The following is a 56,063-nucleotide window of genomic DNA, read 5'->3' as shown; positions in this document are numbered from 1 at the left end:
AAAAATTGGCTTGTCTGAAGAGGACATAATGAATTTTTTAATGCCTGCTTTGCAGCCACCATCATTTAAAAAGACGATAAAGGCCGGTGTATCCTCAGGTTCTTCTTTTAAATATTTTGTCATAACATCCTTCATTACTTGCGGCTCATCATTACGTCCAAATTTATGAACGTTGTCATTCGTGAGTACAGCCTTGTCGATATAGCCAGAGAGCTCATTTTCTGTAACAGCTGGTAGACGAGAAAATTCATTATCGTAAATCCATACATCCATCGCCCCGTCATCGTCAAATTGACTAGCGACCGCAAGCACGCGCTCAACCGCCTCCTGTACGACACCTTCCTTATACAATTTACGCATAGAGCCTGAAATGTCTAAAACAAGACCTACGCGTGCCGTTACGCCAGTAAGCTTTTTCTTTTCTAAAACAATTTTTGCAGTTTGCTTCTTTAATGAAATTGATGACATGTTAAAACTCCCTTCTCATGTGATACTAGCTTATTTCTACATGCAGACATAATGTTCCTTTAAAATGTATGATATAATGACAATATATTCCATAAATATACCGGTGAGGAGGAACTACTATGTGGCAACAGCAGATAATTGAAACAAATCGAGGTATGTTTGAGGTATTTGTGGCAGGTGAGGGTGAACCACTATGTGTAACACATTTATATAGTGAATTTAATGAAAAAGGAAATCTTTTTGCGAATCAATTTGTAGCAACGCATCGCGTGTATTTAGTGAATTTACGAGGCTGTGGACAATCGACGGATGATACAGCCATTGCTTCTTATAGTATGGTGGATAGTGTGCGCGACTTAGAGGCAATTCGTGAGGCACTGGGTCTAGCAAAATGGGCATTTGCTGGACATTCAACGGGTGGGATGCTGGCGCTCGTTTATGCGATACAAGCATCTAGCTCATTGTCGTTTATCGTGGCAGGTGGTCTTTGTGCCTCAAATGATTATATGAAAAATCCAGCAAGTATTTACTGTAAGGACAATCTACATAATGCGCGTCTTCGCGAAATTTTGGCGATGCTCGCAAACCCAGCTTCTACAGCTGAAGAACGTCAGGCCGGCTCAAAGGAATGGTCACTTATGTCGCTGTATGAGGCGAGCAGCTATGACAAGCTGATTAGTCGTCCAAATAGCGGTAAAACGGTATCGAAAAGATTGGATTATTTCTCATATGAAGAGCTGCCAACCTTTGATGTACGCCAGCAGCTAAGGGATGTCACGATTCCAGCCTTTATTTACGGTGGGAAATACGATGCACAATGTCCGTATGAATATGCAGTCGAAGCGGCGGCGCTACTCGGCAACGCAACACTTACGACCTTTTCAAGAAGTAATCATTTCCCATTTGTTGAGGAAGAACAGGCATTTGAGCAGTTTGTCGAAAAAATGATACAGCAGAAGGTGAAGAATCGATGAAGCAGGTGGGTTGGGGTACACTGTCACTTACTTTTGTAATCCTTAGTAAAATCTATGGTTATGAATTAGTGCCACGTGTAGGCTCAATTTATGATACGAAACACACAATTACTACTGAAGTGACTATGAATTAATCTTTTGGAGTTCCTAATATTAGGAACTCTTTTTTTGTTGAAAATTTATTACTATCCATTTATAAGTGCTATACAATATATGTTAAATATCCGATAATGAACATGAAAGAAGTAACATTATTACTATAATTCAACAAAAAGGAGATAAGATTTATGGTTAATTTCGATCGAAATTGGGGAACACAATCACAAAGACAACATTTTTTACCTAAAACATACTTAAAGCCCTGGGGTAGAAATATCTCAAGCGATGGAAGGCATATAAGAGTTTATTTTATTGACAAAGAAGAGTCTATACAACCCGAAAAAGAATCACGTTATGTAAGAAACACTGCAACAGCCAATGAGTTCATTGTTCCTAATTTTTATTCTAGAAATATTAGAATACCCTTTCAAGAAGAAGCTGATTTGGATTTTTTATTAGAACCCATCCTTAAAAAAAATTACAGTGTATTTTTAGATGAGAAAAAATTGGAATCGAAACGTGATTTGACAGGTTTGTTTCACTATTACAATGAATGGGAAATTTATAATCCGGCAGGTATATTAATTTCAAGTGAAGAAAAAAATTCTCTTGAAGAAGAAATATTATCGAAAGAAATACGAAATTTAGAAGCGGCTTGGGATAGGATGTATGAAAATAGCTGGAATAGAATTAGAGACGAAATCATTGATTTAGCCTATGCTAGTAAGGGCCAAGATATAATACAAGATAAAAACCGATTAGAATTGATCGAATTTATGGTTTCAATTGATTGGCGAACAGTAAAAGGAAACGAAATGTTCAATAATGTATTTAATGGTTTGTTTCCAAAAATAGAAAAGTGTTTTGATTTCGAAATAGACAATGATTTACCCTTAGAAAAACGTGCATATCCATTTTTGGATACAGAGAAAGAAAATTATCGTCATAGTGTTCGTTTATCCTTATTTCATAAATTTTTCAACAAAACTGGAGCAATGTATCAATACGCTCAAGAAATCAAAGATACTATGGTAATTGAATTACTAATTCCGGAAGATGGAGCCGAATTCATTACATCTGACAATCCAATTGAATTCCATAAGAACATACACGAGAAAATAGACTATATCTTTCCGATTAGTCCAAAACTAGCATGTGCTGTACGAAAAAACACTAAAATGGAATATAATAACTTTTATATATTAACTGAGATAACTAAAGAAGAAGTATATGCATACAATAAGCAAATAAAAGAATCCGCTTCAAAAGGCTACATAGTACAAGAGTTAGACCAAGAAAAGTATTTTGGCGCAGAGTAAAAGGCACGATTCTTATAATGAGCAATAGGCATAAAATTAACCACATAATACCAATAAAAAAGAGTTACCCATAACTAGGGGCAACTCTTTTTTATTCTTCACCAGTAAAATAATCATCGTCTATTGATTGGATAATTATTTTTTTACGGATTTTAACGCCAATTTTATGACGAATAAGTAGTTTAGCCAAACGTTCGCCATCAATTAATTCAATATGCTTTTCTTTTAACTTATTAATATAATTGGTAGCTTCGCGAGAATATGAAGACGTTGTGATAATAATGCCTTTCTTTGAACCCTCAGAATCTAATGTACCTGAAAAATCTCTCACTTCTGACGCGCTAACTTTACGTGATTTTTTATAACGTTTTGATTGAATATAGATACGATCAAATCCAAATTCATCACCTAGCACCATACCATCAAAGCCACCATCTCTTGTACGTTGTGTTACTTCACCTTTACCGTAACCCATAGATTCCAGTAATTCTACGACTATAACTTCCAAGCGGCGCCAGTGTATTGTTTGAATGACATTTAATAAATCATTAACGAGCTGGTGTTGAATTTCCTTCACATTTTCTTCAACAGTATCGAATGGGTCAACGAAAGTATCTAATTCTTCAATTTCTTCGTCAATATCATCTTCATCTTCGCTCAGTAACTCTAGCCCGGTATCTGTTATTTGATAAGTATACTTAGTTGTCTCTACAATGTATGCTTTGTTTTTTAGCGAACCACGAGCCGAGCGCAGCCTAGAAACAAATACAAATTCTTTATTCGCTTCGTCCTTCATACTTTGTAATTCTTCTGATAGTTGTAAATAAACAGCCACCCGATCCGTAATTTCTGTTGTTTTACATGGTTGCTTATCTTTAAGCACTTCTAGTATTGCAAGCATTAGTTCTGAGCGTGGAGGAATTTCATCACTTAACCCCTTGTCATAGTTAGTTACAGAGGTGCGAGCGCGTTTATTTTTTAGTTTAAGTGTACTGAATGTTGCTAATGTCAGTCCCTTATTTGCAGTTAATATCTCTTTTACATCGTCCTTTGCATAACCCAAATCATTGATTTTACGAATCAACATTAATGTATCTACGGCCTCTTCATTAAAATATTTCACATTTGCTCGGACTTCATATTGGAAAAATTCATCAAATGATTTTATCCAGCTACGCCCCCTAGCTTCACTCCATCCAACCGTACTCGAAAGGGCTGATTGTGAGAGAGAATTACTTAGCGTGCGATAGGGTGTATTATCTAAATCTATTGAAAATATGTTATCAACGCTTTCCAATATCTCTAAAATTTCAACTTTCGAATACCCACGATTTTTAATATCCATAATTATTTTTAAACTATCATAGGATTCTTCGGTAAATAGCTTATTCCCTTTAAGAATTGTATACGGTATGTAGTCACTGAAAAATTTAATCAATTTACGACCAGATGATTCGGATAAACCAAATCTATTAGATAATGCAATTTGCGTCATATACTTAGGATTTATTGAAGAAAGATTTACAACCAATCAAAACACCTCATTTTGTAATTTTTATAGTAAATAAAAACTAATTAATATACTTTAACAGTATCATAATGACCTATTTTTACAAAGGGTGCAAATAGAATTTTCAACGTGAATCATTCATATTTCGACTTTTTATACAAGTTACTATTAGAATTCGAGAGAATTTCGAGGAAACTATTTTAAATTTCTCAATATCGAAGAAGTGAAATCGAGTATGAAGTAACAGCATCGAATATTTTAAAAGGGAATGTTACAAATCTTTTGTTTACTAATTAAGGTGGACATATCGAAAAAGGCGAGACAGCAGAAGCATGTTTTAAACGGGAAGCCTTTGAAGAGGCCTATGTCGAGGGTGACTGCACACTGCTAGGTGCGATTACTGTCGATCATCATGATAACCCTGCTTGGACAGAACATAGCCTCTATCCAAAAGTCGGCTATCAAGTATTTTACAAAATGAAAATTACACATTTCTTACCTTTTGAAGGGCAGTTTGAATCATCACAGCGCAAGCTCATTCATCGAGCAGATGTTTCACTGTATTATTCAGGATGGAATGAGGTTTACGAGGCGATAATGGACAGTATAGAGTAAAAAAGAGACAAACGTTTTTAGCGTTTGTCTCTTTTTAGATGGCTCAATCCTCCGTAATCCGCTGAATTAGATTCAAAAGGGTTCTACCAGCCGGTTTATGCATTTATTAGCACAATTGATGGTGAAAAGAATATTATTTATATTCCAGGCATAGATGCTTAAAATGAACGCGTAGCTACATCGACTAGCTATGCGTTTTTTTTAAAGAAGCAGGTGGGAACGAAGTCAGCTTAAAACAGTCTATATGAAAGTAACTTCATCTTTTATATAAGGGAGGCATTTTATATGACGGATAAAATAGCTAAGAAAAGTAGGAAACGAAAAAAAATAATAAAAATCTCAGCACTTATCGGTTTCTTATTGATAGGAATGATTGGATATGGCGTGTACTGGGCTTTTTTTGATATGAATCGGTTACCGGTAGGCGAGTATGTGACAGAAAAAACGTCTCCAGATGGCACCTATACAATCAAAGCTTACCGAACGAATGCGGGTGCGACGACTTCCTATTCGATAAGAGGAGAGCTGACTTTTAATAACAGTACGCAAAAAACAAAAAATATTTACTGGAATAATCGTGAAGATACCGCCAAAATCAACTGGCTTAGCAATGATAAGGTCGTAATAAATGGTCATACACTCGAAGTGCCGAATGAAAAATATGATTTTCGACAATAGGCTCTGACTATATGTATCATACAAATTGTAAGCGATAATTGTTGGCAACCGACGAAAGATGGAAGCGATATATTCATACATTATATTTAATGCGATTTTGAGTATGGTATTTTTTTCTATACTTATGCCACCGGTTTCATCAATTATAGGGATCTTCATAAATAATGTATGACGACATGTAACACTCAAAAAGCTTCGAAAAGTTGGTTACTCAACATTTCGGAGTTTTTTTTATATTCCTTTTAGTATACTAAAAGGAATATTTTGGTTAGAATTATAATGGCGTGTAATGAAAAATACTTATTTGGAGTTGATTGTCGACATGAAACGATTAATACCAATGACTGAAGCAGATTATGACGTATACATAGAAGATAAAATAAAAAGATATGCGCATACACTTGAAGAAAATACGTTTGAAGTTATAAATGACTCCGCATTTTTACGAGCACAACAGGCAATTAGCGGCTATTTACCACATGGATTTAATACAAAAAATCATGAATTTTACCATATTATAGAAAATGGTAAAGTCGCTGGCTATGTATGGTTAAAAGTAGTGAACGAAAATAAAAGTGCATTTTTATACGAAATCTATCTTAATGAAGATATCCGTTCAAAAGGCCTCGGTAAAGAAATGATGACTGAATTGGAATCTCTTTTGATAAGTCGAGAAATTCTATTCTTTAAGCTACATGTCTTCGGAAGCAATGAACAAGCAATCCGGTTATATCATCATTTGGGTTTTCAGATTGCCGGAATCAATATGTATAAGCACCTAAGTCAATAACAGGCGTTTGTAGTGGGAATACTATAGCTTGGGAATTTGTTTTAAAAGAAGTTTCTCGATTTTGCTGATAATGATTTCATAGGGGGTTTTACAATAAATAAATTAAAAACGATTGTAATATGTGTAACGGTTCTATTAGTTATGATCATCTCGTTTACCTTTTTTGAATACATACTTTTAAAGATTCTTGGCTTACAATATGACACGATGGGTTCCTTACTATTTTTCTTTGTCATCTATACATTTCTCGAAATACCACTTTCACTTATTACGAGAGCAATACCTAGAGCCTTAAAATCTACAGGCATTCTTAAGACAAGTAAAGGCTTAGTACCAATTATTTTAAATACAGGATTTACTTTTATTCTTATTAAATTGATTGATACCTTTATGGATAGCATTGCTATTTCTTGGAAAGGTGCTATGCTTTTTGCTTTGATTACAGCGTTGACTCATTGGTTATTGGAAGAAAAAAGTGAAGAACCACCAATGGCTGATAGTGAAGAATTTAAGCGAATAGAAGAAAAAATCATTTCTAAAAAATAATGGGTTTTCTAAAGGAGCACTACGTATGAAACTCTCTGACTTTCAAAGTAAGTTATCTGTTCTAAATGATTTGCTTTATTTTGATGAAAATGACTATTTAAGAGAAAAAACAACTGATGTAGCAAAGCTTAAAAAAATTATCGTAGATGCAAAACATTTATTAAGCGAAAATAAAGAACACACATATTATCTTTGTGGAATAATAGGCAATTTATACAGAATTTGTGAAGAACCTCAAAAAGCTTTTGATTATTTACATGAATGTTTGGATATTTCATTAGTAGAAGGCGATATAAAGAAAGAAATTGTGAGTTTAATACGACTTGGTGAAGCCTTGAAATATGATAGCCAGCCGCAAAAGGCACTAACATTATTTAATCGTGCTTATACAAAATGCTGTGAGAATCAGGTTGAGTTATATGCAGATTTTGCCTTGCAGCATAAAGGGAAATGCTTGATGGAATTAGGTGAATTAGAAGAGGCTGAAAGATGTTTTACTCAATCATTAAAATTACGCCAACAAAAGGCTAACCCATCACTAATAAAATCAACTAAATTAGCACTAGAACTCGTCAGAAATTTAAACCAGACATAGTTAATAATCTATTTGGAAATTCAGTAGCTAAGATGACTATCGTTTTAGCTTTTTTTATTTTCAATTATTTTGTAACGAATTGTTTATTCATTAGTCTTATGTAAGAAGGGAGGTAAAAAAATGAATTTTGAGCAGATTTATCGTTTATATTTCCGAGATGTCTATGCATTTATGTTATCGCTTAGTCGTAACGAAACCATTGCTGAGGAAATTACGCAACAAACATTTTTCAAAGCACTTCAAAATATTGATCAATATAAACAGAAATGTAAGATGAGTGTCTGGCTTTGCCAAATTGCTAAAAATACATATTTTACATATCTTGAAAAACAAAAGCGATTGCATCCGGAGTTAGAGGAGCGCCAAGATGATAAATCTGTAGAGCAAGACCTGATGAAAAAAGAAAATGCCTTTTACTTACACCAACTGCTACATGACTTAGAAGAGCCATATAAGGAAGTATTTACATTGCGTATTTTTGGCGAGTTACCTTTTTTACAAATTGGTCTTTTATTTGGAAAAACAGAGAGTTGGGCACGGGTCACTTTTTATCGAGCTAAGAAAAAAATACAATTAATGAGTAAGGAGGAGCAACTATGAAAGAAATTCATTGTGACGTCATTCAAGATTTATTGCCGTTATATTATGATGATGTATGTAGTAAGGAAACAGAGATTTTAATAGAGAAACATCTTGCCAGTTGTCCGGTGTGTCAGAAAGAATTAGAAAATATGCAGGATACAACTGAAATTCTACATGTAGAAATGGAGTCTCGTAAGCAGGATGAGAAAATGATGAGAAAAATGGCTTCTTCTATACAGAAAATGAAAAAAAAATCGACGTATAAAGGAATGGGCTTTGCCGCATTGATTTGTTTAGTTTTATTTGGTGCGTATTATTCTTTAGTTGAGTGGGATATTCAGCAGGTGCAAAGCAGTCATTTTACTATTTCAAATGTTGCCCAATTGGAAAATGGTACGATTACGTATAATGTGAATTTTTTAGATGACTATGATGTGATGAGAGTAAAGTATTCGTCAGATGAAAAAGGAAATTTTTATATGACGCCACTACGACCAATTATAAAAATGAAAAAACAGCATCCAATTGGAGACGGTCATGAAGAATTTAATCTTGAAAACATGTCTAATGGTAAAGAGATTAAAGCCTTATACTATGGTTCGCCTGATGATGCTGTATTGATTTGGAAAAAAGGCATGCAGCTACCTGAGTGATTGTAAAATATTAAGTAAGTTTTTTAAGAGATATAAAATGAAGGATTCTGTTCCATACAATGTATCATTTATTTGTTATAATGGGATAAATAGTAAATTTGAGGTGGGGTTCTCTTGAAGAAAAAAACGATTTTTATAGTAAGTGCAGTGTTATTAATTATAGCTAGTATCAGTGTATTTAGTATTGTACAAAACCAGAAGAAAGCAGAAGCAAAAGAAATTGTTGAACAATCCATTGAGAATTATTTGTATAAGGAAAAAAAGTATAGTAACGATGATATTGCGAATGTGAAATTATTGTACAGTGGAAAAATGGATGAAAAAGGGGACTATTATAAATACACAGCCTCTGTTTACTACAAAGATGAGCCTGATAATGAATACCTTTATTACATTCGTAAAAAAGATCATAAAGCAGATTTCATCTCAATCGGCGATGAAGGAGATATTCAACCTTCTCATGAAAAAATCGACGAATAAATCGATTATAAAATTCAGTAGCTAAGACGACTATCGTTTTAGCTTTTTTTAAATTTTCTATATAAGCATTTACTTATGTAAAAACGAGTGCTATATTAAATAAGCAAATACTTATATATAGGAATGGAGGAAGCTTTGTTGAATGAATTGGAGCAAGTATTAAAAGCAATGGCGGATAAAAATCGTTTAACTTTACTAGCTTGTATGAAAAACGGCGAAGTGTGTGTCTGTGATTTTGTCGATGTATTGAAAATTTCACAGCCAGCAGTTAGTCAGCAGCTTAAAAAGCTAAAAGATGCAGGGATTATTAAAGAGCGGAAAGATGGTACGTGGAAATATTATCGTATAGCAGAAGAGATATCACCGGTTGTAAGAGCCGTTATTGATACACTTGAAGCAGACAATACGTGTCATTGTGGTGGCAATTCATGTTCTTGTTAGCGAGTCTTTTATTTATCATTACCTTACTTTTTGTTATTTGGCAGCCGCGTGGATTAAATATTGGCTGGTCGGCAATGGCTGGAGCAGTAATTGCGTTGTTACTAGGCATTGTTGATTTTTCGGATGTAGGAACGGTTATTGGTATTACATGGAATGCTACTTTATCCTTTATTGCAATCATTTTGATTTCCTTAATTTTAGATGAAATTGGCCTGTTTGAATGGGCGTCATTACATATGGCACGTATCGCAAAAGGAAATGGCCTCAAAATGTTCATCTATATTAGCTTATTAGGTGCAGGGGTTGCAGCTTTATTTGCGAATGATGGAGCGGCCTTAATTTTGACGCCGATTGTCCTAGCGATGGTACGGAATCTTAAATTTAGTGAAAAAATGATTTTCCCATTTATTATGGCGAGTGGGTTTATCGCAGATACAACGAGCTTACCGTTTATCGTAAGTAATTTAGTAAATATTGTTTCCGCTGATTTCTTTAGCATCGGCTTTGTAGAATATGCTTCGCGAATGATTATTCCGAATCTATTTTCTTTAGCCGCGACAATTATTGTCCTTATGCTGTATTTTAGAAAAACTATTCCGAAAACCTTTGATGAAACGATGCTAAGAGAGCCGAAGCTAGCGATTAAGGATAGAAAGCTATTTCATATTTCATGGGGGATTTTAGCGATTTTAGTCGTTGGTTATTTCACAAGTGAATGGCTTCAGGTGCCCGTGTCTCTGATTGCGGGTCTTATTGCGATTTTCTTTTTAATTATGGCAAGACAAAGCAAGGTTGTAAATACGAAGGCGGTTATAAAAGGGGCTCCTTGGAACATCGTTTTCTTCTCGATCGGTATGTATGTCGTCGTATATGGCTTAGGAAATGCAGGGTTAACAATTCAACTGGCGCATGTTATTGAATGGACAGCTGAACAAGGGTTATTGATTGCTACAGTAGGTATGGGCTTTATTGCGGCCTTTCTGTCATCGATTATGAATAATATGCCAACTGTTATGATTAATGCATTGGCCATCGCGGAAACAGCAACAGATGGTACAGTGCGAGAAGCATTAATTTATGCGAATATTATCGGCTCAGATTTAGGACCGAAAATTACCCCAATTGGATCGCTGGCTACTTTAGTTTGGCTTTATGTGCTTTCAACGAAGGGTATCAAAATCTCCTGGGGGACTTATTTTAAAACAGGGATTTTACTAACGGTGCCGATTTTACTCGTGACATTACTTGGACTATATGTAACATTACAAATTTTCTAGGAGCGTGTAGAAGTGAATAAAAAAACAATTTACTTTTTATGTACAGGGAACTCATGTCGTTCTCAAATGGCGGAAGGCTTCGCAAAAAAATATTTGTCATCTTGGCAAGTCGAGAGTGCGGGCATTGAGGCACATGGATTAAATCCGAATGCAGTGAAAGTAATGGCTGAGGTTGGTATTGATATTTCGAACCAAACATCGAATATGATTGATTCGAACAAGTTGAATCAGGCGACTCTTGTTGTGACATTATGCAGTGATGCGGCAGATAAATGCCCTGTAATACCATCGCATGTAAAACGTGCACATTGGGGATTTGATGATCCAGCAAAAGCACAGGGAACAGAAGCGGAAAAATGGCTTGTTTTTCAACAAGTTCGCGATGCTATTGAAGCAAAAATTCAAGCATTTGCATCAGAAAATAACTAATACGTATTCAAACGCGTGGTGCTAAAAATAAATAAGCGTATCCATGCGTTAAGAAATGGGGAAGTAAGATGGAATTACCAATTTTAAATAATCAAGCGTGCTGTACACCTGGCACGAGTTGCTGTGAAATGAAATACCCTGTAGCAATTCTAGGGGCGGGCCCTATTGGTTTAGCTGCAGCAGCGCATTTACAGACATATAATGTACCGTTCATTCTATTAGAAAAAGGAGATGTCGCTGCCAATGTAGCCACTTGGGAGCATGTGCGCCTATTTTCACCGTGGGAATACAATGTAGATAATGCCGCTAGAAAGTTATTAGAGGAGACGGGCTGGACGATGCCTGACCCTCAAGCTATTCCTACAGGCGCCGCATTACGACATGACTATTTAATACCCTTAAGTGAACAATTTAAAGGCCGTCTTTATACAAATGAAGAAGTCATCGCCATTACAAAACTAGACGCAGATAAAATGAAATCGGCAAATCGTGAGGCGAAGCCATTTCTAATCTTTACGAAAAATAATCAAGCAACGAAAACATATAAGGCAAGTGCGATTATCGATGCTACCGGAACATGGGGACACGCTAACCCAGCCGCAAGTCATGGTGTTTTTTTACCGTCTGAACGCAAGCTAAGCGAAAAAATAACTTATCAAATTCCTAATGTAGTGGTACAGTCGATGCGCTATGCAAATAAGAAGGTAGCCGTTATTGGGAGTGGTCACTCCGCGATAAACTCCCTTTTACAATTAGTAAAGTTAAAAGAGAATTACCCACAGACAGAAATTACGTGGATTCTTCGAAAAAATCAAGTAGAAGAAGCTCTTGGTGGAGGCGTGGATGATGAACTAGCTGCACGTGGTGAGTTAGGGTTGAAAATAAAAGAAATTCTTTCAAATGGTTCTATCCAAGTAAAAACACTTTTTACGTTCAAACGATTTTAGAAAAAGAAGAAGGTGTTGTATTAAAAGGGACAGAGCAAAAAATAGGGCCTTTTGATGAATTAATTGTGAATACGGGGAATCGACCAGATTTTTCATTCCATGAAGAGCTCCGTTATACAACAGACCCTGTGACAGAAGCAGTACCCGCCTTGGCCGATTTAATTGATCCAAATCACCATAGCTGTGGTAGTGTACCTGCTCATGGTGAAAAGGAATTACGACAACCCGAACCTAATTTTTATATTGTCGGCTCTAAGTCATATGGCCGAGCACCTACATTTTTAATGGCTACAGGGTATGAGCAGGTCCGTTCAATTGCCGCTTCGATTGCAGGTGATACAGAAGCTGCTTTAAATGTGCAACTGTCACTACCTGAAACAGGCGTTTGTCATACAGGCATTGGTGGCGGAGGGTGCTGCCAGTAACTATCTATTTTTTTGTTTCGTATAATTGAGAAAAGCAGCTAATCAGCTGCTTTTTTTAATTCCATCTAATTAGCGCCAAATATTGACGAAAATTGTGTCGGTTTTTGTGACTGGTTCAAAATTTGATGAAGGCTCTTCTGCTTGAAGACTCATTGTAAAAAATGTACCAACTACGGCAAGAGCTACAAGAATATAGGTTATTTTTTTCTTCATGGAAAATCCATCCCTTTCTGTTTTAGGGTCTACTACAAATAGTAGCATACGTACGACGAAAAAAACGATTTTTGTTATTTTTACCCATTTTTTCTACCGAAATAGAAAAAATTTCTATACAATAAATAGAAAGGGGGAATTTATATGTGGCAGCAGCAGATGATTACTACGCAAAGAGGGCAGTTTGAATATTTTGTGAAAGGTGAAGGGGAGCCGCTAGCGATTACCCACTTTTACTCAGCTTTTAATGAAATCGGCAATTGGTTTGCGGAGCCATTTACCGCACATTATCAGGTGTTTTTAATCAATGTGCGAGGTGCCGGGAATTCCGTACCTCTCGATAACGATGAGCAAATGGCGCTAACAGAGGTCATTAAGGATTTAGAAGCGGTGAGAGAAGCACTCGGCTTTATGTCATGGGGCTTTGCGGGGCATTCAACGGGTGGAATGCTGGCATTACAATATGCTATTGAAGCTCCGGATGCATTGACGAAATGTATTTGTGGGAGCAGTGCAGCAAGTAAAGCCTATGCGAGTCATCCGGCGAGTATCTATTGTCCGGAAAATCCACATTTCACGCGAATAATTGAGATTATGGAGGCGTTGAATGATCCACAAACGACTCGAGAGGAGCGCGTGTCATTGTCATTTGAATGGACACTTCTTTCCTTTACAACGAGGGATAATGTAGAGCGCGCATTAAACATTCCTAATAGTGGCCGTACAGTAGGTCGCGCACTTGATTACTTTAGAAAAGTCGCAGTTAAGACCTTTGATTTACGTGCACAATTGCCACAAACGATCGTCCCTACCTATGTGTTTTGTGGTAGACAGGATGCACAGTGTCCGGTCGAATTTAGTTATGAAATTGCGGAGCTTTTGCCAAATGCATCTTTGACAATATTTGAAGAGTCGAATCATTTCCCGTTTATGGAGGAGCAAGAGGCTTTTGCTCATTTTGTAGAAGCAACCCTACGTGCACCGCAACTATAATTTAGAAAGGATGATAAAGAAACCGATGTATGGAAAGATATTTTTAAATGGATGTTTTCGTGTTCTTTATGACAATATGACGGAAGACTTGCAGCAAAAGTGGCGCTTTGAGGAATTTGAACAACTCGCAAAAAAGGAAATGGCCCACTTTCACGGCGCTATTGCCGAAACACAAAAGTTTAATAATAAATTTTATGAAGTGTGGACGAAAAAAACAATGTCAAGACAAGTACATATTGCATCAGATGAAAATGGCGAAATTTTTCAGTTTCGTTTTGTAGAGACGCCTTCTGGTATGAAAAAAACACGCAACCACTATAAGCCACCAGTTAAATTGAAGTGGATATTGATGTCACAAGCAATGCTGCCAACTTACATGCCAGGAACACTGAATTTCACAAAGGCTGCTAACCCGCAACATCCATCCATACTTGAACAGCAAGATGCATTTGAACGGGAAATTGTAGCACCTGCAGATGGTCGTGTTGTGGATGTTGTTTCAACTATTCCAAATAATAAAATCGGTATGCGAAATGAAAACGACCGGTTTGGTAACTATATTGTGATGGCGCATGAGCGCGGTGAATATAGTATGCTGGCACATCTTTCGACAGATAAAATAGCTGTCGAAAAAGGACAGCATGTGCAGACTGGTGATGTGATTGCGCGCGCTGGCAACTCGGGTGATAGTGTATTTCCGCATGTGCATTTTCGTGTGATGGACCAGCCGGACCCACTGTATGCAAAGCCGCTCACTATTCTCATGCCAAAACATCAGGAATTTGAACTCCCTGATAACGCTTTGATTGAATTTGCGGGTGAAATGATTGACAGTATGAGTCAGTTTGCTTTTATTGCAGCCATTCGAAAGCTAGTGCGCAATCTAGTCGATTTTTCGTAGCTTGAAATTTTTGGATAATTAGTATATGCTAGCTATACAAAACAAGGAAGGGATGATGAATAGAATGAACAAATAACCTATTTTTAAACGTAAAATGTATATGCATTTTCACTTAAAATAGGATTCGTTTGTCCATTTATTATCTCTTATACGTATCGATAATGACTTGGAATCCTTCTGACTTTTTTCAGAGGGATTTTTTAATTGTTAATGTATATGCATTCACCAACTAAGGGGGGAATGGATATGCCAATTACATTGAAAGATGTACAGTTTAGCTTTGATGAATTAGAAAAACCGCTTTTTGAACAGGTGAATTTAGTACTTGATACACAGTGGCGACTTGGATTAGTTGGACGAAATGGTCGCGGAAAAACGACATTATTAAAATTATTAATGAATGACTATGCGTATAGTGGAACGATTTCTTCAACGACAGCCTTTCGCTACTTCCCGCAAAAGCTTTTGCATCCGGACTGGCCTGTTTATACGGCGATTGATGAAGTGATGCCGATTGAACAGTGGAAATTTGAGCGTGAGTGTCAGTTGCTACAGTTAGAGAAGGACATTATTTGGCAGCCATTTGAGCAATTGTCAGGCGGTGAGCAGACGAAGATATTGCTTGCGGCATTATTTTGTGATGAGGCTAGTTATGTCCTCCTAGATGAGCCGACGAACCATTTAGATGCACAGGGCCGCGCATTGTTAGCTACGTATTTGAAGACGAAAAAGGGTTATTTAGTAGTGAGTCATGACCGTCATTTTTTAGATGAAGTGATTGATCATGTGTTAGCGATTGAGCGCAGTCAGCTTGTGCTGTATAAAGGAAATTTTTCAACATATCGTCAGCAAAAGGCGCAGCAGGACCACTATGAACTAGCGCAAAATAAGCGACTTAAAGCGGAAATTCATCGCCTCGATCGGACGGCTAAGGAGAAAGCTCAGTGGGCAGCAAGTAAAGAGGCATCTAGTCATGATGCACAGGTACGGGCAGATGCCGCGCGTATGATGAAGCGTTCGAAGGCAATTGAAAAACGTGTAGCAGCACAGGTGACTGAAAAAACGAAACTTCTACACAATATTGAATCGGTGAGTAATTTGACGATGAATTGCCTAGTTCGTCATCGGAATCCCGTGCTACGTGTGAAGAATTTGACGCTGAGCTACGGAGATGTGCCGTTATTTCAGCCGATTTCCTTTGAGCTCTATCAGGGCGAGCAATTAGCGATTACTGGTGTGAATGGAAGCGGGAAAACGGCATTGCTGGCGTATTTATTTACAAAGAAATTTGATGGTGAGGTGACGGGGGAAGTTCTAATATCACCACAGCTCACGATGAGTATGGTGAAACAGCAGTATGAGTATGCCGGAACATTAAAAGCATTTGCGGCGGAGCAGAAAATTGATTATACACATTTTTTAACGAATTTGCGTGTGCTTGGTATGGAGCGCGATGTCTTCAACGTACCCATTGAGCGTATGAGTGCGGGGCAGAAGAAAAAGGTAGCCTTTGCGAAGTCATTAGGACAGCCAGCGGAGCTTTATTTATGGGATGAGCCACTTAATTATTTAGACATATGGAATCAGCAGCAAATCGAAAAAATGCTTCGGCACTATAAGCCTACATTGCTCTTTGTCGAGCATGACCCGCAATTTATTGACCGTGTAGCGACCAAAATAGTAGAGCTAAAGCGCTGAAAAATAAAAAGAGGCTGGTAAAGCCAATCTTTCCTATGAGCATAAGAAAAACCGGAATCGTGCGGTGGCGCGGTTCCGGTTTTTGTTTGCGAACGCTAAAAAAGAAACATGACGTGTTTTGTCTCAGCCTTTCATGATTGCTGGGAAAGGTGGTTCCACTTATTTTTACTGATGGGTGGTATTTTGTATGAGGAACCGACATGCTGTAAGATTTTTTGATAGGCATTCAGCTTATGTAAATCGATTAACTCATATATGTCTGGGTACACAAAATCTTGCATAATGAAATTGGTGAAATCATTTGTTTCAATGAGGTCCGCGAAAAATTCATGAACATATCGAGAGTCCGCGGCTGATAATGGTTTATCGTCTACAATGTAAAATTTAAAAACATTTTCAACGATTATTAAATCTTCTTCCTGCATAGAGCAAAGTGGGTCAAGTTGCAAATCCTGCTCGCTATAGGGCTGTCTCGTATCTTCAAGAATCGTGATACAAATCAATGCGCCGTCTTTAAAAACGTTAAAAATTTCGAGTTCATTTAAACGAAGTGTTCTTGTAAGTGTAATCAATTTGTAGCTCCTCCTAGGATTTTACGACTTCTTCTTATGATAAAGAAAATAAGAAATAGAAGCGGAATGAGTTGAAAAGTGAGAAATCCTTTAAAAAAATCAATAATGGTAGCATCTGGCCCACCGCCCGCCATAATACCGATAAAAAAGGATATAGGGGCTACAATTAAATTGACACCAAGTATTATTAAAATGGCCGAACGCATAATAGCACCAAAAATAATGACGGCAATGCCAATAATGGCCACGAATGATAGTGGCATAAGATGCACTCCCTAATGTAATTTAATTATTATGTATTTTCAGTAGGTCGCTTTTTAATCATGTTAATGATTTTTAAAATAATAAAATAGAGAAGAATCAACAGCGGTATAATTTGGACGAAAAAAAATCCTTTAAGAAAATCAGCTAGTGTACTCCCTGGTGGGTCAGTGGCCATTGTGCCAATAAAAAATGCATTAGGTGCTACGATAACATTAGCGCCAAGTGTAATGATGATATTGGAATATTTTATCGCTCCGAAGATAACGAGACCAATACCAATAATAGTAGGAATGAAAAAATAGAAAATAATTAGCCCTCCTTTATGTAGTAAGTATAACAATACAATGATGGAATTCGGCTGTTTTTAATAATAAATAGCCAAATAAGGAACAAAATGCCAATTTATCCGTTCGATTTAACAGGAGGGGAAAGTATATGAAAAAAATAATTGCATCTGTTCTTCCAATAATCGCACTTTTGATGTCAGGCTGCGCTGAGGATACAACAACTGCTAATTCAAAAGAAATGCTTGCTTACAATTCTTTAAGTGACGACGACCAAAAACGTATTGAGGTTTCGCCAACAAATGCGACGGTTAAGAAAATAGATGTGAAAGATGCCTTAGTAAAGGTGATTGAGTCCGATTATGCAAAAGACAAAGCCTATGAAATTGTCTTTATGGATTCTAAAACGAACAAAGAAGGAAATGTCGTTGTTTATTTGGATGATCGTGGCAAAGAAGTTATTGGACAAGGTTCTTTAGCAAAATAAAAAATCGGCACCATGATAGGAACTGACCCACGAAAGTGAGACAAAGAAAAAAACACGTTCTTTCAGCTAAATTTGACGGACGCTTTCCTGGGGCATGGCGGAAGCCGCCTCGCTCGCAAGCTCGCTGCGGGGTCTTCCACTCATGCTAAGGGCTCCCCTAGGAGTCGCCGTCAAATTCTTGTTTAACCATCTTTTTCCGGTATTCAACTGGAGAAAGGTGGTTTAACTTTGCCAAAATTCGCGTATGATTATCGTAGTTGATGTATGCTTGAACGGTTTGAACGACAACGTCATTTGTCGTTCAAACCGTTCAAGATAAAACGTTTCGCACTTTAAACTGGGGTGGAACATTTCAATGATGGCGTTATCAGCGGGCGTGCCTTTACGGGACATGCTCATGATAATGCCTTTTTCTTTGACTGCTTGCGGATTGTTATGCGCTATCCCTTCATCTAAATCTTCTTGAAATGGTCCTTTTCCATAGCTGTATTGTTTTCCAAGAGGCTGTTGTAATCGATGCACCTCTCCATCTTGATACCACTTCACCCATTAATAAATCTGTGTATTATTTTTAATCTCACATACCTTCATCATTTCATTCACTGGCACATTTGCCAACTTTATCTCGAGTGGCTTTCCTTTTTGTTTCGTATGAATCCGTTTGTTTTTTGCCCATCAAAAAACACCTCCAAAGATTGTATACCCTTGAACGTGTCTTTTACTTTTTATGTTGTCTCAGATTTTTAGGTTAGTTCGATAGGTGATACCGTTTTTTTCAATAAGCGCCATTAATTGAAACCAATCCCCATAAAATAACAGCGGCAATAAGTACGGTGCAGCTCGTAAGTAGAAGTGCATACAAGCCGTATTTGCGTGATGCCTTTTGTGTTAAGGCTATACATGCTAATACGAGGCTCACGAGTGGTACATACCACATCCCAATAAAGGGGGTATGTGTAAAGAGCGCGATATTTAATAAAAATAACGTGAAGAGGCTAGCGCCAGCTGCAAGGAGTCCGAGTGTGAAAAAGCCTGTTGATTTTGTCATCTTACATATCCTCCTGTAGCAATTTGAATTTTTGAATCAAATGCATATCCATTAGTTTCTTTAAAGCGCTCCCCTTTAAGGAAAGTGTCCCACCATAAATGGAAATGCCATGCTCTTTTACATAGGCTAGTCGTTTTTTAGCTGCCAAATCAATAGGCTGCTGTGGTGATTCAGCTAGTCGTTCAAGTTGCTTTAAAAAAGATTCTTCGGTTTGTTCACCATCTACGCTCTTTGTCATCGGATAGCCAATAAGTGGGTACGTGTCTGCCGTAGAAGTAAGAATTTCTTCTTCTAGCCCAGTGTCTACTGCACTCCATAGCACCGAAACATTATGGCGTAAAAATACCTGTAGCTCATCCTCGGTATAATTTTTGTTAAAAATCGCGAATACAGTTATCCACTTATCATCGGGAATTTCTTTCATATCCAATTGAAAATCCGTAGCAGTAAAATATTTTGGGAACTGCTGATCTGCTGGAGTTGGGTAATTCATGGCTATTTTTTCGGCCGTTTTCGTTGTCAATCCATAATGAGCTTCGTAGCTACCAACCGTATAATCCTGTCCTGCATACTGTTCCTCAAGTTCCGCTTCAAATGTTAGATTAAAAAGTGGCGAAATGGTTGTTTGTACAGTTGTTGGATTCATATCAACGGCCGGATCCGTTAAAGCATAAAGTGCGGTCGTACGTGCAATAAGGTTATTTGCGCGGTCATTCGCCGCATAGTAGGTAATCGATAGCATATAAATAATGGGCGAAATCGCTAAAATAATTGTTAATAATACAATGATTGTATTCCACTTAGCGCGCTGCTTTGCGTGTAAAATGATTTTTTGTGTATCCATAATCTAATCCCTTTCTACATGTTTTTTAATTTCTGCGCGCATGCGAAAAATATGGCTCTTACATGCGGATACAGATAATTTCATAATCTCTGAGCATTCTTCATAGCTTAAATGGTGCACAATTTTTAATAAAAAGAGCTTTTGCTGTTTTTTCGGAAAAGTCGCCAAATACGCAAATGTATCCTCTAAAAGCAACTTATTAAAAAGCTGCTGCTCGAGCTCAAAATCCTCCGCGAGCGAAGAAAAAAATTGCTCATCTGTAACGACTAATCTTTTCTGCTTTCGAAAATAGTCCATACTTGCATGCCTTGCAATTGTAAAAAGCCAAGGGCGAATGTTCGTGCCTTCATAGGAATCGAGCGCAACGTACGCCTTATAAAATGTTTCTTGTAATACATCTTCTGCTTGCATCGGGTCTTTAATAATACTTGCAATATAATGTAAAAGATCCCTCGAGTGCAGTGCAAACAGTTCATCGATAGATTCCATCGCATCAGTCATCCTTTCACCTAATCAACGTAGCAACTGGAAAAACGTTGCAAATTTTTTTACTGCATAAAAAAAGAACCGTTTGAAACGATTCTTCGGTCCGTTATTTTGTTTTTTTCTGCGTGATGATACGGACGATTTCTAAAACGATTAGTAAAACAAAGCCAAACACATAATAAATGGCTAAATCACCACGACCACCTGCATACGTAATCCAGCAAAGTGCTGCGATAACGACTGTGATAATGATTAAAAAGAGAATTCGTGCTTTTGACATCATACATCCGCTTTCTATTAAATATTTCTATTTCATTATAACATGAAATTTGTGGAAAATAATATATTTACAAATTGTCCTAAGTTCGTTATTATTTTAATTATCAGAAAATTCTTGAATTTAGTTTTAGGGGGATACATATGAAAATTTTAGAATCAATTAGTCAATTCGCAGGGAAATATTTTGCGGTCCTTGTTTTACTAATCGCCGTTATTGCATACTTAACACCATCTACATTCGTTGGCTTCGCGCCGTATATCACGTTATTACTAGGTATCGTGATGTTCGGTATGGGCTTAACATTAAAGGGAGCAGACTTTAAATTAATTTTGACGCATCCAAAGCCTGTTATTATCGGCTTAATCGCACAATTTACGGTTATGCCACTAACCGCAGTTGCGATTGCATACATGTTAAATTTACCACCACAATTAGCAGCAGGTCTTGTACTATTAGGCTCTGTACCTGGTGGAACTGCTTCAAATGTTATGGTTTATTTAGCAAAAGGAAATGTGCCATTATCAATTACAATGACATCTTGCTCAACAATTTTAGCACCGATTATGACACCGGCATTGCTGTATTTCCTTGCAGGTCAATGGATGCCAGTTGATCCAATCGCGATGTTTAAATCGATTATTTTAGTAATTATCGTACCGATTGTGCTTGGTATTATTATTCAAAAATTAATGCCAACTGTTGTCGAGAAAAGTATTTCGGTTGTGCCATTAATTTCGGTTGTGGCAATTATTATTATCGTTTCAGCAGTAGTAGGTGGCAATCAGCAAAATATTGCTTCTGCAGGTATTCTTGTATTTTTAGCGGTATTCCTACACAACGGAGCAGGGCTATTACTCGGTTATTTTGCAGCGAAATTAATGAAGTTAAGCGTGCAAGACCGTCGTGCCATCAGTATTGAGGTTGGGATGCAAAATTCTGGACTAGGCGTATCACTTGCGAAAGCGCATTTTGCGGCAGAGCCGATGACCGCATTGCCAAGTGCCTTTGCGGCGGTATGGCATAATATTTCGGGACCTATTATCGCGACGATTTGGGCAAATCGACAACCAAAAAAATAACGATAAAAGCCAGGCACTAGACGGTGCTTGGCTTTTTTTGCATAATGGGTGGATGAAAGGGTGATTTTGTGGAGGATTCCTGCTTTTTTATATATGCTTATAAACGAATATTCATTGACTGCAACAGGCTATCGACAATTTCTGCACTACCATCTTGGAACATGAATAGCGCCACCGTCATCATACCGGCACCAACAAATACTTTAGACCATTTTGCCGCATTGCTTTTTGAATGTTTGATAAGGGCTACACTGACGATCATACCGCCGATAATTAACATAAGAAAATACCAAAATCCCATATAAATACCTCCTTATTTGTTAGTAATACCAACGTATCGTTCGTGTGAAGGTTGCATCATTTGAAGTCTTAAAAATTTCTTGTTATCAGATGTTCGTTGAAATGAATGATTTTTTTAAGTTCCTTTAACACAATGCATCAGTATAAGATTTTCTCGAAGTTTTTACTATATGTAAGTATAAAAAAATACAACAATCTCGAAAGACTGTTGTACTTTTTTTATTTTTTAAGCCCTTTATACCCGATGAACAGAATCAGGAACCAAACTGGTGCTACATATAAGGCGACGCGCATTGCTGGAATGAAGGCCATTAGGACAACAACCATTAATAGGAATGCAAGTGCAATATATGAAGAAATCGGATGCCAAGGCATTTTGAATTGAAGAGCAGATACTTCTTGTTTTGATTTTGATTTACGGAACTTAATTTGTGTACATAAGATAATCGTCCAGCTCGTAATAACGGCAACTGTTGCGACGGCAGAAATGTAGGTGAAGACTTGCTCTGGCACAATATAGTTTAGGACAACGCCGATTAGAAGCATTGCAGACGAGAATAAAATCCCGCGTACAGGTGTCCCGTTTTTACTAACTTTCTTGAATACCTTTGGACCTTGATTTTGTAGTGATAAGTTGAATAGCATACGACCAGAGCCGTATAGACCACTGTTGAATGCAGATACTGCAGCGGTAATAACAACGAAGTTAATAATATGTGCGGCTGCAGGAATCCCAATACCATCGAAAATTTGTACGAATGGGCTACCATTTGAACCAACTTCAGTCCAAGGGTAGATGGCCATCATTACACCAAGTGCCCCAATGTAGAAAATTAAAATACGCCATACGATGTTGTTGATTGCTTTTGGTACCGTTTTTGTAGGGTTTTTCGCCTCGCCTGCTGTTACCCCAACAAGCTCAACACCACCGAATGAGAACATCACTAATACGAAACACATCAGTAGGCCTTCAAAGCCGTTTGGCATGAAGCCACCATGTTCCCACAGATTGCTAATGCCGGTTGGCTCGCCGCCATTACCAACACCAAAGAAAATGATGCATAAGCCGACTAGAATCATCGCAACGATGGCAACGACCTTAATCATCGCGAACCAGAATTCAAATTCACCATAAATTTTTACAGCTGCTAAGTTGATCAGTGTCATTAATACAAGGACAACAAGTGCTGTTACCCATTGTGGAATGTCAGGGAACCAGTAATTGATATAGACGCCGACGACTGTTAGTTCAGCCATCCCAACGACAATCCACATGAACCAATACGTCCAGCCCGTTAAGAAGCCAGCAAATTTTCCTAAATATTTATTCGCATACGTACTGAATGAACCGGAAATAGGCTCAGCTACAGCCATTTCACCAAGTGCACGCATAATTGTAAAGATAACTAAACCACCAATTAAATAGGCTAATAATACAGCAGGTCCAGCTAATTGAATCGTTGAGCTTGAACCATAAAATAAGCCGACCCCAATTGAGCCACCAAGTGCAATTAACTGCATATGGCGATTGCTTAACCCACGTTTTAATTGTGGTTCTTCATGATTTTCTTTCATAACTTTGTACTCCTTATAGTGTGGATTTTTCAAATGATTTGTGCAAAAAGCATAAAAAAAACGTCCCTTTGGATTACCCAAAAGGACGATTCAACTCGTGTTACCACCTTTAATTCATAAGCAACTTACATTACTTACCTTAGAAAGTACAGTCAATACGTGACGATACTTTTGCACATGATTACGGATGCCTACCGGTGTAGCCTACTTAGAATCAACTTTTCGGTACACAGCTCCAAGATGAATTCTCAATCGTTTTACATGCACCTCTCATCAAACCGGTAGCTTTCTGTCTGTAAAAATAAATTGATACTATTTCTTTTCATAGCCTTTGTTTTATACAAATGTTTTGAATTGTCTTTAATTCTATCGCAACTAAAAATTTTGTCAATATAATACGATAGAAAATAACATCATTTTTATCGAAAGGAGGTTTTAATAAGTCATTTTATTCGGTAAAGTAGAAAAAAAGAGACATATTATTTTAGTGATTATCGCGCTATTTAAGTATTAACTAAATGGATTTGACATGCAAATTAATAGCTGTATAATAATGTAAAATTATGAGAGGGGGGCTTCATTTGACCATAGTATTTAGAAAATCAGAACGAGCGGATATTGATGCGCTACTACCTATTCAAAAGGCTGCCTTCCAAGAAGATTTAGCAAAATATGACGATGTTGAAACCAATCCTGCCTGTGAAACATATGAGAAGCTAGCGGAAAATATTCGCGCCTTTCATCATTTTACGATTTTAGACGATGACGAGATTATTGGCGCTCTTGATGTACGAGGCAATGATGAACGCATGCATATCGATAAAGTATTCATTTCACCAGCCTATCAAAATAAAGGACTGGGCACGATGTCGATACATTTTTTAGAGGAGAAATTTCCGAATGTGAAACTTTGGACACTGTATACGCCGTATTTAAGCTTTCGAAATCATCATTTTTACGAGAAGTTTGGCTACAAAAAAACAAAGGAAACACAGCTATCACCAAAATTGATTTTATTTAAATATGAAAAATAGGCTGGGACAAAGCACGTTATTTTTCTTTTTTAGGGTTCGCAACGAAAAACCGAAATCGCGCCACAGTGCGATTTCGGTTTTTCTTATGCTCATAGGAGTGGTTGTTTTTACACGTATGTCCCAGCCTTTTTTTAATTAATCAACTTCTCGCAATACATTTTCGAGTTTTTCCACGCGAGTTGTTAACTCTGTTACTTGGTTTTGAAGTGTAAAGGTTTGCTGCTTCTCAATTTTTAATTTTTCCTCTGCACGTTTCATGCTTTTCTTGTAAGCAACGAGTGCAAAAATAATTAAAATAATCGGTATTAAAAGAATACCAAACATTATTGCTGTAAAAAACATATCGCCCATATTTGTCATCTGTTAATTACTCCATTCGTTTAAATTTGTTTACTGATTCCTTATGGCTTGCTATTGTTTTGAGTCATCCTCCTTCGTTTTTTTCTTCAGTGTAAGAGATGGTGCTAGGGTAGAAATAAGTGCCTCATTTAATTCCAGTTCGAATGAATTTAATGTATAGTATTTCGCTGCCTTCCCACTATCGAGCAATTCCATATCACTTGAAACAATGTGTGCCTCTTCAAGTTTTTGTAAATGTAAGTAGAGAAGGGGCCTGCTCATGCCAAGCTCTCTCGCCAACTGACTTACATATTGCTTGCCAGTCGCTAAAATACGAATAATTCTCAAACGATGTGGATTAGACAAAGCCTCCAAAAACAAAAGTAGCTCGTCGCCATTAGTAATAGGTTTCATATGTAATAATTATATTACAGGTGATACGAAATGTAAATAGGTGGTATATAATTATTATTATGTAAAAAAAGGAGTGAGCTGTAATGAAAAAAATAGTAGTCAGTACAGCACTTATTATGACCTTACTAGTTGTCGGTGCGGGGATGTGGCTGCAAAAAACGCCACCTTTAGAACATGGCGCATTTAGTACAAATGGTGATCGAACATCTATTATTATCGAGTTAGGTAATAAGGGCTTTCGTGATATTCAACTAACCGATGTATTGATTAATAATAACGAAGAGCCTACCGATGTTAAAATGCAAATTAATAATGCGGAGCAGGGCTTTGTGTTAGTTGATACATTTCATTCTCCGGAAGCAAAGAATGTTCATTTTGTGAGTTTAAAGGATGGGCATATTAAAAAAGGAATGATTGAGGAGCAATTGAATGCTAAAGAATCGATGAATGTATATGGATTGTCTATTATGAATAAGCAACCGATTGCTAGTGTGGAAATTCATTATCGTTATTTAGGCATGTCCTATGCAGTTGAGTTAGATACAGATGAACTTTAATAAAGAAAGAGGTGTTAGAATGGATGCAAAAAAATTATTGCAGCAATTTGGTCTTCAGGTGTCGGAAGCACCACAGAGTATTTATCCGTACTCACCTGTTTTTAAAATAGGTTCCGTTATTGTGAAGCGTACACAAAAAAAGCATGATTTGACGTTGTTTCTAGAGGATTTACAGCGACGAGCTATTGCGATTGTTGCGCCAATTGCACCGCGTCAATTATTCGAAGAGCGTATCTTTACAATATATCCCTTTGTAGAAGGCCGTATTTATAACGAATCTCTTGAGGATATTCAGGCAGCAGGACGACTTCTTGGGAAGATTCATGCCGCTTCTGCATCAACAAATGTCTATTCTTTAGATGTTTATGATGTCTATGATTTTACGCTAGAGGAATTAGCAGAGGATTTGGCGACGATTCAACAGCATGTAGTGGAATCGTCGCGAGAATTTGTGCTCGCGACAGACATACTTGAAGAGGCTGTGTTGCGTCAGCAGGAATTAGCACAGCAGCCACTACCCATGGTTGCATCACCCTATGATTATAAAGCGCAAAATTTAGTATATACCCCGCAGCCAGTCGTTATCGATCCAGATAATGCAACCTTTTTACCGCGTATTGTAGATTTAGCGCTTGTGCTTCTACTTTTCCATAATGAAGTAAGCAATCAGCCCTTTACAGAGCAACAGTGGCGAGAGTTTATGAAAGGCTACGGCGAGTCTATTACATTAAATGCTAGTGAGCACGAGCATTGGCAGGCTGTCGTACGTCATTTATTTTTAGATGAGGTGCTGTGGCTGATGGCTGATGCAGCAGAGGACTGGGGCAATGACGAGCAATATGCGCTGTTTGTGGCGCTTGCAAAATTATTGCAGCATCCATACAGTCTATAACACGGGTAAGTAGGATGTCGTTTGACAAAGCTTAGTAGCAAATGTTAATTTTTGGTATAGAACGAAACTATGTAGGGGAAGAAGGGATAAGATGGAACAATTTAATGCAATTATCGTAAAAAAAGAGCAAGATGAGGTTACGTATGCTGTAGAAGCGATTACACTCGATGACTTATCAGCAGGGGAAGTATTAATTAAGGTAGCTTATTCATCTATCAACTATAAAGATATGCTCGCGGTACAAGAAAAGGGTGGCGTCATTCGCGATTATCCGATGATTCCAGGGATTGATTTGAGTGGGACTGTTATCCATTCAGATGCCCCACAGTTTAGTGAACAACAACAAGTGCTAGTGACTGGATTTGGTACAGGTATTACTCATACAGGTGGCTTTGCCGAGTATGCGCGCATTCCCGCTGAGTGGGTCGTCCCATTACCGGATGGTTTATCACTTAAAGAGGCGATGATTTACGGTACAGCCGGATTTACAGCAGCGCTATCTATTCAAGCGTTAGAGCAGGATGGCATGACACCTGATAAGCAGCCATCAATTTTAGTGACCGGCGCAACAGGTGGCGTTGGTAGTGTGGCGATTCAAATTTTAGCGAAGCTTGGCTATGAAAATATTACAGCGCTTGTACGAAAAGAGCATCAAGTAGAGATTGCGACATCACTTGGCGCAACGGAAGTCGTCTTTGCAAGCACACTAGAGGAACAAAAGAAACCACTTGGCAAACAACAATATCATTATGTAGTCGATACGGTTGGTGGCGATGTTGCGGCAGCGATTATACCACTGATTCATTACGGTGGTAGCATTAGTATGTGCGGTAATGCAGGAGGTATTAAATTATCAACGACTGTCTTACCATTTATTCTTCGTGGTATTCACTTGCTAGGGATTGATTCGGTGTTTTTCCCAGCTGAAGAGCGACAGGCTGTATGGCAGAAGCTTGCGACAACATGGCATATTGCACAAACCACATTAAGTGATGAAATTACACTTGAACAAGTACCAGAAACAATTGAAGCTATTAAAAAAGGCGAGCATTTAGGCCGTACAATTATTGCACTCTCATAAACATAATGAATTGTTTCGTTTTAAAAGTCGTAATGAAGAGGTGAAGGTATTGATTTTCGTGACCGGATTAACTGGAAATACAGGACAGGAATTTTTGAAGCACTGTTTAAATGAAGAAATCGTGACAGTGAGTAGAAAAATTCAAAATTTCCCTGATACTATTATTTGTGAAAAAGGGGATTTGACAGATGCAGTATTTGTTGAATCCCTATTTCAGCGGTATCAATTTAAAGAAATTATTCATATCGCAAATATTCGTTATACAGAGTTGTTAATGTCATTAGCTGAAAAATACCATGTACCGCGCGTGATAGCTGTGCATACTACGGGAATTTATTCTCGCTACCGTTCTTGTAATGCACTTTACCAAGAAATTGAAACCCGTCTTTTTAATCAAACATTTGAACATACAAGCTATGTCATTTTACGTCCTACAATGATTTATGGAAATGAACGCGATCATAATATGCAAAAATTAATTCGCTTTTTAAATAAAGCGCCGGCATTTCCAGTGTTTGGACAGGGGGAAGCGTTAATGCAGCCTGTCCATGTGGAAGATTTAGGTCAAGCGATTTATAGTGTGTATCAACGTCCAGATATTCGTAATGCTCATTTTGATTTATCAGGTGGGAGTGTCTTAACATATGGAGAAATTGTACGCTTTATTACAAAACAGCTTGGTCGTAACGTTTTCATAGTGAAAATCCCTTATAATATGGCGTTATTCCTTATTCGTCTATATAATTTAACACCCAAACCTATTATTTCCACTGAGCAAGTGCTAAGACTGCAGGAGCATAAGTCCTATTCACACGCGAAAGCTAAAAAGGAATTTAATTATAATCCACGTTCAATAGAAAAAGGTTTAAAGGAAGAAGTTCAACTATTAAGAAGTAAAGGAATTATTTAAGCTTTTTAAAGAGTTAAAAATACCAATTTTATCTTTAATAGTAAAAAAATACATTTAATATTAATAATATTAAAAAAACATGACTTTTTTATCACACTATAGTTATTATTTAATCGAATTGTAATTTCAAAATACTTTCCTCACCTATACAATTAGTATTATGTAAAAAAAACATATATTATATATTTGTGTTTTATATATGTTTATAAAAAGAATAATACTATATTCTAAGGGAGTGGAGTTATTTACTTGGTGCAACAAGTAAATCGATAATTATGAATAAATACAATAAAAAAACGATAATAGGTGTGTTAAGTGGTCTAGGTATTCTCGTCGTTATTTTTACGATTTTTCTAGTGAACAAGCCTTCACAGAATGATGTGGCGAAACCAGAAGAAACTGTAAAGACAGAGCAAGCTTCTAATGCGAACGAAACTGTTGCTGAAAAAGAAGATTCTGTATCTAAGACAGCCGCTAAGATTAGTATAAATGAAAATCAAAAAGAGTATCCGGCATCTGCACTCGAAAATAAATTAAAAAGAGCTGCGAAAGATTACAGTGAAAAAGAAGATGCGAAGCCATATTTTGCACCTGAAGAAGTCGTTATGCTCTTAAAGCAGTACCATCAGGATGTAACAGAAAACGTGAATACGTATCCTGAAAAAGTGGACGGTTCGATTCAGGTTGTGGAAAATGTATTAAATTCAGGGACTCTAACAGCCGTACAAGTAAAGTTTTTAAAGCATTATCATGCGACACTAACGGTTATTAATGAAGAGTTAGGGCATGAGAAAAACTGGGAGCAACGTGCGGCTAACTATAAAACTATTAGTGTGTACGGTGATCAAATGAAAAAAATCCGTACGAAATACAAAACAACTATCGGAAATTTTGATTTATTCACACAGTATGAGCACCAACAATTATTTTCATAATAAAAAAGAAGCTGAGACAAAACAGGTCATTTTCCTTTTTTAGTGTTCGCAATGAAAAACCGGAACCGCGCCAGCGCGCGATTCCGGTTTTTCTTATCCTCCTAGAAGCGGTTGTTTTTACACGTATGTCAAAGCATCTTTTGGTTACTTCACAATCAATGCTGGGCAAGTGACACGCTTCATAATTTTATGACTGACGCTACCGAGCACCATTTCCTGTAGACTATTTAATCCATGGCTACCGAGCACAATTAGATCGGCTTGTTGCTTGTTTGTATAATCAACAATGACCGGACCTGGTGTACCATGCAAAATCGTCACATTATACGTTACATTTGCTTCTTTTAGCAATTGTTCAATAGGATAAAGCGTTTTGCGGCGTTCTAAAAGGAGCGCATCGGATGATTTTGCATGAAGTAAATCTTTTTTCGATTGATCGAAGTCTACAACAAAGACAATTTAAATGATGGAATCTGCTGAAAGCTGTGCGAGTTTCGCAGCTTCCTTTGCGGTACGTATGGCATTTTCTGAACCATCGACGGCTAGTAAAATATGCTGATACATGAAAATCCCTACCTTTCCTATGGATGCAACTGCTCGAGGATTTTTTGACTGGAGGCATCTAATCCTTCGTAGTGCACATCAATTTGTTGTTGTTTTAGTAACTCTTCTACTTTCATAATGGCGACGACAGCCGATTCATCCCAAATTTTACTATTCGTAAAATCAATGGTAATCGCAGTTGCTGCTAGTTGTTGATTTTTAAAATAGTCAACAAAGCTTTCTGTTGAAGCGAAGAAAAGCTGCCCTTCAATCTGATAGGTTGTTCCTTTTTCAATAACCTTGACGCTAGAAATTTTGATAACAAAAAATAGTGCGCTGAGCATAACGCCTGCGATAACGCCTTTTGATAAATCATTTGTCCATACGACAATGACAACTGTTGCAACCATCACAAAGGCATCTGAGCGAGGTGCTTTCACAAGGTATTTAAATGAGCCGCAATCAAAAGTCCCGATACACACGACAATCATAATCTCGGCAAGTACAGCCATTGAGATTTGAACGACAAGTGGGCCAAGTACAATGATTAAAAACATTAAAAAGGCTCCTGCTACAAAGGTGGATAGGCGACCGCGGCCCCCAGACTTCGTGTTAATAACCGATTGGCCAATCATCGCACAACCGGCCATACCACCAAAGAAGCCGTTAATGACATTCGCAATCCCTTGACCACGAGATTCCTTGTTTTTATCACTTTCGGTGTCGGTCATATCATCGACAATTTGTGCAGTTAATAGCGATTCTAATAAGCCAACAATCGCTAGTGCTAGTGCATACGGGAAAATGATTGTGAGTGTTTCAAATGTAAACGGTACATTTGGGATGAAGAAGTTCGGCAACGTTTGCGTAATCGTACCGAGATCACCAACTGTTTTCAAATGAGCGCCACTAAAAATAGCTACAGCCGTTAAAATCACGATGGCGATTAATGGAGCTGGAATGACTTTAAGAAACTTCGGTAAAAGATACACAATAACGAGTGTAATGGCTAAAAAGATAAAGGTTGTACTGTTTGCGCCAATAATATGTGGCATTTGCGCTAAAAAAATTAAAATAGCGAGTGCATTAACAAAGCCGCTTCTTCAGCAATTACTCAACAATTTATTTGAACAAGTGCCACAGGGTAGCGCTATTGTTTTTGATTATGCAGATGAGCAGCTTTTTGAAACAAAAGGCATTTATGAGCGTGTAGCGCATATGGTCCAGCTAGCCGCGGCTTCTGGTGAGCCGATGCACTGTGCTCTTTCCTTACCAGAGCTCATCACGATGCTAGAGGAGAGCGAGCTTGGCTTGTATGAACATTTAGCTCCTGAGGACATTCAACAGCGCTACTTTGCACATCGCACCGATAATTTACAAGCATTTGAAACGATTCATTACGTGCATGCAGTAAAAATGCACGCATAATATAAATAGGCAGAAATCGTCATAAGGCGGTTTCTGTTTTTTTAGTAGTAATTGACAAAAAAATCCTAACATGGATAATGAAATGAATGATAGGGGGGGGATTTTGTGATTGTTCGACAGGCAGTAGTAGAGGATGCGGTACAAATTGCGGTCGTCATGGAGAATGCAGAGGCATCAGGCTGGATGCTATTTAATCCGGGCGAGCGCAACATAGAGGAATCTAGAATTCAACAGCTAATTCAACAATTAGTGGAAGCACCAAAGGCGAGTTTTTTTGTTGCAGTAGAGCAGGGAGACATCCTTGGCTATGCGATTATAAGAGGGGAGCATTTACAGCGTACGTCGCATCGAGCGGCTGTGATGCTTGGTGTGCATGATGCGAGTCGCGGAAAAGGTGTAGGGACACAGCTATTTGATGCGATGATAGCGTGGGCAAAGGAATTTTCCATACATCGTTTAGAATTAACGGTTATTGAGCACAATATGCAGGCCATTCATTTGTATAAGAAAATGGGTTTTGAGGTAGAGGGCATTAAAAAGGATTCACTGAAAATAGACGAATCCTATGTAAATGAAGTCTATATGTCAAAAATGCTATAAAAAAAGGCTGACGCAAATGCATCAGCCTCTTTTTTTATTGATACCGTTTTGCCAGTTGTGAAATCGTCGCATCTGTTGTACCTGTACCAACAGCATTGAATTTCCATTCGCCGTTATGACGATAAATTTCACCCGTAATAAGCGCAGTTTGCTCATTATAATCATCTGATAAATTAAAACGAATAAGCTCCTGATTACGGTCATCAAAAATGCGAATATAAGCGTTTTGAATAAGGCCAAAATGTTGTTTTTTCAGCTTCGCGCCAAAAATATTTACAACAAATACTAAGCGATTAAATTGCTCAGGCACCTCTTTTAATTTAACAACAATTTGCTCATCATCCCCGTCGCCAGCGCCCGTCAAATTATCACCACTATGCTTCACCGAGCCATCCGCACTTTTTAGACGCGTAAATGAAATAATATCCTTATCGCTTTCTAAACGATCATTTTTCAACATAAATACAGAAGCATCACAGTCAATACTAACAACTGCTGACTTTAGCTTTTTGAAAAATCCACCCTGCTCTCCTTTACTTACCGGGTCCCATCCTAGCCCAACTGTCACCATATTTAACTGCTCATTACCTTTTGTTAAATCTACTTTTTGTCCTTTTACTAAACTAATCATACCGATTCCTCGCTTTCCTTTTTTGTTTCAAGCGATTTCATATCTTTATTATACCAAATGGTCCTTTGATTGGAAAAGTAGTCTTTAATTAGGTTTTGGCAATGAGATTGTAATGATTGTTCCTTTTCCGAGAACACTTTCTACATTAATTGTCCCATGATGCAATTTGATAAGTTGATCGGTAATCGCCATTCCTAATCCTGTACCCTCTATACTTTCGGTTGTTGCCGTGCCACGGTAATAGCGGTTAAATAATTGCTTCACCGTTTCCTGATCCATGCCGCTCCCATTATCCTGTATAACAATCATTTGTTGGTCATCCGCTGGATAGGTTTTCAATTGAATCCGTGTTCCAGGTGAATTATGTTTTAGGGCATTAATTAATAAATTATCAATGACCCGTTGAAATAGAATAGGGTCAATTTTTACATAAGCTTTTTCTTGCTTGGAAATAAAATCAAAGTGAAATTTCTCTGCCTCGCTTGTATTCATTAATTGGATTAATGAGCGACGTAGCCATTCCGTTAATTCAATTTCTTCAATATTCAATGGTAAACGATTATTTTTCAAGCGATAAGTTAGTGTTAAATCATCGATTAATTCCTTCATATAATGCGCCTTATCATCCATTACCTCTAAAAATTGCTGTTGTTCCTCTTTTGACCAATCATGTGTAGAACGCAGCATTTTTGTGTAACCAATAACAGTTGACAGTGGAGTTTTTAAATCATGTGAAAGCCCACTGATCCACTCTTCACGCATTTTCTCCATTTGGGAGCGCTGTTGCTCATATTGAGATAGCTCTGTCGTCATATGCTCCATTGTTTCAACCATATCTTTGTATAAACGGAAGCGGCGACGAATGCGACCTTTCTTATTACGGAAAATAGGTTTGCCACGCTTGTTTATAGGGGCTTGATAATTTTTTTGCCCAATTTGGCGAATCCATTTCATAAAATGCAACATTGGATTGGCGAATTTTCTCGTATAGAAATAAACGAATAAGCCAAAAATAATGAGTACAACAATTAATAAAATAATGAGTAAGGGCACAAGATGTTGCCACACAGCTAAGAAGGCATCATCTGCAAGGCGATTAGCGACGATGAGCTGTTTTCCTGATGTCTCATCTGTGAAACGGAGAAGTTCATAACGGTATTCATCATAAAGTTCCTCAATTGCCTCTTCTGGGTGTTTATCGTTTAATGAATCGAGCACTGTCCCGTCCTTGTCAATATAGTAGACAGGATTTTTTGTTTTGATAGCAGGTAGCTTTACACCAGACCAGTCTATTTGCTGTTTCAGACGCGTCATATCTACCTTACCTTGATTGATTTTCCCAAGCACAACGGTATAATGCTGATTATCTAATTCAAGTGGGAATAAATTATAATCAATATTTTCATTTTTAAATAACTTTGTGTAGGTCGTTGGTATATTCTTTGGTACATTATTTTTCAAGCTCAATTTTTTGTCTTCATCATAAATAAGGAGCCATACTTGTTGCTTTTTTAATCTTTGTAGCAATGTAGGGTTGAGGTTTTCCATTGAATCAATGCTCTGGTCTAACCCTGTAATGGCCATCAAATCACTATTGCTAGATTGTTCTTCCTTGGTTAAAGCATAGCCGAGTAGAAGCAGCATAGAGAGGGCAATCACAATAAATAAAATTATGAAACTTACTATTTGTGTAGAAAACTGTAGGGCAAAGCGACGCTGTAGATTCATAGACGGTTTCCTGGGACAAATTTATAGCCTAAGCCTCTAACAGTCACAATTCGCTCAGGGTTGCTTGGATTGTCTTCAATTTTTTGTCGTAATTTTCGGATGTGGACCATTACCGTATTATCCTCACCTAAATAAGCATCTTGCCAGACATTTTCGTACAATTGGCTTTTCGTAAAAAGTTGATTAGGATGTTTAGCGAAAAATAAGAGTAATTGATAGACCTGAGCTGATAATTCAACAGCCTTTCCTTGAAAGTAAACATCTCCAGAAGCAGTATGTATCGTTAGCTGTGGAAACTGAAGTATTGTTGAAATTTCAGGTTGGGTTTTTATGCGCCGTAGCTGTGCTTTTATGCGTGCTACGACTTCAAGTGGATTAAAGGGCTTCGTAATATAATCATCGCCACCTAACGCAAATCCTGATAACTTGTCTAAATCAGATGTACGGGCAGTGACAAAAAATATCGGTGCATTCGTTAATTGGCGAATTTGTGGGCAAATGTCAAACCCACTTTGTCCGGGAAGCATCACGTCTAATAAAATTAAATCATAGGATTGCTGCTTACAATAAGATAAGGCTTCTTCTGCAGTTATAGCGGTATCGATTTTTGCAAATCCTTCTTTTGTTAAGATTGTCTTTAGCATCGTTAAAATCGCTATTTCATCATCTACAAGTAAGATTTTTCCTTGTTCCATATAACTCACCTCACGTTTATTTTAGCATGTTCTTTTCTATTCATTAGACATTTAAGGAAATGTTAAGGTTGTATTTCATTTAAGGAAAGATTCGAAAGGTATACTAGTTATACAAACAGAACAGGGAGAGGATTTAGGATGCTACCAATTGCAAAGCAGGAGTTTTGGCAATTAACGAAAAATATTAAATCGATTGTTATGGTTATTGTGTTACTTGCCGCATCGTATTATTTTTCAAAAAATGGACGTGTCTTTGCTGAATTTTTAGGCTATGGCAGTGACACAGATGCCGCATTATATGCTACAGGACTAATTATTATCGTTTTATTTTTAGGACCATTATTCGTCATGGCATTATCACATGATGTGATTAATCGAGAAGTTTCTAATCGAACAATTCGTTTTTTATTAACACGTACATCAAGTAATCGTATTATTTGGGGAAAGTTTATTGGGACAGTTGCATTTTGGGTTACTTGTATTGCCTTAGCCGTCATTATTATTGGCATTACATCGCATACCTTTAGCGGCGTAATTTTAGCAAGTGTACTATGCTTACTTATTATTGAAATTGCCTTCGCGGTCGTTTTATCGATTGTGATTCCAAAACCGCGTATGACGATGTTTTTGGGCATTGTTTTCGGAATTATGCTACCCATCTTATCGAACGTAGTAGAGTATACAGATAAATGGTGGGGCAATTTCCGCTACATTAGCCCAATGCATTATATTCAAGAAGAAAATTGGCAAATGATTATTTTACCAATTGCGGCAATCGTTCTTATTGTTGCGGCAACACAGGTTTTTAAACGAGGTGAATACTAATGTTACGTGTAGAGAAATTAACGAAAAACTACGGTAAAAAGCAAGTGTTGAATTCTGTTGATTTAACAGTTTATGAAGGCGAAGTTTTTGGTTTTTTAGGCCGAAATGGTGCAGGTAAATCAACATTCATTAATATTTTAACAGGGCTAGCTCAACCCACTTCTGGCTCAGTTACATTTTTCAATAATGAACAACTTTCAAATGATGTGAAAAAACGAATTGGTGTCCTACCAGATTATTCGATGTTTTACAATCATTTAAATGCGATTGAGCATCTGCGTTATTTTGCTGAAATCAGCGGAAAAAAAGTGTCAAAAGCAGAGGCACAAGCCATTCTTACAAAAGTAGGCTTAAAAGATGATAGTCGTACAAAAGTAGGGAAATATTCATTTGGGATGAAAAAGAAATTAGGCTTTGCGCAAGCAGTCGTGCATGATCCGGATTTTATTTTCTTAGATGAGCCAACATCTGGGGTCGATGCAGAATCGGCGATTGTCCTACAAGATTTCATTCGAGCGCTACAAAAACAAGGAAAAACGATTTTTTTAACATCGCATAACTTATCTGAAATCGAAAAATTATGTAGCCGCATTGCCATTTTAAAAGATGGTATCATTACAAAAATCGGTACCATTCATGAGCTGAAAACGAATGATACGAATGAAATGCACGTACGCATTAAGCATGGTGCTATTAGTCAGAATGCTAAAGATGCATGGTTTGACCAATTAAGTGCATTTGCACCGATTGTTGAACATAAACCGCAATTCACAACGGTGCAAATTCATGATGAACAACAAAATGCAGAGATTTTGCGTTGCTTCCATCGCTTTGATATTCCAGTATATCGCTTTGATATCGAAGAGAAGAGCTTAGAAGAAATATTTATTGATAATAAGCAAGTTGGCTAACAATATCGTAAAAGGAAGCGCATAGAAGCGGTTCCTTTTTTTATTTTTGAAACTAAATAGAAATCGTTTCGTATAATTAGTTAAAGGGGGAATAAAAATGTTTTTTGATGATACTATTTTATTTGATAGTGCGCCTATTTTCATCATAATTATTGCAGTCATTGTGTTTGGCTCTATTATCTTTTTAGGCGTTTCTAAATTGAAGGAGAACGTGGATAATAACAACGCTCCGCAACTTACCGTACCGGCGGAAGTTATTTCAAAGAGAACAGATGTACAAGGAAATCATTCCTATACGACGTATTATGCGACATTTGAAGTACAAAGCGGGGACCGTATGGAGTTGAAATTAAACGGTAAGGAATTTGGGATGCTCGCAGATAAGGATATGGGGATGCTGACATTTCAAGGGACACGATACATAGCTTTTGAACGACAATAGGCGTAAACGACAGGCTTTCAGAATTTTCCGAAGGCCTTTTTTGTTAAAAAAAGTATTTCTATACAAAAACATGCTATCATAAAGTTAATTTAATGTAGAAAGGAATGATCGATATGAAACAGGTAACTAAGGTGATTGAAAAGTAGTTTCTACAGCTCTTTTCAATCCATTCATATTAACTTTTGAAAAGAGGATATCCATGTATACAGACAAAGAATTAACGCTTCGCCCAATTGTTGAAGATGATTTATATCGCATTTGGGAGCTCATTTATAAGGACGCGCAGCCAGAATGGAAAAAGTGGGATGCACCCTACTATCCGCATCATACAAAAACATATGAACAGTTTTTAGAAACAAAGGAAAACTGGATAGGTGATGATAGCTACTGGGCAATTGAAGTTGAAGGTGTCATTCGTGGAACCATTTCGTATTATTGGGAGCATGAGCCATCAAAATGGCTTGAAATGGGCATTGTTCTTCAGGAATCGCAGTCATGGGGGAAAGGCATTGGGACACGTGCCTTACGCTTATGGATACAGCATTTGTTTACGACGATGCCACTCGTTCGTGTGGGCTACACGACATGGTCTGGAAATGAACGAATGATTCGAGTAGGTGAGAAGTTAGGCATGCAGCTAGAAGCGCGCATTCGCAAAGTTCGTTATTATGACGGTGTGTATTATGATTCGATTCGTATGGGAATGCTTCGGGAAGAATGGGAAGCAAATCAATAGATAACAGAAGCCATGATGATTGCGAAAGAATGAGTTGTATTTTTTAATTCATTTAGCCTTTTTTTATTCCTTTTTTTGGTATAAAATGAATTTGTAGATGTTTTCAACTAATTATACTAGAAAAGGAGTAGCATCAATGAAAAAATTAATAGGGGTCGCATTAACGGCGACATTAATGTTAGGTAGTGCGAATGTTGCGGAAGCAAAGGAGTCTCCCAAATCAGTTAAGACACTTGCTGTAAAAGGAAAGTTACCTAAAACAAATGGTGCCATTGGAACGACCTATCAAGCTTTAAAAAAGCAAGTGAAGGGTGGAAAATTATACGATTCTGAAATGGGAACGTACTACGCTTCTAAACATGCCACAACGATGTATTTCTTTAATCGATACACAAAATCTGATGTAACGAGTAAAACCAAGGTAACTGCAATTGATCGTACCTTTAAACAAACAAGTTTTACAAAAAAATTAACGCCAACTGTTATGTATCAAACTTTTGGGCAGTCGACATCTATCGGAGGGCAATTTTATGATAGTTATATTTATCGTGATGCTTATAAGGCAGGTAAATACTATTTAATGCATAAAAGTCGCGCAAATAATACAGTGACGCTTTCCATTGGTAAAAAATCAATGCTAGAAAATACATTATTATGGGCAAATGATTAATCATACAGTATGAAAAAACCATCTTTCTTCAGGAAGTCCTGAAAAAAGATGGTTTTAATTAATGTGTTGTAAATGTACCATTTGTGTAATCGATTGTGACACCGCTTTGCGTATTAATCGTATAGGCCGTTTCATTTAATGTTTTACCAGCATCGTTAATTGAGTAGGCGCGTATTAACACACCGCGAGGCATGATTTCATTTGCTTTGTAAATAGGGGTTGCTTGATAGAAAATTTTGGCTTGATGATTTGCGTAGATGGCTTTTCGCACTTTTGTTTCAAGATACGACATCCCACCCGCTTCTTTTGATTTATTCGTACCGACATTTTGAGAACGCGTCCCTAAAATTAAATTATGCGCTTCCATATCGCCACCAAGTGACCAGGCAAGTAAGTGACTCTTATTGTATAAATAACCTCGGTAGCCATCGAGCTGTAAAATTTTATTGTTGAGCTTCGCCTTTGAAGGACTGTACCAAACGCCTTTCTCTGCGTTGTAGACACCATCCACATATTCGCCGGCAATATGTGTCGCAGAACGGAAGGCAGGGCGTGCGATAACATCTGATGAATGAGCATGAACCCGGTCATAGGTCACAACCATTGTCGCCTCTGTTGGTTTTCCTTCACTATCCACTTGATAGTCAGGACTGCCATCGGTTTTATCAACAAATTGCTGCTGGTCATCTGTTAAGGCATCTTCACTTTTTAAGACAACGACATTTTCATTATATTTATCTGTTTCATCATTATAATTGATCAGATTGTCGTGATTTGCACTCGTTTTGGAATCCTTTGTAGAGGAGTCGTCGAGGATTTCTGTCGCAGCATCCAATACGCTGTTGACATCACAGGCGGCTAATAGCGAGGCTGCAAAAAACAAGCTAGCAACGGCTAGTAGCGATTTCTTTAGTTTTTTCATTTTTTTGATGTTCCCTTCGTAGCTGTCATTTTTCGAATTGCCTTTTTTATTTTAATATAATATGTAGCTTGATGCGAATTTCTTTTTTGGAGATTTCACAAAACAAAATAGCGTTTTATCTTTTTCTGTTAAAAAATAATATTTTTTTGAGTTAAACTAAAAAAAACATCGTAATTAATGATAAAATTTAAGTAGATAAAATGATGAAGTGAAAGGAGTTAGGGACTTGAAGAGGGCAATAGTAGGTGTAACCATTCTCCCATTAACAACATTGCTGTTAATAGGCTGTGATGAGGAGACAAAAAGTGCGGAAAAACTGCAACATGCAGAGCAAAAAGTTAATATGAAATCCTATGAAACAAAAAATACAGCAGCAAGACAAGTTGTGACAACTGCTTCTGTAGCAGAAAGTCCAGAACATATTTTAGAAAAAGAAGCAAAGGCAGTAAAGAATCGAACATTGGGCCAAAAGGCGGCATATATTATAAAGAAATATCCCAATGACTTAGAAGCGCAGAGTAGTCATATGGAAGGAATCGCGAAAATACATAAAGAAGCTTATAAAGAAGAGCACTATAAAGAATTCTTTCATACATTGCTAAGAGATTATGAAGATAAAAATTATAGACATGTAAAAAATCGAAAAGCGATGCTAGCCAAAATTTATATGGGACGTTTAGTGACAGATTATGCACAGGAAATGGATTTAAAAGTAATGTATAAGTTTAGCATTCGTTATACAAATTTATTGCAAGATTATTATTTAGGTTATAACAGCAAGGATAATTCCCGTTTGAAAAGTTATTTACGTGCAGATAAGCGTTCAGTTGATGATGCGTATCGAGATATTACAAATTTAGTACAACATAGCAATTAATTCGCAGCATGTCCGAATGGGCAAGCTGTTTTTTTATCATTTCTTCGCAGAATCCCCCTCCCTCAAGGAACGTAGTGAGGAGGGAGGGGATGAATGCGAACCCAATGATTCTGCCAGTACTAATTTGTTGAAAAGAACATCTGTTCCCGTTATACTATTCAAAAAAAGGAGGTGTCTGTCATGCCACATCAAGCGTATAAATTCCGTATCTACCCAAATAAAGACCAACAAGCGCTCATCCATCAAACCCATGGGCATTGTCGTTTTGTTTACAACCATTTTCTTGCGTTGTGGAATACTTCTTATAAAGAAGAAGGAAAAGGGTTGAATCGTTCCATTATGTCCAAAATGCTCACGAAAATGAAGAAACAAGAGGATACGGCATGGCTACGCAACGTAGATAGTGTGGCATTACAAGCCTCTTATGAAAATTTACTAGACGCTTTTCAGCGTTTCTTTCAAAAGCAAAATAACTATCCTCGCTTTAAAAGTAAAAAGAATCCCGTTCAAAGTTATACTACGAAGAATACGAATAACAATATTGCGATTATCGGTAATCAAATGAAGCTACCAAAACTAGGACTCGTAAAATTTGCGAAGTCACGTAATATTGAAGGTCGCATTATGCGCGCAACCATTAAATACAATGCGAGTGGTACGTTTTACGTGTCTGTCCAATGCGAAGTACCAGACTTTAAGCCATTGCCTCAAACAAATGAAGCTGTAGGAATTGATTTAGGTATCACCGATTTTGCGATTCTGTCTACTGGACGTAGAGTGGATAACCAACGCTTTACGGCTAAGATGGAGAAAAAGTTAAAACGTGAGCAGCGCAAATTATCACGTCGCTATGAGCAAGCGAAAAAAGAAGGTCGTAACCTACGTGAGTGCATGAACTACCAAAAGCAACGTCGTAGAGTGGCTCGTTTGCGTGAGCGTGTCGCGTTTCAACGAGAAGATTTTTTGAATAAACTGTCAACGGAATTGATTCGTCACTATGACGTCATCTGTCTTGAAGACTTAAACACAAAAGGCATGTTGAAAAATCATAAGTTAGCGAAAGCGATAGCGGATGTGTCATGGTCTGAATTTGTGACCAAGCTAAAATATAAGGCAAAATGGTTCGATCGAAAAATTGTCGAAATCGACAGATTCTTCCCATCGAGCCAAATTTGTCATGCCTGTGGTCATCGAGATGGCAAGAAACCATTAGCTATTCGTGTGTGGACTTGTTCATCTTGTGGTACGACACTAGACCGAGATATTAATGCAAGTAAGAATATCTTAATCGAAGGGTTAAGACTTTTAAAGCAACAACCGTAGGAACTACGGGGATAGCCTACTAAAAAAGTGAAGCCGCTGTTTCAAGCAAGTGGAAACAAGCAAGCACTGTTCGTAGGAATCTCCCACTTCAAGCAACGTTCGAAGAACGGCTAAGTGGGGGTAGTTCAACTATCTTTTGAGTATTTAATTCGCTACTCCCACTAAGATTTACGCTTGATAGTGGACTTAAACTTAAAGTAACTACAACACCTAAAAATACAATTATCCAATGGCCGATTTTTTTCATCAAACTCCTCCTTTAAGACAAGGCTGCAGTAATTTTAACATAGTAAGATGGTTATTAAACTACATAATTAATAATGTTCTATAAGAATAAAACAGTTACTAATTATTTTCACCTTAATAAAGAGAGACTTAAATGAAGGAGCAAAAGCCAATGCAAATAAAACCGACACCAACTGTAATTACAGCATGGATTGCGAATTATGTACCAGAGAAGGATGTATTCTTTTTAACAGAGGAGCAATACAAAAAACTAACGAATACGTTCGCCATTCTTGCGATGCCTATTGATGAGTTTTTCAATCATAGTACCTATAACCAAATTCACTACACGAATAGTTATGAATACTGGAATATAAAACGAGCACAGTACGTGATCATTGCGGAAAGCGGTTGGATCGAGCAATTATCAAATGCTGAAAGAACAAAGATTTTAATGGCTCAACTTCAATGTGAGCGAGGTATGACCGTTCCCCTTTCATTTATTCAAAATCGCCAGGATGTGCCAGCTGATTATATCCATGATGGTCATGTTATCTTGCAACGAGCTATGTGGGAAAAAATGAGCTCGTCCACTAAGGTGCAGCTACTCGAAACAATGGTATATGAGTGGTGGGATAAAGGAGAATGTAAAGAACTTCCTGTGAATGCCCCGATTTTTCTACGTGAATTTGCGAATACATTTGGTACAAAACAAGGGTCAAATTGTTTAGCAGCAGTACTTTATGCTGTTACAGAAGGAAAATGCTCCTGGATTATTGATGAATGGATTCATCAAAATACATTTTTAGAAAAGCTTAAACAATGCCACTATCAAAATATAGAAACAAAGACTTTAGTAAAAGGTGACGTAGCTGTTTGGCAAGATACAGATGGTGTCATACAACATGCGGCTTACTGTATTGGAGAAAATCTATTTTTCAATAAGCATGGTCAAACCATATTTAATCCTTGGAAAATTCTTTCGAAATCACAGTTAGACAAGGAATGGAGCCAATTAAATATGCTTACTTATAGGGTGATTTAGTAACTATAAGAGTGACATTGCGTGCAAATAGTGTTCTATTTTAGAGTGAAAGTAGTTGTAAATAAATAGGAAAGCGATTGTACAACAGAAGTTTGGCGATGCAAGTGTACTTTCATATGAAGAGATTGAAACGCCAAAAATCAAAGACCAAGAATGTTTAATTAAATCAACTTTTACGAGTATCAATTATGCAGATATTAAAACACGTATTGGAAATAAAGGAACAGGCAATTTCCTTTTAATTTTAGGTTTAGACGTTGCTGGGACAATTGTTGAAACGGATACTAATTCGCCTTTTTCGATAGGGGATCGCGTCATTGCTTTTTCTAAAAATGGTTCATATGCAGAATATGTGATTGCAAACGAAAAGTTAGTTTTTAAGATTCCAGATAGTTTGTCATTTGAACAAGCTGCAGCCATGCCAACTGTATCAATTTTATCGTACATGCTGTTACATGAAATCGGACAAATAACAAAAACAGATGTTCTTGTTATTCATAGTGCTGCTGGTGGTGTTGGTTCGATGCTCGTACAATTGGCAAAATTAGCAGGTGTTGAAAAAATCATTGCGACAGTGGGCAATTTAGAAAAAGCGAATTATGTGAAAAAATTAGGGGTAGATGTGGTATGTACGTACGAAACGTTTAAAGAGGAAGTGTTAAAGCAAACGAATAATGAAGGTGCGAATGTCATTTTTGATTCGGTTGCGGGTGATATTACAAGCGAGAGTTTAGAATGCTTAGCTTTATATGGCACACTTGTTCAATTTGGTAATAGTAGTGATAAAGTGGGTACATTTAAAACAAGTGATGTTCATAGTAGCTGCAGAAATATTAAGGGCTTTAGTCTAGGGACAACGAGAAAATATCATCCCGAGCGATTAGCGCCAATTGCAAAAAAAGTAATCGAACTATTCGATTCTAAACAGCTCAATCTACCGATAGCGCACATATTTAAATTAAGTGATGCAGCAGAAGCACATCAACTAATTGAAAGTCGTAATTACGAAGGGAAAGTTTTACTTAAAGTTTAAATTTTGAGTGCAGTAAGAACTTATATAATATGTAAAAAAAGTCACGAATAAATGATCGTGGCTTTTCTATTTAATATCACGATGCATGAAAGTACCTAAGAAAAAGTGTTATCGGTGGTTACGGAATTTGAGAGATTTTGTTTCCTAAAAAGCGGATTTTAGATGTATGATTTATAATTAATACACATAAATTCAGGAGGTTTTTTTATTGTATAGTCCAAAATGGAGTAAAGCAAAAAAACGCTTGAAAAGCTTCACCTGTGAATCTTTGCGTTCAAGAGTAGACTTTCAAGTGATTAATTATCGACATGCTCACGACCAACTGGGTAGAGCTGTCATTACAGTAGATAAAATAGAGAAGTTAAATATGTGTACAATCACAGCAGAGCGAGAGGAATATTACCGAGAACGATCAATTCAACAACAGTTTGATGATTTTGACTCCGAAGACCGAGTGAATATTTTAGACATTCAAGAGCAAGCGTATCAACAATTGAAAGAAGAAGCCATTTACGGACAATACGATTTCTTTTCTGCATTAGAAATATATTTTGACATGTCAATTGAGGAATGTTTACAGTCAAATGACATTCTGCTTAAAATATTATGTCTTTTGGACAGACGTGTTGGAAAAAGAACATTACTAAGGATGAAGGACACAATGACAAATGAACACATATTAGTACAAGACTTCTTTAAAATACGTTGTGAAGCAGAAAATATAAGATTAGCAGTATAACTTTTCCAAATGTCGTTTTTGGAGGCTCAATCGAATAGGTAGGACTATTTTTTGTATTAGTTACTTTGGGAACATTATATAGAGATTAATAGAAGTTTAAGATAACATCGGTATATATTCGGTAAGATGAAGGAGTGGTTAAGATGCCTTATGTACATGAGTTTGGAATAATTGAGGATATAGAAGAAATAGAAGCAGAAGACAATGGATATTACCCTAAAATAGGTGATTGTATAACCATAGATGGAGATTTTATTGACGACTTATGTAATACTGATTTTGGTGAAAAAATAGAAAAATTACAAACATTCGCAAATAGCCCAGATAGACCGTATAATGATCTCTGCTATTACGGAATAACATTGATACCACCGAGTTCTCATACTTACTTTTTAAAAATTGTGAGTGAGGCAAATGATAAGTACAAATCGGAAGAACTTGAACAATTGATGGTGAAAATTGAGGAAGCAATAAAAATGGATAAATGGATGATTCATTTTGGTGTTTAATTGTCTCTAATAAGCAAAAAAAAGCAGCCTGATTGGTCTGCTTTTTTTGCTTATATATTCAATTAATTAAGATAAAAGTTCACGGATATTATCAATATAATCTGAATGAACATAACCTACTTTTCCTTTGTATACGACTTGGTACCAAGGAGAGTTATAACCAGCATAGCTGATTTGAACATCTTGATTGTTTTTATACGTACCAATGATTTTTGATTTCGAGCTTTTAGAAGCACGCACGTTTAAATTTACACCTTTGCTTGTATTAGCTGAACCAAGAGCAATTACAGCTGGTAACTTCGCTACATATTGTTTACTTACATAACGTTTTTTACCTTTATAAAGGACTTGATACCAATTTTTGTTGTAGCTTTTAATAACTTTTACTTTGGCATTAAATGCATATTTTCCAACTACTTTAGATTTCGTGCTCGCACTTGCACGAATATTTAAGCTTCCTGTTAAATCTTCAAAAACAGCGTATTTTGTTGTAGTAGATACTGCTGCCTGAGCACTTGTAGCAGAAAGAGTAGAAGCTGCAACAACAGCGGCCATAGTTAATTTTCCAATATGTTTCATATAATAACGCATCCCTTCAAATTTCGTTCATAATACAGTATAACACTCATATATTAGAATTATAGTTAATATATTACTATTTTTATATAAATTTCATGTTTCGAAATATATATTTATTTAATTTAGTTGCGCACATTAAGTAAGTATTATTTGGATATTCAAAATAATTTACTCAATGGCATATAGTGCTACTCACCAATTTACAGAGGAAGTTACGCTTATTTACTTAGTTTAATAGTTCAATCTTGCTGCCCAAAATAGATTATAGAAAGGAAGGATGACACACAGACCTAAAAATGTAAGTGATATTGAAAAAGCTATTGTATGATTAAGGTCAGCTGAATAATTTAAAAGTGCTTCATTTGCGAAGATTAGGCAGATAAAGATACAGAATTGAAGTAGTATCACCATTTTTTGAGAGCGTACAAATTGAGTCGTTTTATTTGCTTCTGTTAAATTTATATAATTCATCTTGTGAGGGGATTTAATAAGATATTTAATAAGTAAGTTCATGAAATACCATATAAGAAAACTCAAAAATAGTAAGATGAATAGTACATATTTAGATCCCCATTGATCTGGCGTATCATTTGTAAAATGAATTGCAATTTTTGATGGTATCGTAGACCAAAGTGAAATTAAATTAAAAAAATGATAGCCAAAAACGATTATTGCTAGTAGTAAAAAAGTTAACCTGAATTTACTGATTGCCAATTATCAACACCTCTATTTTACATTATTATCCATTATAACATTAGTATGTTCATTATTAGTTGTAATAAGCATACAAAATAAGTTTCAAAAACGTCGATTTGGTATTTTTTATTTATTCCATTATTTACATTTATTGTTTTTTATTTTAAACTGTATTTAGATGATTACCTAACTAACTAAATAAGTGTGGTGACAAAATGAGCAATGATGTATTTAAAGCTCTAGCAGACCCAACAAGGAGGGAAATACTTGATAGACTGAAAGAAAAAGATTTAACAGCTGGTGAAATTGCTGATTATTTTTCAATTAGTAAGCCAAGTATTTCACATCATTTAACAATATTGAAAACAGCAGGGTTAATAACACAAGAGAAAAAGGGACAATTCATTTATTACTCGTTAAATACAACCGTTCTTCAAGATATTTATAGCTGGATATTAAAACTAAAACAGTGAGGAGAGACAGAAGATGAAATTCTTTATAGTTTGTATTCCAATCGTTAGTATGTTGATCGCTATATTTACATCAGATATTTATGTAGAGGACTTTATCGCAAAGTGGGTGCTCCCGATTTGTTTAGTGCTTACGGCTATTACTTCCGTTATAACAGCAAGAAGTCAAAAAAATAGCGGCTCTAAAAGCACCATTCTCTTAATGACTCTTTTAAGCCAATGTGTATTGATTACATTCCAAATTAGTTTTATCTTGTTAGAGAAGCCAATAGAAATAACGAATGATGTTTATGCGGGGATAATAGTTGGGATTATGATGTTCATTTTAGGTAATTTTATGCCACGTACAAAGCCGAATGCTGCATTTGGGTTAAGATTACCGTGGACACTTTCAAATGAAATCGTTTGGCGAAAATCAAATTTCTTTGCAGGCTATCTGTTGATGTTAGCTGGAATACTTGCGATTTGCCTGTCAATTTTATTTAAAGAAAATACAGAGATTATCATTTTATCCGTAGTGCTATGTATCGTTATTATTGCTACATTGGTTTCATACGCATACCACAGAAAAATGTTAAGTGTATCATAAATTCATCTAGGAAAAAGGGAAAGCCACGAATCAATATTGATTGTGGCTTTTTTAGTTAATACTATGATTTGTGGAAGTGTATAAGACTTTATTTTCTATTATTTTCGTGAATTTTTTTATAAATATATACTTCATTATCTGTAGAAGTTGAATTAGTAATAAGAGTAATTAAGAACATTAACACGCCAAATAAGATTAGTGCCGCTTTGTAATAGCCATTAAATAATAAAATAAAAATAGATACAAAAAGCGATATAAATAATAAAACGAAACTTAAAAATATAATTAATTTTTTCTTTTCCACCAAATACCTCCTGATTTCTATTTAAAATATTACAAAAAAATACATAAATAGCATTTTATATATTTATTATATCAAATATGATTTTTTTAGGTCGCAAAGAAGGTTAAATAAACGCGCCTAAATTATAATTTGGGAAGCTCACATTTCCTTCATTTTAAAGAATCAAATGAAATATTATATCTAAGAAATGTATAAAAATTAAATGAATTAGATCAATTATTAGATGACTTCTCTAATTAATACTATGATTTTGGAAAGTACATAAGAAAAAATGATGTTGCTTTCATCCATAAATTTTACTTAATGTATTTTTTTGGTATTATAAAGTGAGTAAACTTAGATGTAGGGAGATGATGAACAGATGAAAAAGAAAATTGCTATCCTATTAACAACGGTAGCTATTATTGTTTTGGGTGGTTTTATTTATTATGGCTTTTTGAATGAGGATAATCAGGATAACGACAGCATTATGATAAATAAAGATGGGGAAGTAGTAGACCCGATTAGTAAGGATAGCGATAATATGGGACATGAATAGCAGGAGACGTTTTCTTTAGAATCAATGAGCTCTTAAGCAATTAGTTAATGAAGAAAAAGAAAAATTCTTAAAAGAATATGGAAATTTTTATTTAAATTTTAATACATACAAAAATAAATAGTTTAATAAACAAGCCACAATCAATATTGATCCGTGACTTTTTTGTTAATACTATGAAGATTACAAATTAAAAGTCGGTATTAATTATGGTTATGCTTAGAAAGGAGAAAGTAAAAATGGAAAAAGAAGACTATGAACAAAAGAGCGTTTTTGATGAAAATCACTATCAGTTTAATAACCTAGAAGAAATGGAAATGGAAGAATTAACGCTTTATTTTGAAAAACAATTAATTGAATCGAAAGATGGGGAAAAATTCTTAATGTCTTTGGTAGATTTCCCAATCTATATGCATTTAGAAATATTTGATTTCGATGTACAAGAAATAGGGAATTTATTTACTTCTGGCAATAGTACATACACCATCCAAAAGTTAAAAAGTGACACATACCATTTCGAAGCTAAGATTGACGACAATGAATTGTTTATAGAAATGCTGGGGTATATGACTGCTTATGCGGGCTACGGGCGATTGAACTTTTATACAAATTGTAATACGTGTTTTAAGAAAGAAATTATAGATGAAGAAATTCAATTCGATTTGCTTGATTCCAGTAACTTTATGTTAGTTACAATCAAATATGATGGAAATGTTTTGAGTATAGTAAGTGGAAAAAGTGAATTGAAAGAAATTAGAAAACAACTCGAACACCTAAATAATTATGAATAGCTCATACGATCCGAGCTTAGCAACTCACAAAAAAACTCGTCTACTTACCGATTGACTGGCTCTTTGGAATCGATTACTTTAAATGCTACTCAGGTCTTAATTGTTTTAAACTGCATTATGATAACATCTATTCCATTAATAATGATTATTTATTCGAGATTGATATAGTAAATATGTAAGATTGTAGTGATAGAAAATCTTAAGAATAGAGCTATTTTTTTAGTTTTTTAAAAAAATAGTGAATATGAGGTGTCGAAAATGTGGGAACAGCATTTAATTGAAACATCAAGAGGAACATTTGAGGTCTTTGTAAAAGGAAGTGGAACTCCTCTTTGTATTACGCACAATTATTCATCCTTTAACACTTCAGGAGATTATTTTGCGAACACATTTATAGAAAATCATCGTGTATTTTTAGTGAATTTAAGAGAGTGTGGTAATTCTCCAAAAGTAAAACACTCGTATCAGCTTGGATTATTAGAAACTGTATTTGATTTAGAAGCGATTCGAGAAGGTTTAGGGTTTGAAAAATGGTCCTATGCTGGACATTCTACTGGGGGAATACTTGGTATAATTTATGGCATTTATTTTTCTGAATCACTTAATTTTGAAATCATTGTCGGAGCAGCGGCTAGAGATTATATGACTTTTTCAAAAAATTGCATTTATAATAATGAGCATCCACATTTTGAAAAAATGCAAAATCTATTCAAATCACTTAAAAATAAAAATCTTTCCGTAGACATACGTAACGAATTGAAAATTGAACGTACAAAGCTATCTTTATATAGCCCTAATAAATACGAAGATTATTTTTCATTAAATATAGCAAAAGATATGTCAGCCAGTAGATTAAATTTTTTTGATAGAGAAATTCAACTATTTGACGTTACTAGAAAACTAAAATTCATTTCAGCGCCTACTCTAATTATTTGTGGTAAGTACGATGTTCAATGTCCAGTAGAATACTCGATTGAAATGAATGAATTAATTTCGACATCCAAATTAGTTATTATGGATGAAAGTAACCATTATCCCTTTTTAGAAGAAAAAGAACGGTTTTTAAAAGAATACCGAACTTTTCTTGATGAAATAACCATTTAATACATATGTGTAATAAAAAACCACGAATCATTAATTGAAGTGACCCCTAAAAGTTAGACATGGCTATTTCATTAGGCAGCTTGGATAAACTGAGTTCGGCATTGTACCGGGCTCAGTTTTAATTTTGCCTTAATGCGTTTCGTGTTGTAATAGTATATATAGTTTTCTAGTTGTTGCTTAAAGTGTTCTACACTTTCAAATTCCTTTAAATATAGGAATTCAGATTTTAGTATGCCAAAGAAATTCTCCATTACGGAATTGTCGTAACAGTTACCTTTACGTGACATACTTTGAATAATGCCTCTGGATTCAAGCGTATGACGATATTGTTTCATTTGGTAATGCCAACCTTGATCCGAGGTTCTGGTCGATTCATCTTCTTTACTAAATTGTAGTATGTGCTACGTGGAATTTCTGCGAATGCCACAAGCGCTTTCACCGGGTATTCATGCCTTAATTCATAGATGACCTTTACTTTGTCTTCTTTGGTGACTTTTCCTTGACTTGAACTAAGGCGTTCAACTTTTTTAAATACTCGTTTTCCATACGTAGACGGTCGATTTCGGCTTGAAGTGCTTCTGGTGAGCCTTCTACTGGTGTCTGTTTCGGTTGTTCGTTTCTTTTTTCATGGATGGACGCCCCTTTTTCTTTGACTGAAGGGCATCGAATCCTTGTGTTTCATACTGTTTTCGCCAACTACGGATTGTAGATGGAGCAGCTATATTAAATATAGCTGCTGTTTCAAGTAAGGACGTACCATGTTCAATCATGTAATTTAGTACGTCTAGTTTAAACTGTGCTGAACAATTTGTGTACCGTTTTACAAACGCTTTTACACCATGATACTCATATTGTTTCACCCAATTTTGAATAGCTTTATGATCCGTTCCAATCGTTTTAGCAATTTCACGCAAACTTTCTTTGCCTTCTAAATCGCTTAAAGTAGCCTGTAATTTTTCATTCGCTGTAAATTTCGCCATATAAAAACTGCACCTCCAATTGTTAGATGTATCTAACAATTGGGGTACAGTTCAAACTTTTGGGGTGCTACACCGATTAGGACTTTTTTGTGATGTGATGTTTTGTAGGTATTAATGGTAGTTAAGCATTTTTTTGATTAATAATTTTTTTGAAATAAAAATTATTAATCTTACCAAAAAATAAAAAATAATTATATTAAATACTAAGCCGAGTAAAGGAAAGGTATAACTTATTGTTAGAATGGATAACTATCCAATCAAAAGGAAATCCGAGATAATTTGCATCCGGGTGTTTTTTGATACCCACGATAGAAGTTACAATAATTGTGAGTATAATACTGAAAACTAGCAGTATTATATTAGTGTTTTTAGATTTTTTAATCAGATTTACACCTCTTATGCTGATATTTTTAATATAGTAATATACAAATAGAACTTAATAGTACAATGAAAAAATTCGTTTTACCACTTTTAGGTTCAATTATATACAAAAAAGCCATAGTCATTATTAAAATAATGGCCATGGCTTTTTATACAATATTATTTAAATCGGATTAGGCGTAATGAGTTTAATATTACTAATAACGCAGCCCCTGTGTCACTTAAAACAGCCATCCATAAGGTTAAATTCCCTGTAAAAATCAGTATTAATGCAAGGGCTTTAATAGCAATTGAGAAGATAATATTTTGCTTAATAATCGTTAAAGATTTTCGGCTTAATTGCATCGTATGTGGTAATTTCTCTAAATTATCAGCCATCAAGACAATATCTGCTGTTTCCATTGCTGTATCTGTTCCAGCTCCACCCATGGCAATACCAAGATCTGCTGTAGCTAATCCTGGGGCATCGTTAATACCATCACCTACCATTGCTACCTTTTTACCTTCTTGCTGCAATTGCTGAATTACTGTTACTTTATCTTCAGGTAATAAATTCGAGAAGATACGCGTCACATTCACCTGCTGTCCAATTGTTTTTGCTGCGCCTGCATTATCACCTGTTAGCATCACAGTTTCATCAATACCTGACTGCTTCAATAAGGTTAGAGCTGTCTTCGAGCTTGAACGAATTTGATCTGATACCGCAAACAATGCTAGTAACTCTTTACTTGAGCCAATTAAAACAACTGTATGACCTGTTTCAATTAACTCGTCAATCACTGGTTTATAAGAGGTAAAATCGATTCCAAGCTCTAAAAATAACTTTTCATTTCCTCCAAAATACATTTCTCCTGTAACTGATGCTTGGACACCTTTCCCAACGATATTTTTGAATTGTTCACCGAGTAAAATTTCTGCACCTAACTGTTTGACATATGTCGTAATGGCACCTGCAATTGGATGTGTAGAATAAGCTTCTAATGTGTAGGCAAGATTACGCACCCATTGCTCATCTTTTACTAAATAATGAACGTTTGTCACAGCAGGTTTACCTTCAGTTAATGTACCAGTTTTATCAAATGCTACGGTATTAATTTTTCCGGCAATTTCCAAAAATGTACCGCCTTTAATGAGTACACCATGTCTTGCTGCATTGCCAATGGCTGATACAATTGCTACAGGTGTTGAAATGACAAGTGCACAAGGACAAGCAACCACTAATAATTCTAATCCTTTATAAAACCATTCTGAAAATGCACCAAAGCTTAACAATGGGGGAATTACAATGACTAATAGTGCTGCGATAAACACAATTGGCGTGTAAATTGCTGCAAATTTATCGACAAACGCTTCAGTCGGTGCTTTCTTTTCCTGTGATTCTTCGACTAAATGAATAATTTTTGCAATCGTTGTATCTCCCACAAGTTTTGTCACTTGTACTTCAAGTGTTCCATGTTCATTAATTGTACCGGCAAAAATTGCGTCGCCAATGTTTTTATCTACGGGAATCGATTCACCTGTAATTGGTGCTTGGTTAACACTTGATTCACCTTTTAAAACTTCTCCATCTAATGGGATTTTTTCTCCAGGTTTAATGACAATTGTTTCGTGTAAGCGAATAGTACTTACATGTTTTTTTACAAGATTTGTATCAACTTTTACCCAAGCTTCAGGAGGCACTAAATCCATTAAATTTGAAATGGATTGCCGTGTTTTTTCAATTGAGCGTGTTTGTAAATACGTACCAATTGCAAACAACCAAACAACGGTTGCACCTTCAAACCATTCTCCTATCAATATAGCACCAATCGCGGCAGCACTCATTAGTACATTCATATCTAGTGATTTACTCTTAATAGCATAAAAAGCACTTCGTACAGGCTTATAACCACTAATCACAATGACAAGTGCAAATAGCATCGTTGGCACCAACCCAGGGACATTTGTATACGTTAATCCAAAGCCTGTTACTACTAATATTGTAGAAGCAATCATTGCCCATGTATCCTTGGCTATTTTTTTAGAACGGGGGACGTCCTTCTTAACAAGTGTAAATCCAATTTTCTGTATTTCTGATGCAAGCATGTCATCTGTTAAAGTATGCATTGCTTTTAGTTTTCCTGTAGAAAATTGAACGGTGGCTTCTGTCACTTCAGGCAAGGTCAATAAATGATTTTCAATTGATTTTGCACAGGAAGAACAGTCCATTCCTTCTATAGTATAGGTTTTAAGTGCGCCTATATTCGGCTGTTCGATTGTAAAACCTAGTTGTTCTACCGTTTTAGCAATTGGTGCTAAGGAAGCTTCGGAATGCATATTGACGCTCATTTTGGCTGTACTAAAGTTTACTTGCACATTTTGTACACCTGGTAAGAGCTGTACACCTTTTTCAATTGATTTTGCACAGGAAGAACAATCCATTCCACCAATACGGTACGTTTTTGACAGCATCGATTGATCTGCTGGCAGTGCATCTTCTTGAACTTGTACTTCAGTTGAACAACAATTCTTAACTTTCTTCGTAGGCTCTATCTGTGAATCCTCTGCTGAGCAACATGTCGATACTTGCTCTACTTTTGATTCTAACTTTGTCGAACAACAGCTTGTAGAATCTGTGTTCTTTCCATTCTTTGTACTCATTCTCTCCTCCCCTTTCTTAATCCACGTGATTTTGACAACATGCAACATCATTTTCTACATCTTCTAATACAAGATCAAACATATCCAAAAGCTCATGAATTTTAGCGTTACGTAAACTGTAATACACATATTTTCCTTCTTGACGACTAACAATTAACCCGCATCCCTTTAAACAAGCAAGATGCTGTGAAATGTTCGACTGATTTCCATTTGTTTCCTCAACGATTTGTGATACAGTTTTTTCTTCAAATTTAATTGCTTCTAAAATTTGTAAACGAATTTTATTAGAAAAGCCATGAATAAACTTTAATTTTGTCTCCATCGTTGTAATTGTCATAAAGTTACCTCCACTCAAAACATATTAGAAAAAATTAATATGTTTATCATATTACATATTACTAATATGTTTGTCAAAAAAATAAAATCAAATTGAAGTTTCAATAAACTCCCTGAATATTTTATTCTATGATTAAATCCAGCTTACGTAATGTTTTCTGAGATTTTTTCCATCAAATTAATACTAGAAAAATAATGCTATATTCAAAAATGAATAAAATGGGATATTTTAGGGGAGAATTAAATGTATACTAAAACACCAGTGTTTCAAGATAAAAAACAGATTGACTGTCCAATAATTATCCTATTGTCAATAACGCCTCTAAATTCTCCGATAATATCGGGATAAAATTCCCCATTATAGAGTTAAGTAGTTAAATGATTAGCTGGGAATATCCCAGCTTTTTTCTTTTCTTTCATACGGTAAGATTCACCTTTAATATTAAATGTTACTGAATGATGTAATAGGCGATCTAGGATCGCTGTAGCTAAAATAGCATCTCCAAAAACGTGGCCCCATTCAATGTAAGACTTGTTAGAGGTTAGAATCATTGAACCTTTTTCATAACGTTTTGAAACAATCTGAAAAAAGGTATTAGCTGCTAGCTCGTCAAATGGGAAATAACCAATTTCGTCAATAATTAAAACATCTGGCTTGCTTAATCTTTTAATCAAATAATTCAGTGTATTTCTGCTATCAGAGATTTTACACTGGGCCATAAAATCATCTGCTGTTATAAAACGTACGGAATATCCTTTTGT

The 56,063-nt window shown here is 36.2% G+C and carries 70 protein-coding genes, 5 pseudogenes and 1 other annotated feature (1 of these 76 running past the window's edge); of the genes and pseudogenes, 46 read left to right on the top strand and 29 right to left on the bottom strand.

Annotated elements, in window-relative coordinates; translation table 11 throughout:
* Positions 1–468 carry the 5' portion of a vWA domain-containing protein gene (locus QI30_RS08095; RefSeq protein WP_126990431.1) on the bottom strand. 201 nt of this gene lie to the left of the window's left edge, so only the first 468 of its 669 coding nucleotides appear in the window; it begins with the start codon at positions 466–468; the stop codon falls past the left edge of the window.
* 119 nt (positions 469–587) lie between these two features.
* On the opposite strand from QI30_RS08095, the gene QI30_RS08090 reads away from it, so the two are divergent.
* From QI30_RS08090 to QI30_RS08085, 3 genes are all read left to right on the top strand, one after another.
* Complete coding sequence (locus tag QI30_RS08090) at positions 588–1,442, top strand: alpha/beta fold hydrolase (RefSeq protein ID WP_126990430.1); 855 nt, start codon at positions 588–590, stop codon at positions 1,440–1,442.
* Positions 1,439–1,576: a hypothetical protein gene (locus QI30_RS20420; RefSeq protein WP_158621001.1), complete on the top strand. Its 138-nt coding sequence runs from the start codon at positions 1,439–1,441 to the stop codon at positions 1,574–1,576. Before QI30_RS08090 ends, QI30_RS20420 begins: the two co-directional genes overlap by 4 nt.
* Before the next feature lie 153 nt (positions 1,577–1,729).
* Entirely contained in the window at positions 1,730–2,860 is a 1,131-nt protein-coding gene (locus tag QI30_RS08085) for a DUF4238 domain-containing protein (RefSeq protein ID WP_126990429.1), read from the top strand.
* A 91-nt stretch (positions 2,861–2,951) separates the two neighbouring features.
* On the opposite strand, the gene QI30_RS08080 is transcribed toward QI30_RS08085, so the two are convergent.
* Positions 2,952–4,391: a restriction endonuclease gene (locus QI30_RS08080; RefSeq protein ID WP_126990428.1), complete on the bottom strand. Its 1,440-nt coding sequence runs from the start codon at positions 4,389–4,391 to the stop codon at positions 2,952–2,954.
* Positions 4,392–4,676: 285 nt separating this feature from the next.
* Here QI30_RS08080 and QI30_RS20415 point away from each other — a divergent pair, with 285 nt between their 5' ends.
* From QI30_RS20415 to QI30_RS20915, 13 genes are all read left to right on the top strand, one after another.
* Positions 4,677–4,985, top strand: coding sequence for a hypothetical protein (locus tag QI30_RS20415; protein WP_158621011.1), 309 nt, complete (start codon positions 4,677–4,679; stop codon positions 4,983–4,985).
* Positions 4,986–5,270: 285 nt separating this feature from the next.
* Positions 5,271–5,663: a DUF5412 domain-containing protein gene (locus QI30_RS08075; protein ID WP_126990427.1), complete on the top strand. Its 393-nt coding sequence runs from the start codon at positions 5,271–5,273 to the stop codon at positions 5,661–5,663.
* Positions 5,664–5,985: 322 nt separating this feature from the next.
* The gene (locus QI30_RS08070; protein WP_158621000.1) at positions 5,986–6,453 is read left to right on the top strand and encodes a GNAT family N-acetyltransferase; all 468 of its coding nucleotides are present in this window, start codon (positions 5,986–5,988) and stop codon (positions 6,451–6,453) included.
* Positions 6,454–6,531: 78 nt separating this feature from the next.
* Entirely contained in the window at positions 6,532–6,999 is a 468-nt protein-coding gene (locus tag QI30_RS08065; RefSeq protein ID WP_370323604.1) for a YrvL family regulatory protein, read from the top strand.
* Between the two features lie 25 nt (positions 7,000–7,024).
* Positions 7,025–7,594, top strand: a complete 570-nt coding sequence (locus QI30_RS08060; RefSeq protein WP_126990424.1) for a tetratricopeptide repeat protein — start codon at positions 7,025–7,027, stop codon at positions 7,592–7,594.
* Positions 7,595–7,714: 120 nt separating this feature from the next.
* Positions 7,715–8,194 (top strand): RNA polymerase sigma factor, encoded by a 480-nt coding sequence (locus QI30_RS08055; protein WP_126990423.1) that lies wholly within the window; start codon positions 7,715–7,717, stop codon positions 8,192–8,194.
* Entirely contained in the window at positions 8,191–8,829 is a 639-nt protein-coding gene (locus QI30_RS08050) for a zf-HC2 domain-containing protein (RefSeq protein ID WP_126990422.1), read from the top strand. Before QI30_RS08055 ends, QI30_RS08050 begins: the two co-directional genes overlap by 4 nt.
* Positions 8,830–8,943: 114 nt before the next feature.
* A complete protein-coding gene (locus tag QI30_RS08045) occupies positions 8,944–9,309 on the top strand; it encodes a DUF3139 domain-containing protein (RefSeq protein WP_126990421.1) in 366 nt (121 codons plus the stop codon).
* Positions 9,310–9,477: 168 nt separating this feature from the next.
* Positions 9,478–9,750 carry an ArsR/SmtB family transcription factor gene (locus QI30_RS08040; protein WP_370323603.1) on the top strand — a complete coding sequence of 91 codons (273 nt, stop codon included), beginning with the start codon at positions 9,478–9,480 and terminating at the stop codon, positions 9,748–9,750.
* A complete protein-coding gene (locus QI30_RS08035; RefSeq protein WP_126990419.1) occupies positions 9,738–11,027 on the top strand; it encodes an arsenic transporter in 1,290 nt (429 codons plus the stop codon). The genes QI30_RS08040 and QI30_RS08035 overlap by 13 nt, the downstream gene beginning before the upstream one ends.
* Before the next feature lie 12 nt (positions 11,028–11,039).
* The gene (gene arsC, locus QI30_RS08030) at positions 11,040–11,456 is read left to right on the top strand and encodes an arsenate reductase (thioredoxin) (protein ID WP_126990418.1); all 417 of its coding nucleotides are present in this window, start codon (positions 11,040–11,042) and stop codon (positions 11,454–11,456) included.
* A gap of 68 nt (positions 11,457–11,524) precedes the next feature.
* Complete coding sequence (locus tag QI30_RS08025) at positions 11,525–12,403, top strand: NAD(P)-binding domain-containing protein (RefSeq protein WP_233600553.1); 879 nt, start codon at positions 11,525–11,527, stop codon at positions 12,401–12,403.
* A gap of 65 nt (positions 12,404–12,468) precedes the next feature.
* Entirely contained in the window at positions 12,469–12,828 is a 360-nt protein-coding gene (locus QI30_RS20915) for a hypothetical protein (RefSeq protein ID WP_233600552.1), read from the top strand.
* Positions 12,829–12,897: 69 nt separating this feature from the next.
* Here QI30_RS20915 and QI30_RS20410 read toward each other — a convergent pair whose 3' ends face one another.
* Positions 12,898–13,041: a hypothetical protein gene (locus QI30_RS20410; RefSeq protein ID WP_158620999.1), complete on the bottom strand. Its 144-nt coding sequence runs from the start codon at positions 13,039–13,041 to the stop codon at positions 12,898–12,900.
* Positions 13,042–13,185: 144 nt separating this feature from the next.
* On the opposite strand from QI30_RS20410, the gene QI30_RS08020 reads away from it, so the two are divergent.
* From QI30_RS08020 to abc-f, 3 genes are all read left to right on the top strand, one after another.
* Entirely contained in the window at positions 13,186–14,034 is an 849-nt protein-coding gene (locus QI30_RS08020; protein ID WP_126990417.1) for an alpha/beta fold hydrolase, read from the top strand.
* Between the two features lie 25 nt (positions 14,035–14,059).
* Positions 14,060–14,935 (top strand): M23 family metallopeptidase, encoded by an 876-nt coding sequence (locus QI30_RS08015; protein WP_158620998.1) that lies wholly within the window; start codon positions 14,060–14,062, stop codon positions 14,933–14,935.
* A gap of 246 nt (positions 14,936–15,181) precedes the next feature.
* Positions 15,182–16,633 carry a ribosomal protection-like ABC-F family protein gene (gene abc-f / locus QI30_RS08010; protein WP_126990415.1) on the top strand — a complete coding sequence of 484 codons (1,452 nt, stop codon included), beginning with the start codon at positions 15,182–15,184 and terminating at the stop codon, positions 16,631–16,633.
* A 131-nt stretch (positions 16,634–16,764) separates the two neighbouring features.
* Here abc-f and QI30_RS08005 read toward each other — a convergent pair whose 3' ends face one another.
* Positions 16,765–17,205: a terpene synthase gene (locus tag QI30_RS08005; RefSeq protein WP_126990414.1), complete on the bottom strand. Its 441-nt coding sequence runs from the start codon at positions 17,203–17,205 to the stop codon at positions 16,765–16,767.
* Positions 17,202–17,468 carry a hypothetical protein gene (locus QI30_RS08000; RefSeq protein ID WP_126990413.1) on the bottom strand — a complete coding sequence of 89 codons (267 nt, stop codon included), beginning with the start codon at positions 17,466–17,468 and terminating at the stop codon, positions 17,202–17,204. Before QI30_RS08000 ends, QI30_RS08005 begins: the two co-directional genes overlap by 4 nt.
* A 436-nt stretch (positions 17,469–17,904) precedes the next feature.
* Between QI30_RS08000 and QI30_RS07990 the strand changes: the two genes are divergently transcribed.
* Entirely contained in the window at positions 17,905–18,240 is a 336-nt protein-coding gene (locus QI30_RS07990) for a hypothetical protein (RefSeq protein ID WP_126990412.1), read from the top strand.
* 157 nt (positions 18,241–18,397) lie between these two features.
* Here the strand turns inward: QI30_RS07990 and QI30_RS20910 are convergent.
* The 5 genes and pseudogenes from QI30_RS20910 to QI30_RS20405 form a co-directional block, all read right to left on the bottom strand.
* A pseudogene (locus QI30_RS20910) lies at positions 18,398–18,666 on the bottom strand (IS3 family transposase); the annotation flags it as partial.
* A gap of 349 nt (positions 18,667–19,015) precedes the next feature.
* On the bottom strand, positions 19,016–19,288 hold the full coding sequence (locus tag QI30_RS07975; RefSeq protein WP_126990410.1) for a hypothetical protein: 273 nt from the start codon (positions 19,286–19,288) through the stop codon (positions 19,016–19,018).
* 1 nt (position 19,289) lies between these two features.
* The gene (locus QI30_RS07970) at positions 19,290–20,132 is read right to left on the bottom strand and encodes an anti sigma factor C-terminal domain-containing protein (RefSeq protein ID WP_126990409.1); all 843 of its coding nucleotides are present in this window, start codon (positions 20,130–20,132) and stop codon (positions 19,290–19,292) included.
* A 3-nt stretch (positions 20,133–20,135) separates the two neighbouring features.
* Complete coding sequence (locus QI30_RS07965; protein WP_158620997.1) at positions 20,136–20,621, bottom strand: RNA polymerase sigma factor; 486 nt, start codon at positions 20,619–20,621, stop codon at positions 20,136–20,138.
* Between the two features lie 103 nt (positions 20,622–20,724).
* On the bottom strand, positions 20,725–20,901 hold the full coding sequence (locus QI30_RS20405) for a hypothetical protein (protein WP_158620996.1): 177 nt from the start codon (positions 20,899–20,901) through the stop codon (positions 20,725–20,727).
* 137 nt (positions 20,902–21,038) lie between these two features.
* Between QI30_RS20405 and QI30_RS07960 the strand changes: the two genes are divergently transcribed.
* Positions 21,039–21,977 (top strand): bile acid:sodium symporter family protein, encoded by a 939-nt coding sequence (locus QI30_RS07960; RefSeq protein WP_126990407.1) that lies wholly within the window; start codon positions 21,039–21,041, stop codon positions 21,975–21,977.
* Positions 21,978–22,074: 97 nt separating this feature from the next.
* Here QI30_RS07960 and QI30_RS07955 read toward each other — a convergent pair whose 3' ends face one another.
* Positions 22,075–22,278 (bottom strand): hypothetical protein, encoded by a 204-nt coding sequence (locus QI30_RS07955; RefSeq protein ID WP_126990406.1) that lies wholly within the window; start codon positions 22,276–22,278, stop codon positions 22,075–22,077.
* Positions 22,279–22,496: 218 nt separating this feature from the next.
* On the bottom strand, positions 22,497–23,852 hold the full coding sequence (locus QI30_RS07950; RefSeq protein WP_126990405.1) for an amino acid permease: 1,356 nt from the start codon (positions 23,850–23,852) through the stop codon (positions 22,497–22,499).
* A gap of 78 nt (positions 23,853–23,930) precedes the next feature.
* Positions 23,931–24,187 (bottom strand) — a binding site (T-box leader).
* Between the two features lie 246 nt (positions 24,188–24,433).
* Between QI30_RS07950 and QI30_RS07945 the strand changes: the two genes are divergently transcribed.
* Positions 24,434–24,886, top strand: coding sequence for a GNAT family N-acetyltransferase (locus QI30_RS07945; RefSeq protein ID WP_158620995.1), 453 nt, complete (start codon positions 24,434–24,436; stop codon positions 24,884–24,886).
* Positions 24,887–25,021: 135 nt separating this feature from the next.
* On the opposite strand, the gene QI30_RS07940 is transcribed toward QI30_RS07945, so the two are convergent.
* Both QI30_RS07940 and QI30_RS07935 read right to left on the bottom strand, forming a co-directional pair.
* Complete coding sequence (locus QI30_RS07940; RefSeq protein ID WP_126990403.1) at positions 25,022–25,246, bottom strand: hypothetical protein; 225 nt, start codon at positions 25,244–25,246, stop codon at positions 25,022–25,024.
* Between the two features lie 51 nt (positions 25,247–25,297).
* Positions 25,298–25,591: an ArsR/SmtB family transcription factor gene (locus QI30_RS07935; RefSeq protein WP_233600551.1), complete on the bottom strand. Its 294-nt coding sequence runs from the start codon at positions 25,589–25,591 to the stop codon at positions 25,298–25,300.
* Between the two features lie 131 nt (positions 25,592–25,722).
* On the opposite strand from QI30_RS07935, the gene QI30_RS07930 reads away from it, so the two are divergent.
* From QI30_RS07930 to QI30_RS07910, 5 genes are all read left to right on the top strand, one after another.
* On the top strand, positions 25,723–26,196 hold the full coding sequence (locus QI30_RS07930; RefSeq protein ID WP_126990401.1) for a hypothetical protein: 474 nt from the start codon (positions 25,723–25,725) through the stop codon (positions 26,194–26,196).
* A 19-nt stretch (positions 26,197–26,215) separates the two neighbouring features.
* Positions 26,216–27,088: a phosphotransferase enzyme family protein gene (locus tag QI30_RS07925; protein WP_158620994.1), complete on the top strand. Its 873-nt coding sequence runs from the start codon at positions 26,216–26,218 to the stop codon at positions 27,086–27,088.
* Positions 27,089–27,179: 91 nt separating this feature from the next.
* Complete coding sequence (locus tag QI30_RS07920) at positions 27,180–28,169, top strand: YhdH/YhfP family quinone oxidoreductase (RefSeq protein WP_126990399.1); 990 nt, start codon at positions 27,180–27,182, stop codon at positions 28,167–28,169.
* A gap of 58 nt (positions 28,170–28,227) precedes the next feature.
* Positions 28,228–29,079, top strand: a complete 852-nt coding sequence (locus tag QI30_RS07915) for an NAD-dependent epimerase/dehydratase family protein (RefSeq protein ID WP_233600558.1) — start codon at positions 28,228–28,230, stop codon at positions 29,077–29,079.
* A gap of 275 nt (positions 29,080–29,354) precedes the next feature.
* Positions 29,355–30,014, top strand: coding sequence for a hypothetical protein (locus tag QI30_RS07910; RefSeq protein WP_126990397.1), 660 nt, complete (start codon positions 29,355–29,357; stop codon positions 30,012–30,014).
* Positions 30,015–30,158: 144 nt separating this feature from the next.
* Here the strand turns inward: QI30_RS07910 and QI30_RS07905 are convergent.
* Both QI30_RS07905 and QI30_RS07900 read right to left on the bottom strand, forming a co-directional pair.
* A pseudogene (locus QI30_RS07905) lies at positions 30,159–30,578 on the bottom strand (universal stress protein).
* Between the two features lie 17 nt (positions 30,579–30,595).
* Positions 30,596–31,654: pseudogene (locus QI30_RS07900) on the bottom strand (SulP family inorganic anion transporter); the annotation flags it as partial.
* Here QI30_RS07900 and QI30_RS07895 point away from each other — a divergent pair.
* Positions 31,563–31,985 carry a hypothetical protein gene (locus tag QI30_RS07895; protein WP_126990395.1) on the top strand — a complete coding sequence of 141 codons (423 nt, stop codon included), beginning with the start codon at positions 31,563–31,565 and terminating at the stop codon, positions 31,983–31,985. The pseudogene QI30_RS07900 and the gene QI30_RS07895 overlap by 92 nt on opposite strands.
* A gap of 105 nt (positions 31,986–32,090) precedes the next feature.
* On the top strand, positions 32,091–32,585 hold the full coding sequence (locus QI30_RS07890) for a GNAT family N-acetyltransferase (RefSeq protein ID WP_126990394.1): 495 nt from the start codon (positions 32,091–32,093) through the stop codon (positions 32,583–32,585).
* Positions 32,586–32,619: 34 nt separating this feature from the next.
* On the opposite strand, the gene QI30_RS07885 is transcribed toward QI30_RS07890, so the two are convergent.
* The 3 genes from QI30_RS07885 to QI30_RS07875 form a co-directional block, all read right to left on the bottom strand.
* A complete protein-coding gene (locus QI30_RS07885) occupies positions 32,620–33,216 on the bottom strand; it encodes a TerD family protein (RefSeq protein ID WP_126990393.1) in 597 nt (198 codons plus the stop codon).
* An 84-nt stretch (positions 33,217–33,300) separates the two neighbouring features.
* Positions 33,301–34,944: a sensor histidine kinase gene (locus QI30_RS07880; RefSeq protein WP_126990392.1), complete on the bottom strand. Its 1,644-nt coding sequence runs from the start codon at positions 34,942–34,944 to the stop codon at positions 33,301–33,303.
* Positions 34,941–35,639: a response regulator transcription factor gene (locus QI30_RS07875; protein ID WP_126990391.1), complete on the bottom strand. Its 699-nt coding sequence runs from the start codon at positions 35,637–35,639 to the stop codon at positions 34,941–34,943. Before QI30_RS07875 ends, QI30_RS07880 begins: the two co-directional genes overlap by 4 nt.
* A gap of 138 nt (positions 35,640–35,777) precedes the next feature.
* Between QI30_RS07875 and QI30_RS07870 the strand changes: the two genes are divergently transcribed.
* From QI30_RS07870 to QI30_RS07850, 5 genes are all read left to right on the top strand, one after another.
* Complete coding sequence (locus QI30_RS07870; RefSeq protein WP_126990390.1) at positions 35,778–36,464, top strand: ABC transporter permease; 687 nt, start codon at positions 35,778–35,780, stop codon at positions 36,462–36,464.
* Positions 36,464–37,375: an ABC transporter ATP-binding protein gene (locus QI30_RS07865; RefSeq protein WP_126990389.1), complete on the top strand. Its 912-nt coding sequence runs from the start codon at positions 36,464–36,466 to the stop codon at positions 37,373–37,375. Before QI30_RS07870 ends, QI30_RS07865 begins: the two co-directional genes overlap by 1 nt.
* A 97-nt stretch (positions 37,376–37,472) precedes the next feature.
* A complete protein-coding gene (locus tag QI30_RS07860) occupies positions 37,473–37,817 on the top strand; it encodes a DUF2500 domain-containing protein (protein WP_126990388.1) in 345 nt (114 codons plus the stop codon).
* A 199-nt stretch (positions 37,818–38,016) separates the two neighbouring features.
* The gene (locus QI30_RS07855; RefSeq protein WP_126990387.1) at positions 38,017–38,553 is read left to right on the top strand and encodes a GNAT family N-acetyltransferase; all 537 of its coding nucleotides are present in this window, start codon (positions 38,017–38,019) and stop codon (positions 38,551–38,553) included.
* Between the two features lie 136 nt (positions 38,554–38,689).
* Complete coding sequence (locus QI30_RS07850; protein ID WP_126990386.1) at positions 38,690–39,223, top strand: hypothetical protein; 534 nt, start codon at positions 38,690–38,692, stop codon at positions 39,221–39,223.
* A 58-nt stretch (positions 39,224–39,281) separates the two neighbouring features.
* Here QI30_RS07850 and QI30_RS07845 read toward each other — a convergent pair whose 3' ends face one another.
* A complete protein-coding gene (locus QI30_RS07845) occupies positions 39,282–40,145 on the bottom strand; it encodes a DNA/RNA non-specific endonuclease (RefSeq protein ID WP_126990385.1) in 864 nt (287 codons plus the stop codon).
* A 226-nt stretch (positions 40,146–40,371) separates the two neighbouring features.
* On the opposite strand from QI30_RS07845, the gene QI30_RS07840 reads away from it, so the two are divergent.
* Together QI30_RS07840 and tnpB are read left to right on the top strand one after the other, a co-directional pair.
* Positions 40,372–41,022 carry a hypothetical protein gene (locus QI30_RS07840; protein WP_126990384.1) on the top strand — a complete coding sequence of 217 codons (651 nt, stop codon included), beginning with the start codon at positions 40,372–40,374 and terminating at the stop codon, positions 41,020–41,022.
* A gap of 180 nt (positions 41,023–41,202) precedes the next feature.
* Positions 41,203–42,345, top strand: coding sequence for an IS200/IS605 family element RNA-guided endonuclease TnpB (gene tnpB, locus QI30_RS07835; RefSeq protein WP_126990383.1), 1,143 nt, complete (start codon positions 41,203–41,205; stop codon positions 42,343–42,345).
* Positions 42,346–42,433: 88 nt separating this feature from the next.
* Here tnpB and QI30_RS20400 read toward each other — a convergent pair whose 3' ends face one another.
* The gene (locus QI30_RS20400; RefSeq protein ID WP_158620992.1) at positions 42,434–42,592 is read right to left on the bottom strand and encodes a hypothetical protein; all 159 of its coding nucleotides are present in this window, start codon (positions 42,590–42,592) and stop codon (positions 42,434–42,436) included.
* 150 nt (positions 42,593–42,742) lie between these two features.
* Between QI30_RS20400 and QI30_RS07830 the strand changes: the two genes are divergently transcribed.
* From QI30_RS07830 to QI30_RS07815, 5 genes and pseudogenes are all read left to right on the top strand, one after another.
* A complete protein-coding gene (locus QI30_RS07830) occupies positions 42,743–43,615 on the top strand; it encodes a hypothetical protein (RefSeq protein ID WP_126990382.1) in 873 nt (290 codons plus the stop codon).
* Positions 43,616–43,676: 61 nt separating this feature from the next.
* Positions 43,677–43,994 (top strand): annotated as a pseudogene (locus tag QI30_RS21225) (alcohol dehydrogenase catalytic domain-containing protein); the annotation flags it as partial.
* Between the two features lie 15 nt (positions 43,995–44,009).
* The gene (locus QI30_RS07825; RefSeq protein ID WP_233600550.1) at positions 44,010–44,648 is read left to right on the top strand and encodes a quinone oxidoreductase family protein; all 639 of its coding nucleotides are present in this window, start codon (positions 44,010–44,012) and stop codon (positions 44,646–44,648) included.
* A 190-nt stretch (positions 44,649–44,838) separates the two neighbouring features.
* The gene (locus tag QI30_RS07820) at positions 44,839–45,387 is read left to right on the top strand and encodes an SF0329 family protein (RefSeq protein ID WP_126990380.1); all 549 of its coding nucleotides are present in this window, start codon (positions 44,839–44,841) and stop codon (positions 45,385–45,387) included.
* A gap of 143 nt (positions 45,388–45,530) precedes the next feature.
* The gene (locus QI30_RS07815) at positions 45,531–45,896 is read left to right on the top strand and encodes a hypothetical protein (protein ID WP_126990379.1); all 366 of its coding nucleotides are present in this window, start codon (positions 45,531–45,533) and stop codon (positions 45,894–45,896) included.
* A gap of 66 nt (positions 45,897–45,962) precedes the next feature.
* On the opposite strand, the gene QI30_RS07810 is transcribed toward QI30_RS07815, so the two are convergent.
* Complete coding sequence (locus QI30_RS07810) at positions 45,963–46,475, bottom strand: SH3 domain-containing protein (RefSeq protein WP_126990378.1); 513 nt, start codon at positions 46,473–46,475, stop codon at positions 45,963–45,965.
* A gap of 231 nt (positions 46,476–46,706) precedes the next feature.
* The gene (locus tag QI30_RS21220) at positions 46,707–47,189 is read right to left on the bottom strand and encodes a DUF1648 domain-containing protein (RefSeq protein WP_126990377.1); all 483 of its coding nucleotides are present in this window, start codon (positions 47,187–47,189) and stop codon (positions 46,707–46,709) included.
* A 197-nt stretch (positions 47,190–47,386) separates the two neighbouring features.
* Between QI30_RS21220 and QI30_RS07800 the strand changes: the two genes are divergently transcribed.
* Both QI30_RS07800 and QI30_RS07795 read left to right on the top strand, forming a co-directional pair.
* The gene (locus tag QI30_RS07800; protein ID WP_126990376.1) at positions 47,387–47,644 is read left to right on the top strand and encodes an autorepressor SdpR family transcription factor; all 258 of its coding nucleotides are present in this window, start codon (positions 47,387–47,389) and stop codon (positions 47,642–47,644) included.
* Between the two features lie 13 nt (positions 47,645–47,657).
* Complete coding sequence (locus QI30_RS07795) at positions 47,658–48,230, top strand: SdpI family protein (RefSeq protein ID WP_126990375.1); 573 nt, start codon at positions 47,658–47,660, stop codon at positions 48,228–48,230.
* Between the two features lie 88 nt (positions 48,231–48,318).
* On the opposite strand, the gene QI30_RS07790 is transcribed toward QI30_RS07795, so the two are convergent.
* On the bottom strand, positions 48,319–48,534 hold the full coding sequence (locus tag QI30_RS07790; RefSeq protein WP_126990374.1) for a hypothetical protein: 216 nt from the start codon (positions 48,532–48,534) through the stop codon (positions 48,319–48,321).
* 361 nt (positions 48,535–48,895) lie between these two features.
* Here QI30_RS07790 and QI30_RS20395 point away from each other — a divergent pair, with 361 nt between their 5' ends.
* From QI30_RS20395 to QI30_RS07780, 3 genes are all read left to right on the top strand, one after another.
* A complete protein-coding gene (locus QI30_RS20395) occupies positions 48,896–49,072 on the top strand; it encodes a hypothetical protein (protein WP_158620991.1) in 177 nt (58 codons plus the stop codon).
* Between the two features lie 236 nt (positions 49,073–49,308).
* Entirely contained in the window at positions 49,309–49,860 is a 552-nt protein-coding gene (locus QI30_RS07785; protein WP_126990373.1) for a hypothetical protein, read from the top strand.
* Between the two features lie 258 nt (positions 49,861–50,118).
* Positions 50,119–50,964, top strand: a complete 846-nt coding sequence (locus tag QI30_RS07780; protein ID WP_126990372.1) for an alpha/beta fold hydrolase — start codon at positions 50,119–50,121, stop codon at positions 50,962–50,964.
* Between the two features lie 71 nt (positions 50,965–51,035).
* Here the strand turns inward: QI30_RS07780 and QI30_RS21345 are convergent.
* The 5 genes and pseudogenes from QI30_RS21345 to QI30_RS07760 form a co-directional block, all read right to left on the bottom strand.
* A pseudogene (locus QI30_RS21345) lies at positions 51,036–51,326 on the bottom strand (IS3 family transposase); the annotation flags it as partial.
* 228 nt (positions 51,327–51,554) lie between these two features.
* A complete protein-coding gene (locus tag QI30_RS21340; protein WP_425475031.1) occupies positions 51,555–51,944 on the bottom strand; it encodes a helix-turn-helix domain-containing protein in 390 nt (129 codons plus the stop codon).
* Positions 51,945–52,484: 540 nt separating this feature from the next.
* Positions 52,485–54,965: a heavy metal translocating P-type ATPase gene (locus QI30_RS07770; RefSeq protein WP_126990371.1), complete on the bottom strand. Its 2,481-nt coding sequence runs from the start codon at positions 54,963–54,965 to the stop codon at positions 52,485–52,487.
* A 16-nt stretch (positions 54,966–54,981) separates the two neighbouring features.
* Positions 54,982–55,302 (bottom strand): ArsR/SmtB family transcription factor, encoded by a 321-nt coding sequence (locus tag QI30_RS07765; protein WP_126990370.1) that lies wholly within the window; start codon positions 55,300–55,302, stop codon positions 54,982–54,984.
* Positions 55,303–55,667: 365 nt separating this feature from the next.
* Positions 55,668–56,063 (bottom strand): ATP-binding protein (locus QI30_RS07760; protein ID WP_158620990.1); only part of this gene is annotated, 396 nt, incomplete at its 5' end.

Source organism: Candidatus Kurthia intestinigallinarum (genome assembly GCF_003991225.1).
Taxonomy (GTDB): domain Bacteria; phylum Bacillota; class Bacilli; order Bacillales_A; family Planococcaceae; genus Kurthia; species Kurthia populi.
This window is presented reverse-complemented; position numbering and strand designations above follow the sequence as displayed.

Excerpts from the sequence above, each read along its gene's own strand:
- QI30_RS08090 (WP_126990430.1), top strand. The coding sequence starts at position 588 with ATGTGGCAACAGCAGATAATTGAAACAAATCGAGGTATGTTTGAGGTA.
- QI30_RS20420 (WP_158621001.1), top strand. The coding sequence starts at position 1,439 with ATGAAGCAGGTGGGTTGGGGTACACTGTCACTTACTTTTGTAATCCTT.
- QI30_RS08085 (WP_126990429.1), top strand. The coding sequence starts at position 1,730 with ATGGTTAATTTCGATCGAAATTGGGGAACACAATCACAAAGACAACAT.
- QI30_RS08075 (WP_126990427.1), top strand. The coding sequence starts at position 5,271 with ATGACGGATAAAATAGCTAAGAAAAGTAGGAAACGAAAAAAAATAATA.
- QI30_RS08070 (WP_158621000.1), top strand. The coding sequence starts at position 5,986 with ATGAAACGATTAATACCAATGACTGAAGCAGATTATGACGTATACATA.
- QI30_RS08060 (WP_126990424.1), top strand. The coding sequence starts at position 7,025 with ATGAAACTCTCTGACTTTCAAAGTAAGTTATCTGTTCTAAATGATTTG.
- QI30_RS08055 (WP_126990423.1), top strand. The coding sequence starts at position 7,715 with ATGAATTTTGAGCAGATTTATCGTTTATATTTCCGAGATGTCTATGCA.
- QI30_RS08050 (WP_126990422.1), top strand. The coding sequence starts at position 8,191 with ATGAAAGAAATTCATTGTGACGTCATTCAAGATTTATTGCCGTTATAT.
- QI30_RS08040 (WP_370323603.1), top strand. The coding sequence starts at position 9,478 with ATGGCGGATAAAAATCGTTTAACTTTACTAGCTTGTATGAAAAACGGC.
- QI30_RS08035 (WP_126990419.1), top strand. The coding sequence starts at position 9,738 with ATGTTCTTGTTAGCGAGTCTTTTATTTATCATTACCTTACTTTTTGTT.
- QI30_RS08025 (WP_233600553.1), top strand. The coding sequence starts at position 11,525 with ATGGAATTACCAATTTTAAATAATCAAGCGTGCTGTACACCTGGCACG.
- QI30_RS20410 (WP_158620999.1), bottom strand. The coding sequence starts at position 13,041 with ATGAAGAAAAAAATAACCTATATTCTTGTAGCTCTTGCCGTAGTTGGT.
- QI30_RS08020 (WP_126990417.1), top strand. The coding sequence starts at position 13,186 with ATGTGGCAGCAGCAGATGATTACTACGCAAAGAGGGCAGTTTGAATAT.
- QI30_RS08015 (WP_158620998.1), top strand. The coding sequence starts at position 14,060 with ATGTATGGAAAGATATTTTTAAATGGATGTTTTCGTGTTCTTTATGAC.
- abc-f (WP_126990415.1), top strand. The coding sequence starts at position 15,182 with ATGCCAATTACATTGAAAGATGTACAGTTTAGCTTTGATGAATTAGAA.
- QI30_RS08000 (WP_126990413.1), bottom strand. The coding sequence starts at position 17,468 with ATGCCACTATCATTCGTGGCCATTATTGGCATTGCCGTCATTATTTTT.
- QI30_RS07990 (WP_126990412.1), top strand. The coding sequence starts at position 17,905 with ATGAAAAAAATAATTGCATCTGTTCTTCCAATAATCGCACTTTTGATG.
- QI30_RS07975 (WP_126990410.1), bottom strand. The coding sequence starts at position 19,288 with ATGACAAAATCAACAGGCTTTTTCACACTCGGACTCCTTGCAGCTGGC.
- QI30_RS07970 (WP_126990409.1), bottom strand. The coding sequence starts at position 20,132 with ATGGATACACAAAAAATCATTTTACACGCAAAGCAGCGCGCTAAGTGG.
- QI30_RS07965 (WP_158620997.1), bottom strand. The coding sequence starts at position 20,621 with ATGGAATCTATCGATGAACTGTTTGCACTGCACTCGAGGGATCTTTTA.
- QI30_RS20405 (WP_158620996.1), bottom strand. The coding sequence starts at position 20,901 with ATGATGTCAAAAGCACGAATTCTCTTTTTAATCATTATCACAGTCGTT.
- QI30_RS07960 (WP_126990407.1), top strand. The coding sequence starts at position 21,039 with ATGAAAATTTTAGAATCAATTAGTCAATTCGCAGGGAAATATTTTGCG.
- QI30_RS07955 (WP_126990406.1), bottom strand. The coding sequence starts at position 22,278 with ATGGGATTTTGGTATTTTCTTATGTTAATTATCGGCGGTATGATCGTC.
- QI30_RS07950 (WP_126990405.1), bottom strand. The coding sequence starts at position 23,852 with ATGAAAGAAAATCATGAAGAACCACAATTAAAACGTGGGTTAAGCAAT.
- QI30_RS07940 (WP_126990403.1), bottom strand. The coding sequence starts at position 25,246 with ATGACAAATATGGGCGATATGTTTTTTACAGCAATAATGTTTGGTATT.
- QI30_RS07930 (WP_126990401.1), top strand. The coding sequence starts at position 25,723 with ATGAAAAAAATAGTAGTCAGTACAGCACTTATTATGACCTTACTAGTT.
- QI30_RS07925 (WP_158620994.1), top strand. The coding sequence starts at position 26,216 with ATGGATGCAAAAAAATTATTGCAGCAATTTGGTCTTCAGGTGTCGGAA.
- QI30_RS07920 (WP_126990399.1), top strand. The coding sequence starts at position 27,180 with ATGGAACAATTTAATGCAATTATCGTAAAAAAAGAGCAAGATGAGGTT.
- QI30_RS07910 (WP_126990397.1), top strand. The coding sequence starts at position 29,355 with ATGAATAAATACAATAAAAAAACGATAATAGGTGTGTTAAGTGGTCTA.
- QI30_RS07895 (WP_126990395.1), top strand. The coding sequence starts at position 31,563 with ATGGCTAAAAAGATAAAGGTTGTACTGTTTGCGCCAATAATATGTGGC.
- QI30_RS07885 (WP_126990393.1), bottom strand. The coding sequence starts at position 33,216 with ATGATTAGTTTAGTAAAAGGACAAAAAGTAGATTTAACAAAAGGTAAT.
- QI30_RS07880 (WP_126990392.1), bottom strand. The coding sequence starts at position 34,944 with ATGAATCTACAGCGTCGCTTTGCCCTACAGTTTTCTACACAAATAGTA.
- QI30_RS07875 (WP_126990391.1), bottom strand. The coding sequence starts at position 35,639 with ATGGAACAAGGAAAAATCTTACTTGTAGATGATGAAATAGCGATTTTA.
- QI30_RS07870 (WP_126990390.1), top strand. The coding sequence starts at position 35,778 with ATGCTACCAATTGCAAAGCAGGAGTTTTGGCAATTAACGAAAAATATT.
- QI30_RS07865 (WP_126990389.1), top strand. The coding sequence starts at position 36,464 with ATGTTACGTGTAGAGAAATTAACGAAAAACTACGGTAAAAAGCAAGTG.
- QI30_RS07860 (WP_126990388.1), top strand. The coding sequence starts at position 37,473 with ATGTTTTTTGATGATACTATTTTATTTGATAGTGCGCCTATTTTCATC.
- QI30_RS07855 (WP_126990387.1), top strand. The coding sequence starts at position 38,017 with ATGTATACAGACAAAGAATTAACGCTTCGCCCAATTGTTGAAGATGAT.
- QI30_RS07850 (WP_126990386.1), top strand. The coding sequence starts at position 38,690 with ATGAAAAAATTAATAGGGGTCGCATTAACGGCGACATTAATGTTAGGT.
- QI30_RS07845 (WP_126990385.1), bottom strand. The coding sequence starts at position 40,145 with ATGAAAAAACTAAAGAAATCGCTACTAGCCGTTGCTAGCTTGTTTTTT.
- tnpB (WP_126990383.1), top strand. The coding sequence starts at position 41,203 with ATGCCACATCAAGCGTATAAATTCCGTATCTACCCAAATAAAGACCAA.
- QI30_RS20400 (WP_158620992.1), bottom strand. The coding sequence starts at position 42,592 with ATGAAAAAAATCGGCCATTGGATAATTGTATTTTTAGGTGTTGTAGTT.
- QI30_RS07830 (WP_126990382.1), top strand. The coding sequence starts at position 42,743 with ATGCAAATAAAACCGACACCAACTGTAATTACAGCATGGATTGCGAAT.
- QI30_RS07815 (WP_126990379.1), top strand. The coding sequence starts at position 45,531 with ATGCCTTATGTACATGAGTTTGGAATAATTGAGGATATAGAAGAAATA.
- QI30_RS07810 (WP_126990378.1), bottom strand. The coding sequence starts at position 46,475 with ATGAAACATATTGGAAAATTAACTATGGCCGCTGTTGTTGCAGCTTCT.
- QI30_RS07800 (WP_126990376.1), top strand. The coding sequence starts at position 47,387 with ATGAGCAATGATGTATTTAAAGCTCTAGCAGACCCAACAAGGAGGGAA.
- QI30_RS07795 (WP_126990375.1), top strand. The coding sequence starts at position 47,658 with ATGAAATTCTTTATAGTTTGTATTCCAATCGTTAGTATGTTGATCGCT.
- QI30_RS20395 (WP_158620991.1), top strand. The coding sequence starts at position 48,896 with ATGAAAAAGAAAATTGCTATCCTATTAACAACGGTAGCTATTATTGTT.
- QI30_RS07785 (WP_126990373.1), top strand. The coding sequence starts at position 49,309 with ATGGAAAAAGAAGACTATGAACAAAAGAGCGTTTTTGATGAAAATCAC.
- QI30_RS07780 (WP_126990372.1), top strand. The coding sequence starts at position 50,119 with ATGTGGGAACAGCATTTAATTGAAACATCAAGAGGAACATTTGAGGTC.
- QI30_RS21340 (WP_425475031.1), bottom strand. The coding sequence starts at position 51,944 with ATGGCGAAATTTACAGCGAATGAAAAATTACAGGCTACTTTAAGCGAT.
- QI30_RS07770 (WP_126990371.1), bottom strand. The coding sequence starts at position 54,965 with ATGAGTACAAAGAATGGAAAGAACACAGATTCTACAAGCTGTTGTTCG.
- QI30_RS07765 (WP_126990370.1), bottom strand. The coding sequence starts at position 55,302 with ATGACAATTACAACGATGGAGACAAAATTAAAGTTTATTCATGGCTTT.